This is a genomic window from Hydrogenophaga pseudoflava NBRC 102511 (genome assembly GCF_001592285.1).
Taxonomy (GTDB): Bacteria; Pseudomonadota; Gammaproteobacteria; order Burkholderiales; family Burkholderiaceae_C; genus Hydrogenophaga; species Hydrogenophaga pseudoflava.
Window position 1 is genome coordinate 57,672 of sequence record NZ_BCWQ01000017.1, and the last position, 56,465, is coordinate 114,136.

56 protein-coding genes (1 of these 56 only partly in view) are annotated in these 56,465 nt (G+C 64.2%); 36 read left to right on the forward strand and 20 right to left on the reverse strand.

Going from position 1 to position 56,465, the window contains the following annotated elements; all coding sequences use genetic code 11:
- The 10 genes from infB to HPS01S_RS18825 form a co-directional block, all read left to right on the forward strand.
- A protein-coding gene (gene infB / locus HPS01S_RS18780) for a translation initiation factor IF-2 (protein ID WP_066159684.1) crosses the window boundary here: on the forward strand, positions 1-2,810 show its 3' portion. Its footprint begins 46 nt before the window's first position; the window shows 2,810 of its 2,856 coding nt (coding positions 47-2,856); the start codon falls outside the window, past its left edge; it ends in the stop codon at positions 2,808-2,810.
- A gap of 15 nt (positions 2,811-2,825) precedes the next feature.
- Positions 2,826-3,200 carry a 30S ribosome-binding factor RbfA gene (rbfA, locus tag HPS01S_RS18785; RefSeq protein ID WP_066159687.1) on the forward strand — a complete coding sequence of 125 codons (375 nt, stop codon included), beginning with the start codon at positions 2,826-2,828 and terminating at the stop codon, positions 3,198-3,200.
- Positions 3,201-3,202: 2 nt separating this feature from the next.
- The gene (gene truB, locus HPS01S_RS18790) at positions 3,203-4,168 is read left to right on the forward strand and encodes a tRNA pseudouridine(55) synthase TruB (protein ID WP_066159690.1); all 966 of its coding nucleotides are present in this window, start codon (positions 3,203-3,205) and stop codon (positions 4,166-4,168) included.
- Positions 4,165-5,991, forward strand: coding sequence for a translational GTPase TypA (typA, locus tag HPS01S_RS18795; RefSeq protein ID WP_066159693.1), 1,827 nt, complete (start codon positions 4,165-4,167; stop codon positions 5,989-5,991). The genes truB and typA overlap by 4 nt, the downstream gene beginning before the upstream one ends.
- 45 nt (positions 5,992-6,036) lie before the next feature.
- Positions 6,037-7,071: a DMT family transporter gene (locus HPS01S_RS18800; protein ID WP_066159696.1), complete on the forward strand. Its 1,035-nt coding sequence runs from the start codon at positions 6,037-6,039 to the stop codon at positions 7,069-7,071.
- Positions 7,068-8,162, forward strand: a complete 1,095-nt coding sequence (locus HPS01S_RS18805; protein ID WP_066159697.1) for an enoyl-CoA hydratase/isomerase family protein — start codon at positions 7,068-7,070, stop codon at positions 8,160-8,162. Before HPS01S_RS18800 ends, HPS01S_RS18805 begins: the two co-directional genes overlap by 4 nt.
- A 257-nt stretch (positions 8,163-8,419) precedes the next feature.
- A complete protein-coding gene (locus tag HPS01S_RS18810; RefSeq protein WP_079365123.1) occupies positions 8,420-9,469 on the forward strand; it encodes an ABC transporter substrate-binding protein in 1,050 nt (349 codons plus the stop codon).
- Between the two features lie 76 nt (positions 9,470-9,545).
- Complete coding sequence (locus tag HPS01S_RS18815) at positions 9,546-10,433, forward strand: ABC transporter permease (RefSeq protein ID WP_066159699.1); 888 nt, start codon at positions 9,546-9,548, stop codon at positions 10,431-10,433.
- Positions 10,426-11,520, forward strand: coding sequence for a quaternary amine ABC transporter ATP-binding protein (locus HPS01S_RS18820; protein ID WP_066159703.1), 1,095 nt, complete (start codon positions 10,426-10,428; stop codon positions 11,518-11,520). The genes HPS01S_RS18815 and HPS01S_RS18820 overlap by 8 nt, the downstream gene beginning before the upstream one ends.
- A 16-nt stretch (positions 11,521-11,536) precedes the next feature.
- Positions 11,537-12,001, forward strand: coding sequence for an SH3 domain-containing protein (locus HPS01S_RS18825; RefSeq protein WP_066159706.1), 465 nt, complete (start codon positions 11,537-11,539; stop codon positions 11,999-12,001).
- 54 nt (positions 12,002-12,055) lie between these two features.
- Here HPS01S_RS18825 and smpB read toward each other — a convergent pair whose 3' ends face one another.
- Positions 12,056-12,547: an SsrA-binding protein SmpB gene (smpB, locus tag HPS01S_RS18830; RefSeq protein WP_066159709.1), complete on the reverse strand. Its 492-nt coding sequence runs from the start codon at positions 12,545-12,547 to the stop codon at positions 12,056-12,058.
- A 49-nt stretch (positions 12,548-12,596) separates the two neighbouring features.
- Between smpB and HPS01S_RS18835 the strand changes: the two genes are divergently transcribed.
- On the forward strand, positions 12,597-13,040 hold the full coding sequence (locus HPS01S_RS18835) for a type II toxin-antitoxin system RatA family toxin (protein WP_066159711.1): 444 nt from the start codon (positions 12,597-12,599) through the stop codon (positions 13,038-13,040).
- Complete coding sequence (locus tag HPS01S_RS18840) at positions 13,037-13,369, forward strand: RnfH family protein (protein WP_066159714.1); 333 nt, start codon at positions 13,037-13,039, stop codon at positions 13,367-13,369. The genes HPS01S_RS18835 and HPS01S_RS18840 overlap by 4 nt, the downstream gene beginning before the upstream one ends.
- A gap of 20 nt (positions 13,370-13,389) precedes the next feature.
- Here the strand turns inward: HPS01S_RS18840 and HPS01S_RS22435 are convergent, their stop codons facing one another.
- A complete protein-coding gene (locus HPS01S_RS22435; RefSeq protein ID WP_307174352.1) occupies positions 13,390-13,695 on the reverse strand; it encodes a hypothetical protein in 306 nt (101 codons plus the stop codon).
- A 453-nt stretch (positions 13,696-14,148) separates the two neighbouring features.
- On the opposite strand from HPS01S_RS22435, the gene guaB reads away from it, so the two are divergent.
- From guaB to HPS01S_RS18860, 3 genes are all read left to right on the forward strand, one after another.
- Positions 14,149-15,618, forward strand: coding sequence for an IMP dehydrogenase (guaB, locus tag HPS01S_RS18850; RefSeq protein WP_066159716.1), 1,470 nt, complete (start codon positions 14,149-14,151; stop codon positions 15,616-15,618).
- A gap of 69 nt (positions 15,619-15,687) precedes the next feature.
- Entirely contained in the window at positions 15,688-17,298 is a 1,611-nt protein-coding gene (guaA, locus tag HPS01S_RS18855; protein ID WP_066159719.1) for a glutamine-hydrolyzing GMP synthase, read from the forward strand.
- Positions 17,299-17,524: 226 nt separating this feature from the next.
- Positions 17,525-18,931 carry a tyrosine-type recombinase/integrase gene (locus HPS01S_RS18860; protein WP_241559593.1) on the forward strand — a complete coding sequence of 469 codons (1,407 nt, stop codon included), beginning with the start codon at positions 17,525-17,527 and terminating at the stop codon, positions 18,929-18,931.
- 538 nt (positions 18,932-19,469) lie between these two features.
- Here HPS01S_RS18860 and HPS01S_RS18865 read toward each other — a convergent pair.
- From HPS01S_RS18865 to HPS01S_RS18890, 6 genes are all read right to left on the reverse strand, one after another.
- A complete protein-coding gene (locus tag HPS01S_RS18865) occupies positions 19,470-22,592 on the reverse strand; it encodes an efflux RND transporter permease subunit (protein WP_066159722.1) in 3,123 nt (1,040 codons plus the stop codon).
- The gene (locus HPS01S_RS18870; protein WP_066159725.1) at positions 22,589-24,220 is read right to left on the reverse strand and encodes an efflux RND transporter periplasmic adaptor subunit; all 1,632 of its coding nucleotides are present in this window, start codon (positions 24,218-24,220) and stop codon (positions 22,589-22,591) included. Before HPS01S_RS18870 ends, HPS01S_RS18865 begins: the two co-directional genes overlap by 4 nt.
- Complete coding sequence (locus HPS01S_RS18875; RefSeq protein WP_066159728.1) at positions 24,217-25,560, reverse strand: TolC family protein; 1,344 nt, start codon at positions 25,558-25,560, stop codon at positions 24,217-24,219. Before HPS01S_RS18875 ends, HPS01S_RS18870 begins: the two co-directional genes overlap by 4 nt.
- 96 nt (positions 25,561-25,656) lie before the next feature.
- Entirely contained in the window at positions 25,657-26,028 is a 372-nt protein-coding gene (locus HPS01S_RS18880) for a hypothetical protein (RefSeq protein ID WP_066159731.1), read from the reverse strand.
- 9 nt (positions 26,029-26,037) lie between these two features.
- A complete protein-coding gene (locus HPS01S_RS18885) occupies positions 26,038-27,435 on the reverse strand; it encodes a heavy metal sensor histidine kinase (RefSeq protein WP_066159733.1) in 1,398 nt (465 codons plus the stop codon).
- Positions 27,435-28,121, reverse strand: a complete 687-nt coding sequence (locus HPS01S_RS18890) for a heavy metal response regulator transcription factor (protein ID WP_066159830.1) — start codon at positions 28,119-28,121, stop codon at positions 27,435-27,437. Before HPS01S_RS18890 ends, HPS01S_RS18885 begins: the two co-directional genes overlap by 1 nt.
- A 146-nt stretch (positions 28,122-28,267) precedes the next feature.
- Between HPS01S_RS18890 and HPS01S_RS18895 the strand changes: the two genes are divergently transcribed.
- From HPS01S_RS18895 to HPS01S_RS18940, 10 genes are all read left to right on the forward strand, one after another.
- Positions 28,268-29,377, forward strand: a complete 1,110-nt coding sequence (locus HPS01S_RS18895; protein WP_127806696.1) for a TolC family protein — start codon at positions 28,268-28,270, stop codon at positions 29,375-29,377.
- Between the two features lie 13 nt (positions 29,378-29,390).
- Complete coding sequence (locus HPS01S_RS18900; protein ID WP_066159741.1) at positions 29,391-30,779, forward strand: multicopper oxidase family protein; 1,389 nt, start codon at positions 29,391-29,393, stop codon at positions 30,777-30,779.
- 60 nt (positions 30,780-30,839) lie between these two features.
- Positions 30,840-31,331: a cupredoxin domain-containing protein gene (locus HPS01S_RS18905; RefSeq protein WP_066159744.1), complete on the forward strand. Its 492-nt coding sequence runs from the start codon at positions 30,840-30,842 to the stop codon at positions 31,329-31,331.
- A gap of 49 nt (positions 31,332-31,380) precedes the next feature.
- Positions 31,381-31,719: a copper-binding protein gene (locus tag HPS01S_RS18910; protein ID WP_066159747.1), complete on the forward strand. Its 339-nt coding sequence runs from the start codon at positions 31,381-31,383 to the stop codon at positions 31,717-31,719.
- Between the two features lie 140 nt (positions 31,720-31,859).
- Complete coding sequence (locus HPS01S_RS18915; RefSeq protein WP_084397532.1) at positions 31,860-32,222, forward strand: c-type cytochrome; 363 nt, start codon at positions 31,860-31,862, stop codon at positions 32,220-32,222.
- A 159-nt stretch (positions 32,223-32,381) separates the two neighbouring features.
- Positions 32,382-32,882 (forward strand): hypothetical protein, encoded by a 501-nt coding sequence (locus HPS01S_RS18920; RefSeq protein ID WP_084397553.1) that lies wholly within the window; start codon positions 32,382-32,384, stop codon positions 32,880-32,882.
- 281 nt (positions 32,883-33,163) lie between these two features.
- The gene (locus HPS01S_RS18925) at positions 33,164-34,579 is read left to right on the forward strand and encodes a multicopper oxidase family protein (RefSeq protein WP_066159752.1); all 1,416 of its coding nucleotides are present in this window, start codon (positions 33,164-33,166) and stop codon (positions 34,577-34,579) included.
- A 20-nt stretch (positions 34,580-34,599) separates the two neighbouring features.
- Complete coding sequence (locus HPS01S_RS18930; protein ID WP_066159755.1) at positions 34,600-34,833, forward strand: DUF2933 domain-containing protein; 234 nt, start codon at positions 34,600-34,602, stop codon at positions 34,831-34,833.
- Positions 34,834-34,837: 4 nt separating this feature from the next.
- The gene (locus HPS01S_RS18935) at positions 34,838-37,174 is read left to right on the forward strand and encodes a heavy metal translocating P-type ATPase (protein WP_084397535.1); all 2,337 of its coding nucleotides are present in this window, start codon (positions 34,838-34,840) and stop codon (positions 37,172-37,174) included.
- A gap of 30 nt (positions 37,175-37,204) precedes the next feature.
- Entirely contained in the window at positions 37,205-37,729 is a 525-nt protein-coding gene (locus tag HPS01S_RS18940) for a metal-dependent hydrolase (RefSeq protein WP_127806697.1), read from the forward strand.
- A 47-nt stretch (positions 37,730-37,776) separates the two neighbouring features.
- Here HPS01S_RS18940 and HPS01S_RS18945 read toward each other — a convergent pair whose 3' ends face one another.
- From HPS01S_RS18945 to HPS01S_RS18995, 11 genes are all read right to left on the reverse strand, one after another.
- A complete protein-coding gene (locus HPS01S_RS18945) occupies positions 37,777-38,061 on the reverse strand; it encodes a CopK family periplasmic copper-binding protein (protein ID WP_066159762.1) in 285 nt (94 codons plus the stop codon).
- A gap of 122 nt (positions 38,062-38,183) precedes the next feature.
- Positions 38,184-39,443 carry a L,D-transpeptidase family protein gene (locus HPS01S_RS18950; RefSeq protein ID WP_164868434.1) on the reverse strand — a complete coding sequence of 420 codons (1,260 nt, stop codon included), beginning with the start codon at positions 39,441-39,443 and terminating at the stop codon, positions 38,184-38,186.
- Positions 39,444-39,463: 20 nt separating this feature from the next.
- Positions 39,464-40,735 carry a M23 family metallopeptidase gene (locus tag HPS01S_RS18955; RefSeq protein ID WP_066159768.1) on the reverse strand — a complete coding sequence of 424 codons (1,272 nt, stop codon included), beginning with the start codon at positions 40,733-40,735 and terminating at the stop codon, positions 39,464-39,466.
- A 96-nt stretch (positions 40,736-40,831) separates the two neighbouring features.
- The gene (locus tag HPS01S_RS18960; RefSeq protein WP_066159771.1) at positions 40,832-41,371 is read right to left on the reverse strand and encodes an SCO family protein; all 540 of its coding nucleotides are present in this window, start codon (positions 41,369-41,371) and stop codon (positions 40,832-40,834) included.
- A gap of 100 nt (positions 41,372-41,471) precedes the next feature.
- Positions 41,472-42,176 (reverse strand): DsbA family protein, encoded by a 705-nt coding sequence (locus tag HPS01S_RS18965; protein ID WP_066159774.1) that lies wholly within the window; start codon positions 42,174-42,176, stop codon positions 41,472-41,474.
- The gene (locus tag HPS01S_RS18970; RefSeq protein ID WP_066159776.1) at positions 42,173-42,589 is read right to left on the reverse strand and encodes a disulfide bond formation protein B; all 417 of its coding nucleotides are present in this window, start codon (positions 42,587-42,589) and stop codon (positions 42,173-42,175) included. Before HPS01S_RS18970 ends, HPS01S_RS18965 begins: the two co-directional genes overlap by 4 nt.
- Positions 42,586-43,014, reverse strand: a complete 429-nt coding sequence (lspA, locus tag HPS01S_RS18975) for a signal peptidase II (RefSeq protein WP_241559594.1) — start codon at positions 43,012-43,014, stop codon at positions 42,586-42,588. The genes HPS01S_RS18970 and lspA overlap by 4 nt, the downstream gene beginning before the upstream one ends.
- A gap of 579 nt (positions 43,015-43,593) precedes the next feature.
- A complete protein-coding gene (locus HPS01S_RS18980) occupies positions 43,594-43,986 on the reverse strand; it encodes a DUF3703 domain-containing protein (protein WP_241559595.1) in 393 nt (130 codons plus the stop codon).
- On the reverse strand, positions 43,961-44,605 hold the full coding sequence (locus HPS01S_RS18985) for a cation efflux transmembrane domain-containing protein (protein ID WP_066159781.1): 645 nt from the start codon (positions 44,603-44,605) through the stop codon (positions 43,961-43,963). The genes HPS01S_RS18980 and HPS01S_RS18985 overlap by 26 nt, the downstream gene beginning before the upstream one ends.
- Positions 44,606-44,688: 83 nt before the next feature.
- Positions 44,689-45,351, reverse strand: coding sequence for a DsbA family protein (locus tag HPS01S_RS18990; RefSeq protein WP_066159784.1), 663 nt, complete (start codon positions 45,349-45,351; stop codon positions 44,689-44,691).
- A gap of 33 nt (positions 45,352-45,384) precedes the next feature.
- Complete coding sequence (locus HPS01S_RS18995) at positions 45,385-45,576, reverse strand: hypothetical protein (protein WP_127806698.1); 192 nt, start codon at positions 45,574-45,576, stop codon at positions 45,385-45,387.
- Between the two features lie 59 nt (positions 45,577-45,635).
- On the opposite strand from HPS01S_RS18995, the gene HPS01S_RS19000 reads away from it, so the two are divergent.
- The 11 genes from HPS01S_RS19000 to HPS01S_RS19045 all read left to right on the forward strand — a co-directional run bounded on the left by HPS01S_RS19000 (position 45,636) and on the right by HPS01S_RS19045 (position 55,906).
- Positions 45,636-47,978: a heavy metal translocating P-type ATPase gene (locus HPS01S_RS19000; protein WP_371836604.1), complete on the forward strand. Its 2,343-nt coding sequence runs from the start codon at positions 45,636-45,638 to the stop codon at positions 47,976-47,978.
- 109 nt (positions 47,979-48,087) lie between these two features.
- Positions 48,088-48,711 (forward strand): cytochrome c biogenesis heme-transporting ATPase CcmA, encoded by a 624-nt coding sequence (ccmA, locus tag HPS01S_RS19005; protein WP_206610693.1) that lies wholly within the window; start codon positions 48,088-48,090, stop codon positions 48,709-48,711.
- 50 nt (positions 48,712-48,761) lie between these two features.
- Positions 48,762-49,427 carry a heme exporter protein CcmB gene (gene ccmB, locus HPS01S_RS19010; RefSeq protein WP_066159845.1) on the forward strand — a complete coding sequence of 222 codons (666 nt, stop codon included), beginning with the start codon at positions 48,762-48,764 and terminating at the stop codon, positions 49,425-49,427.
- A gap of 3 nt (positions 49,428-49,430) precedes the next feature.
- On the forward strand, positions 49,431-50,189 hold the full coding sequence (gene ccmC, locus HPS01S_RS19015) for a heme ABC transporter permease CcmC (protein WP_066159791.1): 759 nt from the start codon (positions 49,431-49,433) through the stop codon (positions 50,187-50,189).
- Positions 50,186-50,359 carry a heme exporter protein CcmD gene (gene ccmD / locus HPS01S_RS21650; protein ID WP_084397547.1) on the forward strand — a complete coding sequence of 58 codons (174 nt, stop codon included), beginning with the start codon at positions 50,186-50,188 and terminating at the stop codon, positions 50,357-50,359. The genes ccmC and ccmD overlap by 4 nt, the downstream gene beginning before the upstream one ends.
- Positions 50,356-50,820: a cytochrome c maturation protein CcmE gene (gene ccmE, locus HPS01S_RS19020; protein ID WP_066159794.1), complete on the forward strand. Its 465-nt coding sequence runs from the start codon at positions 50,356-50,358 to the stop codon at positions 50,818-50,820. Before ccmD ends, ccmE begins: the two co-directional genes overlap by 4 nt.
- Positions 50,817-52,832, forward strand: a complete 2,016-nt coding sequence (locus HPS01S_RS19025) for a heme lyase CcmF/NrfE family subunit (RefSeq protein ID WP_066159797.1) — start codon at positions 50,817-50,819, stop codon at positions 52,830-52,832. Before ccmE ends, HPS01S_RS19025 begins: the two co-directional genes overlap by 4 nt.
- The gene (locus HPS01S_RS19030) at positions 52,829-53,353 is read left to right on the forward strand and encodes a DsbE family thiol:disulfide interchange protein (RefSeq protein WP_066159800.1); all 525 of its coding nucleotides are present in this window, start codon (positions 52,829-52,831) and stop codon (positions 53,351-53,353) included. The genes HPS01S_RS19025 and HPS01S_RS19030 overlap by 4 nt, the downstream gene beginning before the upstream one ends.
- 13 nt (positions 53,354-53,366) lie before the next feature.
- Positions 53,367-53,846: a cytochrome c-type biogenesis protein gene (locus HPS01S_RS19035; RefSeq protein ID WP_241559596.1), complete on the forward strand. Its 480-nt coding sequence runs from the start codon at positions 53,367-53,369 to the stop codon at positions 53,844-53,846.
- Positions 53,843-55,111, forward strand: a complete 1,269-nt coding sequence (gene ccmI / locus HPS01S_RS19040) for a c-type cytochrome biogenesis protein CcmI (protein ID WP_066159805.1) — start codon at positions 53,843-53,845, stop codon at positions 55,109-55,111. Before HPS01S_RS19035 ends, ccmI begins: the two co-directional genes overlap by 4 nt.
- A 357-nt stretch (positions 55,112-55,468) precedes the next feature.
- Positions 55,469-55,906 (forward strand): MerR family transcriptional regulator, encoded by a 438-nt coding sequence (locus tag HPS01S_RS19045; RefSeq protein ID WP_066159807.1) that lies wholly within the window; start codon positions 55,469-55,471, stop codon positions 55,904-55,906.
- Between the two features lie 28 nt (positions 55,907-55,934).
- On the opposite strand, the gene HPS01S_RS19050 is transcribed toward HPS01S_RS19045, so the two are convergent.
- Positions 55,935-56,255 (reverse strand): YnfA family protein, encoded by a 321-nt coding sequence (locus HPS01S_RS19050; protein WP_066159809.1) that lies wholly within the window; start codon positions 56,253-56,255, stop codon positions 55,935-55,937.
- Positions 56,256-56,465: the final 210 nt, after the last annotated feature.

A 56,465-nucleotide genomic window follows, 5' to 3' on the forward strand; every position in this document is an offset into this window, starting at 1 on the left:
CCACCACCACCCTGCTGGAGCAGCTGTCTGCTGCCGGGGTGCCCAAAACCGCAGGGACCGATGTGGTCACCGAGACCGACAAGCAGAAGCTGCTGGGCCACCTCAAGGCCAGTCACGGTACCGCCGGCGCCGAGCGCAAGAAGATCACGCTGGTGAAGAAGTCCACCACGGAGATCAAGCAGGCCGACGCCACCGGGCGCGCCCGCACCATCCAGGTCGAAGTACGCAAGAAGCGCACTTTCGTCAAGCGCGACGATGAGGTGGTGGTCCCGGACGTGCCGACGGAGGCCGTCGAGCCAGCCGCACCGGCGGTGGATCCGGCCGAGTTGGCACGTCGCGAGGAAGAAGCCCGCCGTCAGGCCGAGCTGCTGCGGCGCCAGGAAGAAGAACTGCTGATCAAGCGCCAGCAGCGCGAAGCAGAAGAGGCCCGCCAGGCGGAACTCGCGCGCCAGGCCGCAGAGGCCGAAGAGGCCGCAGCCCAGGCGCGGCAACAGGCGGCGGCGAAATCCGCCGCTTCTGTCGACTCTGCCAAGGAAGAGGCTGCCAAGGAAGACCAGCGCCGTGCCGCTGCCGCGGCCGAGCGTGAAGCTGCTGCCAAGGCGGAGGCCGACAAGCAGGCCGAAGCCCGCAAGGCGGAAGAGTCGCGCGCGCAGGATCTGCTGGAGCGTCGGCGCAAGGCCGAGGCCGAGGCCGCCAACATCCGCGCGATGATGGCTGCACCGGCCAAGACCCTCGTGGCCAAGAAGCCGGAACCCACGCCCGATCCCAAGGCCATCAAGGGCACACTGCACAAGCCTGCTGGCACGCCTGCGGCCAAGACGGCCGCGGGTGCAGCGGCCGCGCCTGGCGCCGGTGGCAAGAAGGAAATCAAGTCCGAAAACCTGTCGTCGACCTGGAAGGACGACGCAGCGAAGAAGAAGGAAATCAAGACCCGTGGCGACACCAGCGCTGGTCGTTCCAACTGGCGCAGCGGCCCCAAGGGCGGCGGCCGCCGTGGCGACCGCGACAGCCGTGACAGCGCCCAGAGCAGCTTTGTGGCCCCGACGGAAGCCAAGGTCATCGAGGTGCACGTGCCGGAAACCATCACGGTGGCCGAACTCGCGCACAAGATGAGCCTGAAGTCCTCCGAAGTGATCAAGCAACTGATGAAGCTGGGCCAGATGGTCACCATCAACCAGCCGCTGGACCAGGACACCGCCATGATCGTGGTGGAAGAACTGGGGCACACCGCGGTGGTGGCGGCGTTGGATGATCCGGAAGCCTTCACCGACGAGGAAGCAGGCCAGCACCAAGCCGAACTCAAGCCCCGTGCGCCTGTGGTCACCGTCATGGGCCACGTGGACCACGGCAAGACCTCGCTGCTGGACTACATCCGTCGCGCCAAGGTGGCAGCAGGCGAGGCCGGTGGCATCACGCAGCACATCGGTGCTTACCACGTGGAAACGCCGCGCGGCATGGTGTCTTTCCTCGATACCCCGGGTCACGAGGCGTTCACCGCCATGCGTGCCCGTGGTGCCCAGGCCACCGACATCGTCATTCTGGTGTGTGCGGCCGACGACGGCGTGATGCCGCAGACCAAGGAAGCCATCAAGCACGCGAAAGCGGCCGGTGTGCCCATGGTCGTGGCCTTGACCAAGATCGACAAGCCGGGCATCAACCTCGAGCGTGTGCGCTCGGAACTGGTGGCCGAAGAGGTCGTGCCTGAAGAGTTCGGTGGTGACGTGCCTTTCGTGGGTGTGTCCGCCAAGACCGGCGAAGGCATCGACGCCTTGCTGGAGCAGGTGTTGCTTCAGGCCGAGGTGCTGGAACTCAAGGCGCCGGTGGATGCGATGGCCAAGGGTCTGGTGATCGAAGCCCGTCTGGACAAGGGCCGCGGCTCGGTCGCGACCGTTCTGGTGCAAAGCGGCACGCTCAAGACCGGCGACGTGGTGCTGGTCGGCCAGACGTCTGGCCGTGTGCGCGCCATGCTGGACGAAAACGGCAAGCCCATCAAGGAAGCTGGTCCCTCCATTCCGGTGGAAATCCAGGGTCTGTCCGAAGTGCCGCAGGCCGGCGATGACTTCATGGTGATGACCGACGAGCGCCGCGCGCGCGAGATCGCCACCTACCGTGCGGGCAAGTTCCGCAACACCAAGCTGGCCAAGCAACAGGCCGCCAAGCTGGAGAACATGTTCACCGACATGACGGCTGGCGAAGTCAAAGTGCTGCCCATCATCATCAAGGCCGACGTGCAAGGTTCGCAGGAAGCCCTGGGCGCCTCGCTGCTCAAGCTCTCGACCGACGAGGTCAAGGTGCAGCTGGTGTTCTCCGGCGTGGGCGGCATCAGCGAGTCCGATGTCAACCTGGCGATCGCCTCGAAGGCCGTGATCATCGGCTTCAACGTGCGCGCCGATGTCGGTGCGCGCAAGCTGGCAGAAGGCAACGACGTCGACTTGCGCTACTACAACATCATCTACGACGCCGTGGACGATCTGAAGGCGGCCATGTCCGGCCTGCTGGCACCCGAGAAGCGGGAAGAGGTCATCGGCTCGGCCGAGATCCGCACCGTGTTCGTGGCGTCCAAGATCGGCACTGTGGCCGGCTGTATGGTCACGTCCGGCATGGTCACCCGCAACGCCCACTTCCGCCTGCTGCGCGACAACGTGGTGGTCTACACCGGCGAGATCGACACCCTCAAGCGCCTCAAGGACGACGTGCGCGAAGTCAAGGAAGGCTTCGAGTGCGGTATCAAGCTCAAGAACTACAGCGACATCAAGGAAGGTGACCAGCTGGAGTTCTTCGAGGTCAAGGAAGTGGCCCGCACGCTGTAAGGATCGAGCACCACCATGCCCCGCAAGGCTTCTTCCGTCCCCAACCGCGGTTTCCGCGTGGCCGACCAGATCCAGCGCGATCTGGCCGAGCTGATCGCGCGCGAGCTCAAGGATCCGCGGGTGGGCATGGTCACGATCAACGCGGTCGAGGTCACACCCGATTACGCCCACGCCAAGGTGTTTTTCAGCCTTCTCACCGGCAATCCGGACGAGACGACACAGGGCCTGAACGCCGCCGCCGGGTTCCTGCGCAATGGCTTGTTCAAGCGCCTGCACATCCACACCGTGCCGACGCTGCACTTCGTGTTCGACCGCACCACCGAGCGGGCGGCGGACATGAACGCGCTGATCTCCAAGGCCGTTGCGTCGCGTTCCAAGAACGAGGAATGACCATGCAGCGCCACAGCACCAGGGTGCCACGGCGCCCTGTGCATGGGGTGCTGTTGCTTGACAAACCGCTGGGCTTCTCCAGCAACCAGGCCTTGCAGAAGGCCAAATGGCTGCTGCGCGCCGAAAAGGCCGGGCATACCGGGACGCTGGATCCTCTGGCCACAGGCGTGCTCCCGATCTGCTTCGGCGCAGCCACCAAGTTCAGCCAGCTGCACCTGGACGCTGACAAGACCTACGAAACCGTGGTCCGCCTGGGCGTGACCACCACCACCGGCGACGCCGAGGGCGATGTGCTGGAAACCCGTCCTGTGACCTGCAGCGTAGGTCAGGTAGTGGAGGTGCTGGACCGGTTCACCGGACCCATCAGCCAGATTCCGCCGATGCACAGCGCCCTCAAGAAGGATGGCAAGGCGCTGTATGAGTACGCCCGTGAAGGCGTCACGGTGGAGCGTGAGCCGCGCGCAGTCACCATCCACGAACTGGAACTTGTGGACCTGCGCCTCGAGGGACATGAGCCCTTCCTGCGCTTGCGCGTGCGCTGCTCCAAGGGCACCTACATCCGCACGCTGGGCGAAGACATTGCGGCGGCCCTGGGCTGCGGCGGGCATCTGAGCCTGCTGCGGCGGGTACAAACCGGCCCCTTCGACGCCGGCCAGTGCATCACGGTCGAGGCCCTGGAGGCCTTGCCCGATGAGCAGCGCCTGCAAAGGCTGCTGCCGGTGCAGGCGCTGCTGCCCGACCACACGGCTGTCACGCTCGACAGCGACAATGCCGCGCGCTTTCTCAGCGGTGTGCGCCGCCGCGGAACCTGGTCCGACCTGTCCCGGGTGGCGATCTACGGCCCGCCAGCGGGCACCTCCCACACGCCGGTCCTGCTGGGCAGTGGCCACACACAGGCCGGCGAACTCATCCCGGGGCGGCTGCTGAGCCCCATCGAAATACAGCAAATCCTGGAACCTGCAACATGAGCAAACAGATCCGCAACATCGCCATCATCGCCCACGTCGACCACGGCAAGACCACCATGGTCGACCAGCTGCTGCGCCAGTCGGGCACCTTCGCTGAGCACGAAAAGGTCGTGGACACGGTGATGGACAACAACGCCATCGAACGTGAGCGCGGCATCACCATCCTGGCCAAGAACTGCGCCGTGAGCTGGCAGGGCACCCACATCAACATCGTCGACACGCCTGGGCACGCGGACTTTGGCGGTGAGGTGGAGCGGGCACTGTCCATGGTGGACGGCGTGGTGCTGCTGATCGACGCCCAGGAAGGCCCGATGCCGCAGACCCGCTTCGTGACCAAGAAGGCCCTGGCCCTGGGGCTCAAGCCCATCGTGGTGGTCAACAAGGTGGACAAGCCCGGCGCCAACCCGACCAAGGTGATCAACGAAGCCTTCGATCTGTTTGCGAACCTCGGCGCGACCGACGAGCAGCTGGAATTCCCGGTGGTCTACGCCTCGGGTATCAACGGCTGGACCTCGCTGGAAGAGGGTGCGCCTGGCGAACAGTGGGGCCCCAACATGTCGGCCCTGTTCGACACCGTGCTCAAGCATGTGCCGGCCCACCAGGGCGACCCGGACGCGCCGCTGCAGCTGCAGATCTCCGCGCTGGACTTCTCCACCTTCGTCGGCCGCATCGGCGTCGGTCGTATCAGTGCCGGCAAGATCCGTCCCGGCATGGACGTACTGGTGATGGAGGGCGAAGACGGCAAGAGCATCAAGGGCCGCATCAACCAGGTCCTGACCTTCCAGGGGCTCGACCGCGTGCAGGTGACCGAGGCCGGCCCTGGCGACATCGTGCTGATCAACGGCATCGCCGACATCGGCATCGGCGTGACCGTCACCGATCCTTCCAATCCGACGCCGCTGCCCATGCTCAAGGTGGACGAGCCCACGCTGACCATGAACTTCTGCGTCAACACCAGCCCGCTGGCCGGGCGCGAAGGCAAGTTCGTCACCAGCCGCCAGATCTGGGACCGCCTGCAGAAAGAGCTGCAGCACAACGTGGCCCTGCGCGTGAAGGAAACCGACGAGGACGGCATCTTCGAGGTGTCTGGTCGAGGCGAACTGCACCTGACGATCCTGCTGGAAAACATGCGCCGCGAAGGCTACGAGCTGGCCGTGTCCAAGCCGCGCGTGGTGTTCCGCGAGATCAACGGCGAGAAGTGCGAACCGATCGAGCTGGTGACGGCCGACATCGAGGAAGGCCACCAGGGCGGCGTGATGCAGGCCCTGGGTGAGCGCAAGGGCGAACTGGTCAACATGGTGCCGGACGGCAAGGGCCGCGTGCGCCTGGAATACCGGATCCCGGCGCGTGGCCTGATCGGCTTCTCCAACGAGTTCCTGAACCTGACCCGCGGTTCCGGCCTGATCAGCAACATCTTCGACGGCTACGAACCGCACAAGGGCGAGATCGCCAGCCGCAAGAATGGTGTGCTGATCTCCATGGACGACGGCGAGATCTTCACTTACGCCCTGGGCAAGCTCGACGACCGCGGCCGCATGTTCGTCAAACCCAACGACCCGGTGTACGAGGGCATGATCGTCGGCATCCACAGCCGCGACAACGACCTGGTGGTCAACGCCACCCGCACCAAGCAGCTGACCAACTTCCGTGTCAGCGGCAAGGAAGACGCGATCAAGATCACGCCGCCCATCGACCTGACGCTGGAATACGGCGTTGAGTTCATCGAGGACGACGAGCTGGTCGAAATCACACCCAAGAGCGTGCGCCTGCGCAAGCGCCATCTCAAGGAACACGATCGCAAGCGCGCTTCGCGCGAAGCTTGACCCGCCGGGCAGCCGTTGGCTGCCCGCCAAGGTCCACTCACACCCATGCCCTTCAAGCTGCTCAACCGTCTGACTCACACCCAGGCGGTGTTCCTCATGGTCGCGGTGACCCTGATGTGGTCGATCGCCGGCGTGGTCTCGCGCCAGCTGGAGTCGGCCGCGCGTTTCGAAGTCACCTTCTGGCGCAGCGCATTCACCTTTGTGTCGCTGCTGCTCATCCTGCCCCTGTGGCGCGCAGCAGACCGTGCGTCTGGAGCCCTCCGTGGTGTCCCGACGAGTCAAGGTGCGCTGCAGCGCCACTGGGGCATCCTCGCCGGATCGCGCGCCTTCTGGGTGTCCGGTGTCTGCTGGAGCGTGATGTTCACCGCCTTCATGCTGGCTCTGACCTTCACCAGTGTCGCCAACGTTCTGGTGATCATGGCGGCGGGGCCGCTGTTCACCGCGGTCATCGCCCGGGTGTTCATTGGCCAGCGTCTGCCCGGGCGCACCTGGGCCGCCATCGTGACGGCCGGCGCCGGCATCGTGTACATGTACGGCAGCCAGATGTGGTCCGCCTTCACCGACCCGGCAGCAAATGCATCGGGCCTGGTCCTGGGGTCGCTGGCATCGCTCTGCGTGCCGGTGGGCGGCGCGATCAACTGGACCGTTGTGCAGCGCAGCCAGCAGCACGGGGAGTCCATCGACCTCGTGCCGTCGGTACTGGTTGGGGCGTTGATCTCGAGCGTGCTCACCCTGCCTCTGGCATTCCCGTTTCTGGCCACAGGCAGCGACATCGCGTGGCTGGCCCTGCTGGGTCTGGTGCAGCTCGCGATTCCTTGCGCGCTGGCGGTGGTCTGCGCCCGTTCGCTCAAGGCCCCCGAAGTGTCGCTGCTGGCGCTGCTGGAGGTGATCTTTGGCATCGTTTGGGCCTGGCTCTGGGCCAACGAGACGCCTGGGAGCGAGGTGCTGCTCGGCGGCAGTGTGGTGATCGCCGCCTTGCTGCTCAACGAACTGGCCGGCTGGCGTGACCGCCAGGGTGCACTGCGCATTCAGACCCTCAGCGCCAGGAATACCGAGACATCCGTTGGAGAAACGCCATGAATGGGTCCGAACAGTTCATCATCACCGAAGTCCGTGGTCGCGTCGGTTGCATCACGCTCAACCGGCCCAAGGCGCTGAACGCGCTCTCGCTGGGCATGATCCGCGACATCAGTGCCGCCTTGCTGGCCTGGCGCGAAGACCCGCAGGTGCTGGCAGTGGCGATCCGTGGCACGGGCAAGGAGGGCGCGTTCGGCAGTTTCTGCGCGGGCGGTGACATCCGCTTCTTTCACCAGGCTGCGCTCGCGGGCAACCCAGAACTTGAGGACTTCTTCACCGAGGAGTACGCACTCAACCACCTGATCCACACCTACCCCAAGCCCTACATCGCGTTCATGGACGGCATCTGCATGGGCGGGGGCATGGGCATCAGTCAGGGAGCGAGCCTGCGAATCGTCACCGAACGCAGCAAGATCGCCATGCCCGAAACCGGCATCGGCCTGTTTCCGGACGTGGGCGGCGGCTACTTCCTCAGCCGCTGCCCGGGTCGACTGGGTGAGTACCTGGCCCTGACCGGTCTGGTGCTTGACGGCGCTCATGCGCTGGCGGCCGGCCTGGCCGACGCGGTGATGGACAGCGGCCGCCTTGCGGGCCTGTGGGACAGCCTGGGTCAGACGCCCTACGAGAGCGGCGTGGCGGTGGAGCGCTGGTGTCTCAATCACGTCCAGAAGGTGCCGCCGAAGGCGCACTTTCCGCAGGCGGACATCGACCGCGTATTTGCATTGGACAACGTGAAGGCGGTGGTTCAGGCGCTGGAGCAGGCCCAAGGCGAGTGGGCCAGCGAAACCGCACAGTTGCTGCGCAAGCGTTCACCGCTGATGCTGCATGTGGTGCTGGAGCAGGTTCGCCGGGCACGGGGTATGGGGCTGGCCGACGAACTGCGCATGGAGCGCGACCTGGTCCGTCGCTGCTTCCACCTGCGCCCGGGCGCCGCGAGCGAAACCGTTGAAGGGATCCGCGCACTGGCGGTAGACAAGGACCACGCCCCGCGCTGGAACCCGTCCTGCATCGAAGAGGTGAGCGATGCACAGGTGGTCGAATTCTTTGTTTCGCCCTGGCCTGCGCACGCGCATCCGCTGCACTCGCTGCGGTGACAGCGGGCCGGCTTTCATTCGAGCCGCGGCCTTCTCGGAGCCGATGGGCTTCGTTATATGAAAAGTCGCAGCATTTGCGTGAGATTTATTCTCAAAGTTATATTTCCGAGTTGAGTTCAATCCAACTGTCTGTTGGTTGAGCGGCTGGTCACCTCGTTTGCAGCAGCGTTCGTTTTCTTCAGGCCGTTGGGTGTGCACTTCGCATCCAGTGGCGCCCCGCGTCGGTGGACAACACCACTCGAAACTTGGAGAAAACCATGTCGCGCATCCCCCCGCTTTCCCGTCTGTCCCTGCTCGCCGCCGCGCTGGCGCTGAGCGCATGTGGCCAGAAAGAGGAAACACCTTCCCCAGCCGCCACACCCGAGGTGGCACAGACCTCCGTCTGCGGCAAGGTCACGGTGGCCAACATGAACTGGCAGTCGGCCGAGGTACTGGCCCACATTGACAACATCATTCTGTCCAAGGGCTACGGCTGTGAAGTCGAATTGGTGCCGGGTGACACCATGCCCACGCTGACCGCCATGATGGAGAAGGGGCAACCCGACGTGGCACCCGAAGCGTGGATCAACGCCGTGCGCCAACCGCTGGACGCCGCGGTGAAGGAAGGCAAGCTGCACTACGCCGCCAAATCGCTTGCGGATGGAGGCGTCGAGGGCTGGTGGATTCCGAAGTACCTGGCCGATGCCCATCCGGACATCAAGACCATCGACGATGCCCTCAAGCACCCGGAGCTGTTTCCGTCGGCCGAGAACAAGCGGAAGGGCGCGGTGCACAACTGCCCCTCGGGCTGGAACTGCCAGTTGACCACTGGCAACGCGTTCAAGGCCTGGGACGCGGCCGACAAGGGCTTCCTGCTGGTGGACACCGGCTCGGCCGCAGGGCTGGACGGTTCGATCGCCAAGGCGTATGAGCGCAAGCAGGGCTGGCTGGGGTACTACTGGGCGCCCACATCCATCCTGGGCAAGTACGAGATGGTCAAGCTAGACGCCGGTGTGCCACACGACAAAGAGGCATGGGAAGCCTGCAATGCCAAGGCGGAGTGCGACAACCCCAAGAAGAGCGACTGGGCGCGCGCCGAGGTGTTCACCGTGCTCACCGACCGCTTCCAGAAAGCCGGCGGTCCCGCTGTGGACTACCTGAACAAACGCAGCTGGAGCAACGACACGGTCAATGGCCTGCTGGCCTGGATGAGCGACCAGCAGGCCACCGGGGCCGACGGGGCAGCACATTTCCTCAAGACCCAGCCCGAGATCTGGGGAGCCTGGGTAACGCCCGAGGTGGCAGAGAAAGTGAAGTCGGCGCTCTGAGGCATCACACGCCGAGACAACAGATGGCCCGCACCAGTGACGGGCCGTTTCCCTGATTCCTGCCGGAGGAGATGCCATGACATGGCTTGATAGATTCCCCGCGCTGGGTACCGAACAGCTGTCTGCCTTGCGCCGTTTTATCGATGGTGCCTTTCGCGCATTCACGCGCGAACATGGCCAGGCCATGGAGCAACTGTTCGAACCCCTGCGCCAGTTCCTGCTCGCATCCGAGCGCCTGCTGACCCAGACACCCTGGCCGGTGGTGGTGGGTGTCATCGCCGTGGTCGCCTGGGTGGCTTCGCGCAACTGGAAAATCGTTCTCGGTGCCATTCTGTCGCTGTTGGTCATCGGCTGGCTGGGCATGTGGGACGACACCATGAAGACCATTTCGATGATCTTCGTGAGCACCGTGGTGGCGCTGGTGGTGGGCCTGCCCATCGGTATCCTGATGAGTCGATGGGATCGGATGCAGCGCATCGTCAATCCGGCGCTGGACGTGATGCAGACCATGCCCAGCTTTGTGTACCTGATCCCGGTGGTCATGCTGCTGGGCATCGGCCGTGTGCCCGGTCTGATCGCGGTGGTCATCTACGCCGTCGCACCGGTGATCCGCTTCACCAACCTGGGCATCCGGCTGGTCGACAAGGACCTGCTGGAGGCGGCCGACGCTTTTGGCTCGTCGGCCTGGCAGAAGATGCGCCAGGTGCAGCTGCCACTGGCGCTGCCCACCATCATGGCCGGCATCAACCAGACCATCATGCTCGCGCTGTCGATGGTGGTCATCGCCTCGATGATCGGTGTGCAGGGCCTTGGCCAGCCGGTGCTCAAGGCCATCTCCAACCAGTACTTCACGATGGGCATCCTCAACGGCATGGCCATCGTCGCGATCGCGATCATCTTCGACCGCGTCTCGCAAGCCTACGGCAAGCGTCTGCAGAAGCATCTGGAGGTAGTGCATGGCTGATCCCGTCATCCAGCAAGCGGCTGCGTCTGGCAATGCGGCGGTGGGCGTGAGCATCCTTGGCCTTTACAAGATCTTCGGTCCCACGCCGGAGCGCTTCATCGACGCGGTGCGCGGCGGCATGAGCAAGCAGGAACTGCGCGATGTGCATGGTCACGTGCTGGGTCTGCGCGACATCCACATCGACATGCCTGCCGGTGGAATTCAGGTGGTGATGGGCCTGTCCGGCTCGGGCAAGTCCACGCTGATACGCCACATCAACCGCCTGATCGACCCGACCACCGGCGAGGTGTTGGTGCAGGTGAACGATCAAAGCGTGGATGTGGTCAAGATGAACCCGGCGCGACTGCGCCAGTTCCGCCGTGAGCAGACCGCCATGGTGTTCCAGAAGTTTGCGCTGTTCCCACACCTGACGGTGCGGGAAAACACCGAGTACGGCCTGCAGGTGCAGGGCGTGGCGCGCAAGGTCAGGCGTGAACGGGCGCAGCGCTGGATCGAGCGTGTCGGCCTCAAGGGTTACGAGGACAGCTATCCGAACCAGCTCTCGGGCGGTATGCAGCAGCGCGTGGGACTTGCAAGGGCACTCACCAACGATGCGCCCATCCTGCTGATGGATGAGGCGTTCTCGGCGCTGGACCCGCTGATCCGCAGCGACATGCAGGGCGTGCTTCTGGACATCCAGCAGGAGATCGGCAAAACCATCGTGTTCATCACACACGACCTTGACGAGGCTTTGCGCCTGGGGGATCGCATCGCCATCCTGCGCGACGGCGAGGTGGTGCAGCAGGGCACAGGCCAGCAGATCGTGCTGCAGCCGGCAGACGACTACATCGCCAACTTCGTCAAGGACGTCAACCGCGGCCGCGTGATTCGCAGCAGGACCTTGATGCGACCCGACACACCGGTCGAAGGACCGACGGTGGACATCAGTACTGTGATCGAGGAGGTCGCCCGTGTGCTCAGTGCTGAGGGGCGGGAGGTTGCCAATGTCGTCAACAGCAAAGGGCACCACCTGGGCACCCTTTCGATGGGCGACATCATTGCTGCCATGGTGCCGCCACGATCCGACTTGTCCTATCCCAATACCTGACACAAGGAGAGTTCGCATGATTCAGACGCTGGCGGGCCGGGCATTCATCACCGCGATCATCGTGGTCGGTGCCTGGCTTCTGCCCGGTCCTGTTGCCCACGCGCAGCGGTTGGTGAGCATAGAAGGAGCGGAAGTGAACATGCGCTCGGGCCCAGGGACGGGCCACGAGGTGTTGTGGGTGCTTAACAAGGGCTACCCCCTCAAGGTACTGCGGCGCCAGGGGCGCTGGCTTGAGGTTCAGGACTTCGAGAACGACAAAGGTTGGGTTGCACGAGCCCTGACCGGGCGAACGCCTCACCACGTGGTCAAGTCCCGGATCGTCAATATCCGGAAGGGTCCGGGGACGGGTTACCCGATCATCGGCCAGGCGGAATACGGTGAAGTGCTGCGGACCCGCAGCAAACGGCGCGACTGGGTTCAGGTCGAACGGGCCGAGGGCCAGCCTGGCTGGGTGGCCAGGCGCCTGCTCTGGGGCTGGTGAGCACCGTCGCCCGGCAACGATCAGGCCACGCGCCGGGGCCTTCTTCGATGATGCTCAGCGCTGGCGCTGTTTCATGGCGCGCTCGACCTCCCGCTTGCCTTCGCGGTCCTTGATGGTGTCGCGCTTGTCGTGCTCGGCCTTGCCTTTGGCCAGAGCGATCTCGCATTTCACCTTGCCGCTCTTCCAGTGCAGGTTCAGCGGCACCAAGGTGTGGCCCTTCTGCTCGACCTTGCCGATCAGTCGCCGGATCTGGTCCTTGTGCAGCAGCAGCTTCTTGGTTCGCACCGAGTCCGGGCTGACGTGGGTCGACGCCGTCCGCAGAGGGTTGATCTGGCAGCCGATCAGGAACAGTTCGCCTTCCCGGATCACCACGTAGCCGTCGGTGAGTTGCACCTTGCCCTCGCGCAGCGCTTTCACCTCCCAACCCTGCAGCACCATTCCTGCCTCGAAGCGCTCCTCGATGGCGTAGTTGAACAAGGCCTTCTTGTTGTCCGCGATGCGGCTGTCGGTGGTCTTGGCGGCGGATTTGCTGGGTTTGGTGGACATGGGGCGGTAAATGGGGCCGCAGGCGACCCATACAATGGGCGCCGATTGTATGAAAACGATTCAGAAGTCCGTCCTGCTCTGGCACAGCGCCCATGAGATGTTTGCGCTGGTCACCGATGTTCAGCACTACCCGCAGTTCCTTCCATGGTGCGATCACAGCGAGGTGATGGAGCGCGATGAACACGGCATGGTGGCCCGCGTCGGCATCGCCTTCAGCGGTCTGAAGCAGAGCTTCACCACCCGCAATCAGCACATCGATGACCGGCAGGTGCTGATGGAACTGGTGGATGGTCCTTTCTCCCATCTGGAAGGGATCTGGAACTTCACGCCGCTGGGCGATGGCAGCCAGCGGGCCTGCAAGGTCGAGTTCACGCTGACCTATGGCTTTTCAAGCCAGGCCCTTGCCACCTTGGTGGGGCCTGTGTTCGACCGGATCGCGGGCAGCCTCGTGGACGCATTTGTCAAACGCGCTGACCAGGTGTACGGCGCATGATTTCCGTGGTGCTGGTTCGTTCACCTCAACCCCGAAAGGTGGAAGAGCTGCATCTGCAGCTTCCGGATGGTGCGTCTGTCGCTGAGGCCCTGGCCATGGCCGGCTGGTCGATGAACATCGACGGCCCGCAGGAGCACAGGTGGACGTGCGGGGTCTGGGGCCACAAGGCTTTACCAGAAAGCGTGCTCAGGGATGGTGATCGCGTCGAGCTGTACCGGGACCTGAGGGTCGATCCCAAGGTGGCCCGCAGAGAGCGCTTCGTCGGTCAGGGTTCACGCAACGCCGGGCTGTTCGCCCAGCGGCGGCCCAACTCCAAGGCCGGCTACTGATCAGGTGCCAGCCAAGGGCCTCAGTTGACGTTCTGTGCCGATGCCGACGCAGGGCCACAATCCGAACGGATGACGCCATCGATGCGCTGCAGTTCGGCCGCACGCGCCTTGTCGTCCATGATTTCGCGCTCGCCCTTGGCATTGGTGGTGGCAATGCGCACGCCTGAATCCAGCGTGGCCTTGGCGCGCTTGGCACGCTCGCAGTTGCCGGCACGGGCTGCAGCAATGCGGTCATCCTCGGCCTTCTTTTTGGCCTGTGCCGCCTCCTGGGCCTGTTTTTCCGCCTGCTTCTTCTTTGCCTCCAGCTGTTCGTCGCGGCCAGTCACCTTCGGCACCTCGGCTGACTGCGCAGCGGGCTGGCCAGCTGCGGCGGGGTCTGTTCCGGTCGGCGCTGGAATTGCAGGCCCGGTCTGGCGCACGGCTCCAGGTGTGCGAAGAATGCTCTTCTCGGGCGTACCAGGCGGCGGTGCCGTGTCGCTGAAAACCTTGTTGCCGGAAGAGTCCACCCAGACCCACTGAGCCCAGGTCGATCCACTGAACAGGGCGGCTGAGGCTGCGAATGCGAGAACTCGCCAGAAAGAGGTGTGTGTGTGACGGCTAGGCATGCGAACCAGTTTAACCCGGGGCCTTCCGGCCGCACACTACACGCCCAATGCCAGGTGACGAAGTAGCACTTTTGCCGGCTTGACGGAGCTTGTGGTCCGATGTGGTGGCGTTCAGCAGGCAGCGGCTCCCCCGGTTGGACGCCGGGTACAATCGTGTTTTTGGAGCTTTACCTCATGCGCCTCCTCGGCAAAGCGCTCACTTTCGACGACGTTCTGCTCGTCCCCGCGTACTCCCAGGTCCTGCCCAAGGACACCTCTCTCGCCACCCAGTTCACCCGCAACATCCGCCTGAACCTGCCCCTGGTTTCTGCGGCCATGGACACCGTGACGGAGGCCCGGCTGGCCATCGCCATTGCCCAGGAAGGCGGCATCGGCATCGTCCACAAGAACCTCTCGGCGCAGGAACAGGCCGCCCACGTGGCCAAGGTCAAGCGCTACGAGTCCGGCGTGCTGCGTGACCCAGTGGTCATCAGCCCCTCGACCACCGTGCGCCAAGTCATGAAGCTGTCCGACGACCTGGGGGTGTCTGGCTTCCCGGTGGTGGATGCAGGCAAGGTGGTTGGTATCGTCACCGGCCGCGATCTGCGCTTTGAAAGCCGCTACGACTTGCCGGTCAGCGAGATCATGACGCCGCGAGAGCGCCTGATCACCGTGCCCGAAGGCACCACGCCGGAGCAGGCCAAAGCGCTGTTGAACAAGCACAAGCTCGAGCGCCTGCTGCTGGTGAACGACGCCTTTGAGCTCAAGGGCCTGATCACCGTCAAGGACATCACCAAGCAGCTGAACTTCCCGAACGCCGCGCGCGACGCCGCCGGCCGACTGCGCGTGGGCGCTGCGGTGGGGGTTGGCGAAGGCACCGAAGAACGCGTGGAAGCGCTGGTCAAGGCCGGCGTGGACGCCATCGTGGTGGACACGGCCCATGGCCACAGCAAGGGTGTGATCGACCGCGTGCGCTGGGTCAAGCAGAACTACCCTCAGGTGGACGTGATCGGCGGCAACATCGCCACCGGCAGCGCCGCCCTGGCCCTGGTGGAGGCGGGTGCGGACGGCGTCAAGGTCGGTATCGGCCCTGGCTCCATCTGCACCACCCGCATCGTGGCCGGCGTGGGCGTGCCGCAGATCATGGCCATCGACAACGTGGCCACCGCGCTGCAGACCACCGGTGTGCCCATGATCGCCGATGGCGGCATCCGTTATAGCGGTGACATCGCCAAGGCCATTGCGGCCGGCGCCAACACCGTGATGATGGGCGGCATGTTTGCCGGTACCGAAGAGGCCCCTGGCGAGATCGTGCTTTTCCAGGGCCGCAGCTACAAGAGCTACCGCGGCATGGGCTCGATTGGTGCCATGCAGCAGGGCAGCGCAGACCGCTACTTCCAGGAAAGCAGCACCGGCAACCCCAATGCCGACAAGCTGGTGCCTGAAGGCATCGAAGGGCGCGTGCCCTACAAGGGCTCGGTGGTGTCGATCATTTTCCAGATGGCCGGCGGTATCCGCGCCTCCATGGGCTATTGCGGCTGTCCGACCATCGAACACATGCGCGCCAAGGCGGAGTTTGTCGAGATCACTTCGGCCGGCATCCGCGAAAGCCACGTGCACGACGTGCAAATTACCAAGGAAGCCCCGAACTACCGCGCGGACTGACCGGTTCCGCTCCTCAGGCCGTCCACCGCGACGGCCTTTTTCTTTTCCCTGCAGACATCCCCGAACGCCATGCAGCACCAGAAAATCCTCATTCTCGATTTCGGTTCCCAGGTCACCCAGCTCATCGCACGCCGCGTGCGCGAAGCGCACGTGTACTGCGAAGTTCACCCCTGCGACGTCAGCAGCGAGTGGGTGCGCGAGTTCGCCGCCGATGGCCAGCTCAAGGGCGTGATCCTCTCGGGCAGCCACGCCAGCGTCTATGAGGTGGACGACAAGGCCCCCGATGCGGTGTTCGAGCTGGGCGTGCCGGTGCTGGGCATCTGCTACGGCATGCAGACCATGGCCCAGCAGCTGGGCGGCAAGGTCGAGGCGGGCAAGACGCGCGAGTTCGGTTACGCCGAGGTCCGTGCCCGTGGACACACCGCCCTGCTCAAGGACATCGAGGACTTCACCACGCCCGAAGGCCACGGCATGCTCAAGGTCTGGATGAGCCACGGCGACAAGGTGACCGAAATGCCACCGGGCTTCAAGCTGATGGCTTCGACGGATGCCTGCCCCATCGCCGGCATGGCCGACGAATCGCGGGGCTACTACGCGGTGCAGTTCCACCCCGAGGTCACGCACACGGTGCAGGGCAGGGCGTTGCTGGAGCGCTTCGTGCTGGAGATCTGCGGCACGCGACCCGACTGGATCATGCGTGACCACATCGACGAAGCGGTGCAGAAGATCCGCGAGCAGGTGGGTGACGAGGAAGTCATCCTGGGCCTGTCCGGCGGCGTGGACTCTTCCGTGGCCGCAGCGCTGATCCACCGCGCCATCGGCGACCAGCTGACCTGTGTGTTCGTGGACCACGGCCTGCTGCGCCTGCACGAGGGCGACATGGTGATGGACATGTTCGCCGGCAAGCTGCACGCGAAGGTGATCCGCGTGGACGCCAGCGAGCTGTTCCTCGGCCAGTTGGCCGGCGTGACCGATCCCGAGAAGAAACGCAAGATCATTGGCGGCCTGTTCGTCGACGTGTTCAAGGCCGAAGCGGCCAAGCTCAAGGGCGACGGCGCCAAGGGCGCGAAGTGGCTGGCGCAGGGCACGATTTACCCGGACGTGATCGAGTCCGGCGGCGCCAAGAGCAAGAAGGCCGTGACCATAAAGAGCCACCACAACGTGGGGGGCCTGCCCGAACAACTGGGCCTGAAGCTGCTGGAGCCGCTGCGCGACCTGTTCAAGGACGAGGTGCGCGAACTCGGCGTGGCCCTGGGCCTGCCGCACGACATGGTCTACCGCCATCCCTTCCCGGGCCCGGGCCTGGGCGTGCGCATCCTGGGCGAGGTGAAGAAGGAATACGCCGACCTGCTGCGCCGGGCCGACGCCATCTTCATCGAAGAGCTGCGCTCGACCATCGACCACCACAGTGGCAAGAGCTGGTACGAGCTGACCAGCCAGGCCTTCACCGTGTTCCTGCCCGTCAAGAGCGTGGGCGTGATGGGCGACGGCCGCACCTACGACTACGTGGTGGCGCTGCGCGCGGTGCAGACCAGCGACTTCATGACCGCCGACTGGGCGGAGCTGCCGTACGCGCTGCTCAAGAAAGTGTCCAGCCGCATCATCAACGAGGTGCGTGGCATCAACCGCGTGACCTATGACGTGAGCAGCAAGCCGCCAGCAACCATCGAGTGGGAATGAGTCAAGATCGTCCCAAGGTGTTTCGGAACATCCCAGGAAAACCCGATTTTGCTGTGGGGACAATGACTTAGCGTCCCACGGCGTCCCATCGAATCCCAGGGCGTCCCATGCGTTCTGACGGTTGACCTGACGGTATCCGGGCACCTAAGCTGGCAGGCCTGCAGCGATACCGTCAGACCCCATGACGGTACCTCGGTCCTGCGACAAGCAACGGATCGGAGATCTCATGAACACCTTGATGGAACGGGCGCGGGTTGGGCTGGCGAGCGCGAGAACACGCCACGGTTTGACGGAAGCCAAACTGCGAGAACTACTGCCGGGCGAGCGGGCCTACAAGGTCAGCGACGGAGGCAATGGTCTCTACGTCGTCGTCTCACCCAGTGGCAGCAGGTCCTTCCGCTACGACTATCGACTGAGCGGCCGACGCGAGACGCTGACCATCGGACGACATGAACCGGTTGCCCGCCATGCCCAGCGATCTCACCTTGCCTACGGCATGGATGTGACGCTGGAAGAGGCGCGCCTGCTGCTGGCTCGGGCGCGTGTCGATGTCAGTTCCGGGCGATCTCCCGCTCGAGCCAAGGTTGAGCGGCGCAATGAAGTTGCAGACGCCATGAGCTTTGGGCGCTGGGCGGTACGGTACTTCGAGTTCAAGTCCGACGCCAAAAGCGGCGCCGAGCGGCTGGCCGACAGCACGCTGGCGTTGCGGCGTTCGATCTATGACCGCATCCTGGTCGGTCCGTTCGGGAAGCTGAACCTCGACGAGATCAAGCCGGTCGCGCTGGGTGAGTTGCTCGACCGCGTCAAGACTGAACGAGGCCCAGGACCGGCTGTGCACGCCAGGGAACTCGTGTTGCAGGTCTACCGGTTTGCCAACGGCAAAGGCGTCGATATCGCCAATCCGGCGGAAGCGCTCGCTCGGAAGGCCTACGCGACGTTTGTCCCGCGCGAGCGCAACTTGAACCGCCATGAAATCAAGACGTTGCTCGACGGTCTGGAGATGACTGGCACTGCGCCGACACTACGGCTGGCAGTCAGGTTCTTGCTGCTGACGGGTGTGCGCAAAGGTGAGTTCATCGGAGCTACTTGGGCGGAAGTGGACTGGGAACGGGCACAGTGGCTGATCCCAGCTGAGAGGATGAAGGCTGGCAAGCCGCACACGGTGTATTTGGGAGAGCAGGCCCTGGACATCCTGACAACGCTTCGAACCTGCTTCCCGTCGAGCAACTTTCTCCATCCAAGCCGGTATGACTCCGCCGAGCCGATCAGCCAGGCAACGCTGAACCGGACGATCGCCGCTTCGGTGGATCGGATCAACAAGGATCGAACACCCAGTCAGGATCTGTTTCTGCCGGTCTCAGTGCACGATCTGCGCCGAACATTCTCGTCACGGCTCAACGACGCGCTCTTCCCGGAGGCCTTGGTCGAAGCCTGCCTGGCCCACCAGAAAAAGGACCAAGTCGCTGCCGCCTACAACCATGCTCGATTTTCCGGGCCTCGGCGGGTCCTTATGCAGGTATGGGCGGACATGGTGGACTGCTGGATGCGCGGCGAAACCGCGAGGGAGGTCATCGTCAGGGGCAAGGTGAAAATCGATGCCGCGGCGCACGATGCAGAAGGTATGAACTTGTAGGCTGAAGCAACACCCGGTTTAACGCCTCGGGGCGACTGGGTTGGACACATACTTGCCTTGAATGCGTCAGGGGTTTCCACCGTTTTGTCGATGCTCAAGGGACTGTTCAACCCTTCAGAGACCATTGTGAAATCACAGACAACGTGCGCTTGAATCTCGGAGGCCTCGGCAGGTAAACGAAGTCGGCGGCACAGTTGCTGGAGGGCGGAGCGCCCGCGCGCGGTTGTGATGTGCTCTTGACGAGCTGCTTCTGCAAGGGTCGATCCGTTTAGTACGGCTCTGAGGATGGCGGCCTTCGTGAAGCCAGAAATCATGATCAGTCCTTTGTGAACACTCGACAGTAAATAGAGCCCGCTCTGGTCAAACCTTGCGTGTGGTGTGACGACAAGAGTCGCCACCCTATAGCGGACGATGACCTTTTTGGTGCTCTGTTTCTCCTGGAGAAAGCCAGTTGTTCAGGGTGCAAAAACCTGTGGTGCGCGCGCATCAAACTCGATGCCATCAAGACTCAAGTGATGCTCGCGCACAACCGAGTCGGCTACCTCCCGCGCCGCCGCATCAACCGATACACCGCCGGTATCACCAGCATGGACAGCAGCGGCGCACTGATCATCCCTCCCACCATCGGTGCGGCAATGCGCTGCATCACCTCGCTGCCCGTGCCGTTGCCCCAGAACAGCGGCAGCAGGCCCGCCACGATCACGGCCACGGTCATGGCCTTGGGGCGCACTCGCAGGACCGCGCCCTCGCGGATTGCGTCCAGGAGATCGGCATCGGTGTCCTGACCAACGGCCTCGCGTGCCGCCCAGGCCTGTTTCAGGTAGAGCAGCATGATCACGCCGAACTCGGCCGCCACGCCAGCCAGCGCTATAAAGCCCACCGCGCTGGCCACTGACAGGTTGTGACCCAGTGCCCACAGCAGCCAAACGCCGCCCACCAGCGCGAACGGCAGTGTGGTCATGATCAGCAGCGCTTCGTCGAAGCGTCGGAAGGTGAGGTACAGCAGCACGAAGATGATCAGCAGCGTGAACGGGACCACCAGCTTGAGCTGGGCGGCGGCCCGCTCCAGGAACTCGAACTGGCCGGACCACGACACCGAATAGCCGGGTGGCAGATCCACCTGCTCGGCCACCGCGCGCTGCATCTCCCGCACGGCACCCCGCAGGTCGCGTCCACGGATGTCCACGTAAACGAAGCCTGCCAGCCGGGCGTTTTCGCTTCGCAGCATGGGCGGACCGTCCGAGATGGCGATGCGGGCAACGTCCGAAAGCACCAGGCGCTGCCCCCGTGGGCTCACGATGGGCAGGGCGCGCAGGGCCTCCAGCGAATCACGCAGTTCGCGCGGATAACGCAGGTTGATGGCATAGCGCTGCAGGCCTTCGACGGTCTGTCCGACCTCCATGCCACCCACCGCACCCGCGACCACCTCCTGCACGTCGGCGATGTTCAGGCCGTAGCGCGCCGCGTCGTCCCGCCGGATGTCCACATCGATGTAGCGCCCGCCGGTCAGGCGCTCGGCCAGCGCGCTGCTGACCCCGGGCACCTGCTTGATGGCGGCCTCGATCTGGCCCGTGAGGCGGTCGATAGTCACCAGGTCGGCGCCGGCCACCTTCACGCCCACCGGGCTCTTGATGCCGGTGGCAAGCATGTCAATGCGGTTGCGGATCGGTGGTACCCAGATGTTGGACAGGCCGGGCACGCGCACCGTGCGGTCCAGCTCCTCGACCAGCCGGTCGGGCGTCATGCCGGCGCGCCAATGGCTGCGCGGCTTGAACTGGATGGTGGTCTCGAACATCTCCAGCGGTGCCGGGTCGGTGGCGCTGTCTGAGCGACCGGCCTTGCCGTAGACGCTCTGCACCTCGGGCAAGGTCTTGATCAGGCGGTCGGTCTGCTGCAGCAGTTCGGCGGCCTTGCCGGCCGACAGGCCGGGCAGCGCGGTCGGCATGTACAGCAGGTCGCCCTCGTCCAGCCGGGGCATGAACTCGGCACCGATGTGCTTGAGCGGCCACAAGCTGGCCAGCAGCAGCACGGTGGCCACCACCAGCGTCAGCTTCGGTGCACGCAACACCGCGTTCAGGCAGGGTCGGTAGAGCGCGATCAGCAGCCGGTTCAAGGGGTTGGCGTGTTCATCGGGGATGCGACCCCGTATCAGGTAGCCCATCAGCACCGGGATCAGCGTGACGGCCAGCCCTGCCGCTGCCGCCATGGCATAGGTCTTGGTGTAGGCCAGGGGCGCGAACAGCCTTCCTTCCTGCGCCTGCAGCGTGAACACCGGAATGAAGCTCAGCGTGATGATCAACAGAGAAAAGAACAGCGCGGGCCCGACTTCGGCGGCGGCCTCACCAATCACGCGCCAGCGCGGTTCGCCCGCGAGGACCTGCCCCGGGTGCTCGTGGCCCCAGCGCTCCAGGTGCTTGTGCGCGTTCTCGATCATCACCACCGCAGCGTCCACCATCGCACCGATGGCGATCGCGATGCCGCCCAGCGACATGATGTTGGCGTTGACGCCCTGCTGCTGCATGACGATGAACGCCATCAGGATGCCCAGCGGCAGCGAGACGATGGCCACCAGGGCGCTGCGCAGGTGGAACAGGAACAGCGCGCAGACCACGGCCACCACCAGAAACTCCTCTAGCAGCTTGAACCCGAGGTTGTCCACCGCGCGCGCGATCAGCCCGGAGCGGTCGTACACCGGGACGATCTCCACGCCCTTGGGCAAGCCGCTTTGCAGTTCGGCCAGCTTGGCTTTGACGGCCTTGATGGTCTGCAGCGCGTTCTTGCCCGAACGCATCACGATCAGGCCACCGGCCGCTTCGCCCTCGCCATCGAGTTCGCCGATGCCGCGCCGCATCTCCGGCCCGAGCTGTACCCGGGCCACGTCGCCCAGGCGCACCGAGACGCCCAGGTCGCTCGTCATCAGCGGGATGGCCCGGAAATCATCCAGGGTCTTCAGGTAGCCGCTGGCGCGCACCGCGTATTCGGCCTCGCCCAGTTCGAGCACCGATCCCCCGGCCTCCTGGTTGGCGCGGCCGATCGCCTCGCTCACCATCGTCTGCGTGATGCGGTAGGCAGCCAGCTTGTCGGGGTCGAGCACGATCTGGTACTGGCGCACCATGCCGCCGAGGCTGGCCACCTCGGCCACGTCCGGCACGGTCTTGAGCTCAAAGCGCAGGAACCAGTCCTGCAGCGAACGCAGTTGGTCCAGGCTCTGTCGGCCGCTGCGGTCCACCAGCGCGTACTGGTAGATCCAGCCCACGCCGGTGGCGTCGGGCCCCAGGGAGGACTTGGCCGACGGCGGCAGCCGCGACTGCACTTGGTTGAGGTACTCCAGCACGCGCGAGCGCGCCCAGTACAGGTCCACGCCGTCATCGAAGAGCACGTAGACAAAGCTGTCGCCGAACAGGGAGTAGCCCCGCACCGCCTTGGCCCCGGGCACCGACAGCATGGTGGTGGTCAGCGGGTAGGTGACCTGGTTTTCGACGATCTGCGGCGCCTGGCCGGGCCAGCTGGTGCGGATGATGACCTGGGTGTCCGAGAGGTCGGGCAGCGCGTCCAGGGGCGTGCGCAGCATCGACACCACGCCCCAGGCGGTGAGCATCACGGTGGCCAGCAGCACCAGGAAGCGGTTGCCGATGCTCCAGTGGATGAGCCGCGCGATCATGGTTTCGCTCCTTGAGCGGGAGGTGCCACGCGCTCGATCCGGGTGATCTGCGGTTCGGCACCATCCTGCGTGTGGAACTCGATGCGCACCGGGTCTCCTCGGGACAGTCCGCTGGGCCGTTGTTCGGGAGGCGGCAGGCGGAACGCCATCGTCATCCCGGGCCACTTGAGCGCCGGAATGGCGGGATGGGTGAGGGTCACGCTGTCCCCGTCCACCGCGTCGATCACGGCATCGGTGCGGTGCAGATCCACAGCCGCAGCAGGGGCCGCAGCAGCAGCCGGGGCCTGGTTCAGGCGCGTCTCCAGCCCACGCAGGCTGGCTTCGGAATCGATCAGGAACTGGCCCGACAGCACCACCCGCTGACCCGCCTGAAGACCTTGCACGATCTCCGTCTGGCCACCGGCCTCACGTCCCGCACGAACCTCCACGGGCCGGAAATGCCCGCCGTCTTCGGCCAGCATCACCACGCTGCGGCGACCGGTGTGGATCACCGCGTCGCTGGGCACGAGCAGGGCCGGCTGGCGTACCGGTTCGGCGAACCGCATCTGCACGAACATGCCCGGCACCAGTCTGCCGCCGGGGTTGTTCAGCTCCAGTCGCGCCTTGAGCGTGCGCGTGGCGGGGTCCACCTCGGGCAGGATAGCCTGCACCCGTCCCTCGAAGGTCTGCCCCGGCGCTGCCGGACTGGTGGCGCTGACCTTCGCGCCGGGCTGGAGTTGTGCCACCTGGCCCTCGGGCACCTGGCCCTCGGCCCAGACCGTGGCTGTGCCTTGCAGGCGCATCAGCGGCATGCCCGGCATCACGGTCGCGCCCTCGCGCACCATTAACTCGGTCAGGGTCCCGCTGATCGGCGCGCGCAGCGTGAAACGGGGTTGCACCGTACCGGTCCGCACCACGTGTTGAATCTGTGCCGCGTCCATGCCGGCCTGGCGCAGGCGCTGGGTCGCGGCGTCGCGCAGCGGCCCCAGGTCGGCGCCGGGCATGCGGGTGATGGCCAGGTACTCTTCCTGCGCGGCCACCCAGTCGGGAACGTAGATCTCGGCCAGAGGCGCACCGGCCGCCACGCGGTCCAGTGCGGCCCGGACGTGCAGCTTCTCCACGAAGCCCATGGACCTGGCGCTGACCACCACCTGGTTCCGCTCGTTCCAGGCCACGTTGCCCGCCACTGAAAAACCGCCCGCCAGCGTGCCTTGAACCACCTCTCCCGTGCGAAGCCCCAGGCTTTGCTGGATGCGCGGGCTCACCGCCACGGCGCCGGTGTCGGCACTTGCGTTCGCGCCGCCGGCGTAGCGCGGCACCAGCATCATGTCCATGAAAGGCGATTTGCCCGGGGCCTCGAAGTTCTTGCCGGGCACCATGGGGTCGTGGTAGCTCAGGATCACCCGGCCGGTTACCGGGTCCACGTCGCCCGCCTTGAGCCCGTCTCGGAGGTGGCGGGCTGTGGCTTCGCCGCCTTGAACCACGCTCCAGGCGTCCGGGTCCTGCGGGGCGCTGGCGGCGCGGGGTGCCGGCTGGGAAGACCCCATCTCCATGCCAGAGCGCATGCCGGCGGTCCACGCGCCGTAGCCCACCGCTCCCAGGGTCGCCACGGCCACAACGCCAAGGCCGATTGTTGTTCGGACGTTCATGGTGTCACTCCTTTGGCTGCAGCAGCCGGTTCGGCGGGGATGAGGTAAGCGAGCTGGGCCCACAGGCTGGCGGTCGAGCGTTGCAGTTCGATGCGCTCCATCCGCAGGTCCAGCGCCATGCGCCGCGCGGCAAGCACCTCGCTCAAGGGCGTCCGGCCACCCCGGTAGGCAGCCAGGGTGGTCTGGATGCGCTGCTCGGCCAAAGGCAGCCGCTCGGCATCGATCAGGGCGAGTTGGGCCAGACCGGCCCGCCAGCCCGCCTCCCAGCGGCGGGCTTCGGCCTGGTGTTCCCGGGCACGTTCCTCGCGTTCGGCACGCAAGCCGTCCACCTGGGCGAGACGGGCCGCGAGTTCCCGGTCCTGTCGCTGGGGGCGATCCCAGGGCAGTGGGACCGAAACCGCCAGCGAGACCATGTTCGGGTAACCCGAGCCCCGCAGGCTGAGCATGAGTTCGGTGCTCCAGTCGGGTTCGCGCTCCTGTCGCGCCACCTCCGCCTCGGCGACCATGGCCGCCTCTTGCGCCGAGAGCCGAAGCAGTTCGGGGTGGTGCGTCAGACGCTCGCTCACATCGCCCGTTCCGAAGGGTGAAGACGCCAGATCGGGCGGTGCGGCCAGCGGCTGATCGGGGGTGCTGCCGGTCCAGCGGGTCAGGGTGAGGCGGGCGTTCTGGCGCTCGGCTTCGACGCCCAACAGGGTTTGCTGCAACTGGGCGACCGACTCCCGCGCCGCGATCCAGTCGGCCGGCGATCCGCTGCCGCTGCGTGCGGCCGATTCGCTGGCCTGCACGAGCAGGCGGGCTTCGCCCAGCTGCTCGTGCAACAACGCCAGGCGCTGCTCCAGCGCGTGCCGCTCCAACCACGCCATGGCGGTTTCTCGGCCGATGGTGGCGGCTTGCTCCACGCGCCCGGCTTCGGCGGTTTGCGCTTCGCGTTCAAAGCGCGCCGTGCGTGCCTGGCGCTTGGCTGCGCTGGGCAGTGTTTGCATCAGCGACACCGATTTCGCGGTCATGAAATCGCGGCTGGTGCTGAACCGGTCTGGCCCGGACAGCGGGACGTTGTCCAGCGACAGACGCAGGACCGGGTCGGGGCGCTGGCCGGCGGCCACGGCCATGTCCCGTGCCGAGCGGGCGGCCGCGTCCTGGGCGACCAGCGCGGGGGAGCGCGCCAGCGCCGCCTGAACGGCTTGAGGCAGCGAGAGCGCCTCTGCCGCGTGCGCGATGGAGGACATCGCGAGGCCGATCAGGACTGCGATGTGTGCGGTTGTGATCGTGGTGCGGTGGCGGGTGAGGATGCGGCCGCGAGCGCGGACCGACCCACCGGACGCCGGGGAAAGGGGTTCCATGTTTCTGCTCCAAAAGAATGCACACGGGCTGAGCACGCGCAGGGATGCGCGGTCGCCGCTGCTGAGCACCGGCCCGCCTCCAAGGGCTGGTCGGTGTCAGGGTGGAAACGTCAGAGCAGGGAAGGGGGGGCGCCAGATGCTGGCGGGCGAGCCGCGCAGTGGCTCGGGGGGCGCGGGTACGTGCAGATCGTTCACAGGAAGCGCCTGCGCCACGGCCATGACCGGTGGCACCACAAAGCCCGTAGGGGCCTGGCACTCCTGCCCGGTCTTGCACATCTTGCCGGTGAGCTGAAAAGTCTCGGCGTCGTTGCAGCAATCGTCCATCGCCATGTCCGGGCTGGTGCCGGCCGTGTCGCCTTGCAGGGCCATGGCCGCTTCCATCGGGCATGGTGGTTGCAGGCGCACGCCACCACCCCAACCCTGCAGAGGAAGGGCCAGGCACAAGAGGAAGGCCAGGAACAGGCGCATGGGCGGATTCTAGGACGATGCGTCCCGCGTGGGAAAGCTCAGGCAGAAGGTGGTCGCCAGATCGTTGGACGCCACCGATGCGGAGCCTCCGTGGGCTTCCATGATGGCTCTGGTGATGGACAGGCCAAGGCCCGTGCCCTCTGAGTCGGGGTGGCTGCGCGACTTCTCGGTCCGGTAGAAACGGTCAAACAGCCGCGGCAGATCGGCCGCCGGGATGGCGGGGCCGGCGTTGTGCACGCAAAGCTGGATCTGACCGTTGCCCTGGTTCACCGACACTCGCACGGGCGCGTTCGGCGGTGAGTACCGGATCGCGTTCGACAGCAGGTTGCTGATCGCGCGGCGGATCATCAGCCGGTCGCACACAATGCGCGCATCGCCGTCGGTGTTCAGGCGGATCAGCTTTTCCTCGGCGAGCGCTTCGTAGAAGTCGAACAGGTCCAGCACCTCGTCGCGCAGTGACACGGTCTCGCGGTGCGGCAGCTCGATCCCGTGCTCGGTCTTGGCGAGAAACAGCATGTCGGAGACCATGCGGGCCAGCCGCTGCAACTCCTCGGCGTTGGAGGCCAGGATGTCCTGGTACACGCCCACCTCCCGCTTCTGCGTCAGCGACACCTGGGTCTGGGTCAGCAGGTTGTTGATGGGGGTGCGCAGTTCGTGCGCCAGGTCGCTGGAGAATTCCTGCAGCCGCGCAAAGTCGGATTGCAGACGTTCGAGCATGGTGTTCAGGCTCTGCGCCAGGTCGGCGAACTCCGCCGGCACCGCGTCCACGGGCATGCGCTGGTCCAGCTTCTGGGCCGTGACCGTCATGGCGCGCTCTTTTATGGTTCGAAGCGGTGCCAGGCCCCAGCGGGCGGCCCACCAGCCCAGCAAGCCGCTGGCCAGGATGGCGCCGATCAGGTAAAGCGCCAGGGTCTGCCTGAGCGACTGCATGAAATGGGTGTGGTGCGCCGTGTCCAGCGCGATCAGCAGTTCAAGCGGTTGACCGTCAGCGGCCAAGTCCTTCCAGGTGGCAGGCGGTCGTATGCCCGCCTTCAGACCTCGCAGCGGTTGGTCGCCGACCGTCCAGTCGAAAGTGCGCCCATCTGAACCAATGGATGGTGACAGCGCTGAGAACACCGAACCCTTTTTGCCATAGACCAGCCGGTCGCTGTTGCGCAGCTCGACGGACAAGCCGTGGTGACTGGTCAGCAGCTCATCCAGCCGGGATGCCAGCATCTCCGATGACGAGGCCTCGCCGACGATGGTCTGCACCAGTTCGATCTTGTCCTTCAGGAAATCCCGGTCGAGTTCGACAAAGTGCCGCCCCACCGCGATCGAGACCAGAAGGCCCAGCCCGACGAGCACACAGGCCGAGACCAGGGTGTACAGTGCGGTCAGTCGCGCCGTCAGAGACAACCGGCCGAGCATCAGTGGGCGTCCTCGGGTGCTTCGAGCACGTAGCCCATGCCGCGCACGGTCTGGATCAGGCGCGGTTCGAATCCATCGTCCACCTTGGCCCGCAAACGCCGCATGGCCACTTCGATCACGTTGGTGTCGCTGTCGAAGTTCACGTCCCACACCTGGGATGCGATCAGGGAGCGCGGCAGCACCTCTCCGTGGCGGCGCATCAGCAATTCCAGCAGACCGAATTCCTTGGCCGTCAGATCGATGCGTTTGCCGGACCGGGTCACCCGTCGGCGCAGCAGATCGAGCTCCAGATCGGCCACTTTCATCGAGGTGGCTTCCAGGCCTGAACGGCCGCGCCGCAGGATCGTCCGGACCCTGGCCAGCAACTCGGCAAAAGAAAACGGCTTGACCAAGTAGTCGTCGGCCCCCAGCTCCAGGCCCTTGACACGGTCTTCGACCTGATCGCGTGCCGTCAGGAACAGCACGGGCATCTGGCGCCCCTGGCTGCGCAGGTTCTTGAGCACCTGCCATCCGTCCATGCCAGGCAGCATGACGTCCAGGATCACCAGATCGTGATCGCCTTCCAGGCCATGGTGCAGACCATCAACGCCATTGGTGACTAGGTCCACGGCGTAGCCCGCCTCGCGCAGACCTTGCTTCAGGTAGTCGCCGGCTTTGGGTTCGTCTTCAACGATCAGAATTTTCACGTTCACATTCTCCTGACCGCAAGTTTGCCCTCAGCGGAGCGGGCGTGATCGAAGCTGACATTTTTGTAATCTGACCGACAGGGAAGTGACGAACTCGCGCCGCCAGAATCCGCACCACTTGATCTGCATCAAAAGGAGCGAAAGCAGTGAAATCTTTGTTTTGTCACCGAGCCACAAGCCAACTACTGGTGGCGGGCCTGTTGGCCCTGCCGCTGGCGCTCTCAGCGCAAACGGCCAGCCCTTCGCAAGAACCCGACTGGCGCCGGGCCAACGACGCGGTGGGTGCACTCAAGCGTGGGCATGCCGACGTGCTCAAGTGGGAACAGGCCAATGCGGGGGCGTCCACCACGACGCCGGGTAGTACCACGGGTGTTGCCATTCCCAACGCAGAGGCCGCAGTTCGTATGGCCTGGACGGTCCATCGTGAACTGGCTCGTCCATTGTCGAAACTGGGTCCCCTGAATGAACAACTGATCGCAGAAGGCCGCTGGACAGAACTCGACTCCAGCCTACAACGGCGCGTCGAAGATGCTGGTGAGGTGCTGGAGGTGGCTGCAGCGGGGCGCAAAGCCTGGGTTGAAGCTGTGGCCGCTCAACAGGTTCTGAAACACCAGCGCGACATGATGGAGGCCGCCCAGGCCGCCCTTGAACTGGGGCAGCGCATGGTGACGGTGGGCAACTGGAGCAAGTTGCAACTGTCGCAAGTTCAACTCGCGGCATCGACCGCCCGCATGAATCTCCGGCGGGCGCAGCAAGCCGCCGCCCAGGCCCAAAACAAATTGGTCAAGACGATGGGGCAAACGGGTTTGCAGGATGGGTTTGTGCTCCCAGACCAGCTTCCCGCCATCCCGGCGCAGGCCATGACGGAAGCCGATCTGCAAAAGCGTGCCGACGCGATCCGCAACCAATTGCCTGGAGCTGAGAGCCTGCGCAACCGAGCGCTGGCCAGAGGCGCCATGAAGGTTTACTGGGCCGCCCATGCGCTGGCGCAGGACAGCCAAGGGGATGTGCTGAAGACCCGTGAGTTCATCACCGAAGAAACGGTGCTGCACTACAACGGCATGCTCAAAAGCGTCTGGGATCTGCTGGACGAGGTGCGCAACCAGTCCCAAGCCACGGTAGACGCCATTGGCGCACAGCGCGACTTCTGGATCGCCGAGACCGATCTTCAGTGGGTCTTGCAGGGCGGAGAACCGGACAGCTTCGTCTCGCTGGGTGGTGCCGGTGGAGATGCACCGACTGCGGCCGCACATTGAAAGGACACAACACATGACAAACACAAACTCCAGACGACAGTTTTTTGCCGGCGCCGCCGCATCCGTGGCCGGCTTGGCCGTGGCCCGTTCCGCTTTGGCTGGTTTGCCCGAGCCCGTCATCCAGACTTCGGTGGAGACGGCGCCACCCTTGATCCCGACGACCGGTCGGCCCTACAACCCGGTGGTCACGCTCAACGGGTGGACCTTGCCCTGGCGCATGAACAACGGCGTCAAGGAATTCCACCTGGTGGCCGAACCGGTGGTGCGCGAGGTCTCGCCGGGCTTCAAGGTCAACATGTGGGGTTACAACGGCCAGAGCCCAGGCCCAACCATCGAAGTGGTCGAGGGCGACCGCGTGCGCATCTTCGTGACCAACAAGCTGCCCGAGCACACCACCATCCACTGGCATGGCCAGCGCCTCCCCAGCGGCATGGATGGCGTCGGCGGTCTGAACCAGCGCGCCATCCCCGTGGGGAAGACCTATGTGTATGAATTCGAGGCACGGCGCCCCGGCACCTTCATGTACCACCCGCACGCCGACGAGATGGTGCAGATGGCCATGGGCATGATGGGCATGTGGGTGACCCACCCGAAGGCCAAACACCCGCACATCAGCGAGGTGGACCGGGACTTCTGCTTCCTGCTCAATGCGTTTGACGTGGAGCCCGGCAGCAAGACGCCCAAGATCAACACCATGACGGACTTCAACATCTGGTGCTGGAACAGCCGGGTGTTCCCGGCCATCGACACGCTGAACGTGCGATTGAACGACCGGGTGCGCATCCGGGTGGGCAACCTCACCATGACCAACCACCCGATCCATCTGCATGGTCACGAATTCCTGGTCACCGGCACCGATGGCGGGCCGACGCCACCGTCCACCCGCTGGTACGAGGTCACCACCGATGTGGCCGTGGGGCAGATGCGCCAGATCGAGCTGATCGCCGACGAAGAAGGTGACTGGGCCATGCATTGCCACAAGAGCCACCACACCATGAACGCCATGGGGCACGACGTGCCCACGATGATTGGCGTGGACCACCGCGGCCTGGTCAAGAAGATCCAGAAGGTGGCGCCCGACTACATGCTCATGGGTGAACGCGGCATGGCCGACATGGGCGAAATGCAGATGCCCATTCCCGACAACACGGCCCCCATGATGACCGGCACCGGCCAGTTCGGCCCGCTGGAGATGGGCGGCATGTTCACGGTCTTCAAGGTCCGCAAGGACCAGAAGCCGGGTGACTACAAGGACCCAGGCCCGTACAAGTTCCCCGAAGGCACCGTGGCCTACGAGTGGAACGGCGCACTTCCCCCGACACCGCGTCCTGCGGCCAGCAGCGACACCACACCGGCCACCGCCCAGGCGATCAAGCCCACCGCCAAAGGCATGTCGCACTGAGCGCTCAGCGTATCCAAGTTCTCCTCAACTGTTTCCCAACCACAACCCTGAAAGACAACCATGAAATTCGTCAAGTTCAATAGCGCTTCCCGTGCTGGCTTTGTTTTCGCTGCTGCGGCTTTGGCAGCTTCCGCCACGTTCGCTGGTGGCACCCACGGCGGTGGGCACGATGAGTCGCCGATCGGCGAGGCCGGTGTCGCCGCAAACGTCACACGCACGATTGAAGTGGACGCCGCAGACAGCATGCGCTTCACGCCTTCGAACGTGTCGGTGAAAAAGGGTGAAACCATCCGTTTCGTCATCAAGAACTCCGGCAAAGTGCCGCATGAGTTCAGTCTCGGAACGGAAAAGGAGCTCAAAGAGCACTACGAGGTCATGAAGAAGAACCCGGGCATGGAGCACGAAGAAGCCAACAAGATCTCGCTCAAGCCTGGCAAGCAAGGTGAAGTTATCTGGCGCTTCACCAAGCCCGGCGTGGTGAACTTCGCCTGCTTGCATGTGGGCCACTACGAGGCCGGCATGAAGGGCCAGGTCAAGGTGGCAGCCAAGTAAGCGGCTTTCCGATCATCACAACCTCTACCCAACGACACAAGGATTCACGATGAAACTGCGACTGGTTCTGAGTGCAACCGCTCTGGCCTTCACGGCCTTTGCAGTCAACCCCGTGTTCGCTCAGATGAACATGGACCACGGAAAAATGGGCATGGCAGCCATGCCCGGCATGACCGACGGCGAGGTCCGCAGGATCGACAAAGAGGCGGGCAAGATCACCATCAAGCACGGTGAAATCAAGCACATGGAAATGCCTGGCATGACCATGGTCTTCGTGGTCAAGGACAAGGCCTTGCTGGAGAAGACCAGCGTCGGCGCCAAGATTCAGTTCATGGCCACGAACGAGAACGGTCAGATGACGGTGACGGACATCCAACCGGCGAAGTGATCCTTCACCGTTTCAAGTCACTCCGGTTAGCTGCGGCCGTCCTTGCTCTGGCAGGGGTTGCCGCAGCCTTTTTCGGGTGGCGATCTCCTGACCTCTTCCGATCAGAGCCTGTCGGGCTGCTTCGACCTGACGACGCCGTGATGCTCAAGCAAGGCGCGCTGATCTACCAGGTCCGCTGTGCCAGTTGCCATGGCGTGAAGCTGGAGGGTCAAGCCAACTGGAGAGAAAGGGCCCCAGACGGGCGATTGCCAGCGCCGCCCCATGACGAAAGCGGTCACACCTGGCACCACCCGGACGATGTGCTGTTTCAGCTAACCAAGGACGGCGTGGCGAAAGCCGCAGGGCTAGCGGACTACGCGACCAACATGCCCGCCTTCGGCGATTCCATCAGCGACGCCGACATCGTCGCCGTGCTGTCCTGGATCAAATCCCAGTGGCCACCCGAGACCCGCTCCCAGCACGACGAGCTCAACCGCCAGGCGAGCCAGCGTTCGCAACACTGAATCTGACTTTTTTGTCATCCTCGGGTCATCTTGCCGACCCTGATCGATTTCTACAGTGACTGCATGGCGTGAAGGTGTGACACGCACCACCCGGTGACCGATCACCTCCATGCCAGCTCTGGCAATCCCGCCAGCAGCCAGTCATGAAAGGAAATGGACATGTCCAAGTTGATTCGCTCTCTGGTGGCAGCCGCCATCGCCGGCATTGCGTTCGCGGCCGCTGCGCAGCAAACCGCAGACCATACCCAGCACCACCCGTCCACCTCGGCGGCCAGCACCGCAACCCAACAAATCGCACCTCAGGCCGGTATGCCCATGGGCATGTCTTCGATGCCGCAGATGCAGGAGCACATGCAGCAGCACATGGTCACCATGCAGGCACTTCGCGCCAAGATGGCCGCGGCCAAAACGCCGGCCGACCGCCAGTCTCTGATGGCAGAGCACATGAAGGCGATGCAGGAGGGCATGGACATGATGAAGGGTATGAAGTCCATGGGTGGCATGTCTGGCATGCCGGGGATGGGGACGCCTGGCGCCGCCACGCCGGACCTGACCCAGCGCCATCAAATGATGGAGATGCGCATGGACATGATGCAGAACATGATGGAAATGATGATGCAGCGCATGCCGCAGTCGCCTGCCAGCACCGGTGCCCAGTGACCGCGTCGACGTTCTGACGCAGCGCCAGCTTTCGTTTTCATTCAGGAGATTTTGTGATGTCGATGTATTCGCGGCGGCAGTTTCTGGGTAGCGTGGGTGCTCTGGGGGCCGCGACGGCCTGCCCAGGCATCTGGGCGGCCACCCTTGCCCAGTCAGGCCTGTCCTCAGAACAGATCCTTCGCCTTGAGGCACAGGCGGCGGGTTTCTCCAACCCCTTGCGACTCCCGGGAAGCAGTGGTCTCTTTGGCGTTCTGCCTGCGACAGACTTCAAGAAAGTCCATGTGGTCCGCAGCGAGATTGAAGTGTTGCCGGGGCAGCGCACACCCATCCTGGCCTATGCCGTGGAATCGGGTGGCAAGAAGTTCCTCAACCCGGCGCTTCTGGCCCGCCGTGGCGACGAGATGCGGGTGAAGCTGATCAATCACATCGATCAACCGACGGTCATTCACTGGCATGGCCTGGGTGTCGACTCCCGCAACGACGGCAATGGCCTCGACGTCGTGGCGCCGGGCCAGAGCATGGACTATGCGTTCGCCTTGCAGGACCGTTCGTCGATGTACTGGTACCACCCCCACGCCCACGGATACATTCCTCAGCAGGCCTATCACGGCCTGGCCAGCCTGCTGTTTGTCGAAGACGACGATGAAGCCGCCCTGCGCAAGGAGTTGGCGCTGGCGCTGGGGGAATCCGAAATCCCGCTGGTGCTCCAGGACAAGGAGTTCGATGCGCAAGGGCGCCTCCAGTACGCGCCCAGCGCCGCCCAGTCTTTCGGTGGCTGGGTGGGCAGCCGGCTGATGGTCAACCTGACCGAGCGTCCCCACCTGAAGGCCGGGCGTCGCATCGTGCGCTTTCGCATCCTCAACGGCAGCAACGCGCGCAGCTACCGGCTCGCGTTCCTGCAGGACGGCAAGGCGCTGGGCTTCTACCTGGCGGGCACGGACGGTGGCCTGCTCGCGCAGCCCTTGCGTATCGATCAGACCTTTCTCTCCCCGGGCCAGCGGCTGGATGTGCTGGTGGATTTCCGGGAAGCCAACCCCACCCGCCCGGTGACCCTGGCATCCTTGCCCTTCGACCCGATGCACCAGGAGGGTGGTCATGACATGGCCGCGATGGACCACAGCCAGCATGGGGCGGCACAAGGCGCCGCCTCGCCCGTGGCGATGGCCATGGAAGGCGATGCACTGGCGCTGATGCGCATCGACCTGGAGCCGTCCAGCACACCCTACGACCGCCGTCTGCCTGCACGCCTGTCCAGCCTCACCGCTCCGGCTGAGCCGGCGGGCGCTGCGCGGCGCATGCAACTGGGCCACGATGGCAAGGGCCACTGGACGATCAACGGCGGGGTGTTCGACCACGCTGCGGTCCCATTGACCGTCCAGCGGGGCACGCGTGAAACCTGGCTGATCGAGAACGCCGAACGCAGCATGCCGCACCCCATGCACCTGCACGGGTTCTCGTTCCGGGTGCTCGAACGCCTGGGCAGTCCCGCGCTGGTTCGCACCCTGGCCGGTGCACGCGGCCTGCTGCCTCAGGACCAGGGCGTGGTCGACACCCTGCAGGTGTGGCCAGGTGAATCCGTGCGCATCGCCATCGACTTTTCGCATGCGCACCAAGGCGATCAGGACTACGTCTTTCACTGCCACACGCTTGAACACGCCGAGGCGGGAATGATGATGCGATACGCGGTCAAAGCCTAGCCAACGGAGCACCAGACACCATGAACCACGATGACAACGAACCCCATGTGCCTTCTTTCTGGCGGCGCCCAGCCGGCATGGCGCTGGCGACAGCTGCCTTGATCGCCGGGTTCTATCTGCTGCGCGAGCACTGGGGCCATGTCACGGGCTACTGGCCCTACCTGCTGTTGCTGGCGTGCCCGCTGATGCACCTGATGCATGGGCACGGCAACCATGCACAGACGCCACGGCGCACCTACAACGACAAGGAATAGGGCCATGGACATGCATGCACAGCATCACCACGACAACCACCCGCCGCCCCAGCCCGTCTCGCCCACCGATCTCAAGGACCCGGTGTGCGGCATGAAGGTCACGGCGCAGTCGGCGCACACGTTGAAACACGAAGGTCGTCCCTACTACTTCTGCAGTGCCAAGTGCCAAGGCAAGTTCGCGGCCAACCCGCTGCAGTACCTGGTGTCCACGGCGCCTGCAGACTCCGCGCCAGCGGCTGCCGGCACGGTCTATACCTGCCCGATGCACCCCGAGATTCGCCAGGAGCATCCAGGCAACTGCCCCAAGTGCGGCATGACGCTGGAGCCCCTGCTGCCGGAACTCGAAGACGACGACAACCCCGAGTTGCGCGATTTCCAGCGCCGCTTCTGGTGGACGCTGCCGCTGACCGTGATGGTCTTTGTGCTCGCCATGTTCGGCCACCGCCTCCAGTGGATGGACATGACCGTGCAGAGCTGGGTCGAGCTGGTCTTGTCCATTCCCATCGTCCTGTGGGCCGGCTGGCCGTTCTTCTCGCGTGGCTGGCAATCGGTGATGAACCGCAGTCCCAACATGTGGACCTTGATCGGGCTGGGCACGGGGGCCGCGTTTGTCTACAGCGTGGTCGCGACGGTCACGCCACAGGTGTTCCCGGACTCGTTCATCTCCATGGGCCGCGTCGCCGTGTACTTCGAGGCCGCCGCTGTGATCATCTCGCTCACGCTGCTGGGCCAGGTGCTCGAACTCAAGGCACGGTCGCAGACTTCGGCCGCCATCAAGTCGCTGTTGGGCCTGGCGCCCAAAACCGCCCGCCGCATCCGCGCCGACGGCACGGAAGAGGACGTGCCGCTGACCCATGTGCACGTGGGTGACTTGCTGCGTGTGCGCCCCGGCGAAAAAGTCCCGGTGGACGGCGAGGTGACCGAAGGCGGCAGTTCGGTCGATGAATCCATGCTCACGGGCGAGCCGATGCCAGTGGCCAAACGGGTGGGCGACAAGGTGATTGGTGCCACGCTTAACACCAGCGGCGCGCTGGTGATGCGCAGTGAGCGCGTGGGTGCGTCCACCATGCTGTCGCAGATCGTGCAGATGGTGGCCCAGGCACAGCGTTCCCGCGCGCCGATGCAGCGCATGGCCGACGTGGTGGCGGGCTACTTCGTCGTCACGGTGGTGGGCATTGCCTTGCTGACTTTCTTCGGCTGGGGCCTGTTCGGCCCCGAGCCGCGCTGGGTGTTCGGCCTGATCAATGCGGTGTCGGTGCTGATCATTGCCTGTCCCTGCGCCCTCGGTCTGGCCACACCCATGTCCATCATGGTCGCGACCGGTCGGGGCGCCACGCACGGCGTGTTGTTCCGGGACGCCGCGGCGATCGAGAACATGCGCAAGATCGACACCCTCATCATCGACAAGACCGGCACCCTGACCGAGGGCCGCCCGAGTTTCGAGCGCGCTATTCCCGCGCCCGGTTTTGAAGCCAACGAGGTGCTGCGCCTGGCCGCCAGCCTGGACCAGGGCAGCGAGCACCCGCTGGCCGAAACCATCGTGCGCGCCGCCCGCGAACGCGGGATGGCGCTGGACAAACCCGAGAACTTCGAATCCGGCTCGGGCATCGGCGTGCGTGGTCAGGTGGCCGGGCGCCAGCTGGCGCTGGGCAACACCACGCTGATGGAACAGCTCGGTGTCTCCGTCGCGGCGCTGGTGCCACAGGCCGAGGCCTTGCGCGCAGAAGGTGCCAGCGTGATGCACCTGGCCGTGAATGGCCAGCTGATGGGCCTGCTGGCGGTGTCCGATCCGGTCAAGGCCAGCACGCCGGAGGCCTTGGCGACCCTCAAGGCATCGGGTCTGCGCATCGTGATGGCGACCGGTGACGGCCTGACCACGGCCCAGGCTGTGGCCGCCCGCCTGGGCATCGACGAGGTGCATGGCGAGGTCAAGCCGGCTGACAAGCTGCTGCTGGTCGAGCGCTTGCAGAAAGAAGGCCGCGTGGTGGCCATGGCCGGTGATGGCATCAACGATGCGCCGGCACTGGCCAAGGCCGATGTGGGCGTGGCCATGGGGACCGGGACCGACGTGGCGATGAACAGCGCGCAGGTGACCCTGGTCAAAGGCGATCTGCGCGGGATTGCTATAGCGCGGGCGCTGTCGGAAGCGACCGTGGGCAACATGAAGCAGAACCTGGTGTTTGCCTTTTTGTACAACGCACTGGGCATCCCGGTGGCCGCCGGTGTGCTGTACCCGTTGACGGGCTGGCTGCTGTCGCCCTTGATTGCTGCGCTGGCCATGAGCCTGAGCTCTGTGTCGGTTATTGGCAATGCGCTGCGCCTCAGGTCGGCACGGCTCTAGCGCAGGCTCACCCTACAACGAGGTCTGACCATGGACATTGTTGCGCATGGGGTGTGGGTGGGCCTTGGCGCAGCGTGGATGCATAGGCATCGACGCCTGGACCGTCGCACTGCAACCCTGGCGATCGGTATGGCGGTGGTGCCTGATCTGGTCCAGTTGCTTCCTCTGGGATACCTTGCACTGCTCACTTCGAATGGCTGGTCTGTCCTGCAGGCCTATGCCAATGCGCTGCCGGGCTATGAGCCGGCGATGTCTCCAACCATCACGGCACTCACGCACCACCTGCATTGTGTGATGCACAGCGCCTTGGTGGCCGGTGTGGTCACTGCCGGCTGCTGGCTGTGGTTGAGACGCCTCTGGATACCTTTGCTGGGCTGGTGGTCCCACATCCTGATCGATGTCTTTACCCACTCGGCTGATTTCTACCCATCCCCGGTTTTTTATCCGGTGACCTATTGGGGGTTCGACGGTATAGCGTGGAACACCCCGTGGTTCATGGTGGTCAACTATCTGGCTATGTTGGCTGTTGCCACCGTGATGTTCCGCCACAAATAGAAAAGCCACCCCAAGACAGGGTGGCTGTTTCTGCGCAGAGGTCGCGATCAGTTGTGGTGACCCTTGCGCGCCAGGATATCAAGACGAGCGACTTCGTTGCCCACCGTGCTGATCTTCTGACCGTCCACCGATTGAACGACCTCTCCTTTGGCGAGGTATGCAGTGCGTCCAAATTGGTTGGTTTTGGCCATGTTCCCGTCCTTGAAGACGTACAAGGTCTCGCCATTGACCAGCGGCACCGTCTGCTTGGCCTCGGATTGGGCCGCATCCATGGCAAAAGCCGGGAGGGTTGCGGCGAGCGAAAGGACGAGGATGTTGAACTTGCGAATCATGGTTGCTCCTGAAAGTTTCACGTTGATCGGGTGATGCAACGAGGTACCGTGTACAGATGCAATGTAGTGAGGTGCGGGTGACCGCTAGCTTGCCTGCAGATGACAGTTTTGACTGCTATTTGTCAGCCCGTCACGCCGTCGTAGAACAGCTTCCAGCGGCCCTGTTCTTTGCCCCAATACTGGCGCTTGACCAGCCCGCGTGTCTCCCCCGCCACGACCTCGGCAAAGTTGACCACCGTGACTTCGGTGCCGCGCTTCCAGCGAAAGATCGACACCTCCTTGAGATCGATGCGCCGGTTCTGGCGCGTTGGCGCTGCAGCGCGCACCAGCGTCTTGAGCGGCCGGTCCTGCACCCCTTCGTCTGCCTGGAAATCTCGGGTGGACAGGGCCTGGATCGTCGCCCGGTCGCCCAATGACCTGGCTTCCGTCCAGCGGGAGAGCAACTCGCGGAACTCCGCTCTGTGGCTGGAGAGCGTGTCCGGTCTGACCCAAGTCACCTCGTCGGCAATGATGACCGGCGTGCGGCGCGGCTCCAGCTCGCGCATGAGGTAGGCCATGTCGTCGTTGGCCAAGGCGACACAACCTTCGGTGGCGTAGGGGCTGCGGACGTAGGACACGCGAGGAACGCCATGCAACCATATGCCGCCGCCCGTGCGGCCCATCCGGCGGTCGTGCTCGTTAGGGTAGTTCAGCGGCAGCGCGCCGATGCCGTACAGCTCTTCGACCTGCTGGTCGTCCAGCCGGCTGGTGATGTGGTACACACCCAGCGGCGTGCGCAGATCGCCTTCCACCTCTTTGTCGAACCCCGCTCGACCGATGGATGCATAGAAACTGCGGATCAGCTGCAGGCCGCCGGACTGCTGCGCGAACACATAGACCCGTGAATGGCTGGCGTCCACGACGACCACATGCCGAACATTGCGGGCAAGCTCCAGCACCTGCTCCGGCACGGTGCCGGGCGGTGGCATCTCTCTGAGCGAACCCAAGCGCCGGGTGGCCTCGGCGCGCAGTTTTTGCAGTTGCTCCCGAACCGCGGGAGGGCCATCCGTCACCGTGGCGAAGCTGGGAAGCGTTCCACTCTGGGCCATCAGAAGGTCCCCGTAAACGAGTTGTCCCAACTGGAAACCTGGCACGTCACGCACCAGCGCCGCAGCCAATGGCAGGGCTTGCCGGTCCCCGGCTGCGATGGCGCGGTAGACCGCGATGAGGCGTGCTTCCGGCGACGAACGCAATGAGCCGGCCAGAACAGCGCCATCGTTCAGGCTGCTCCTGGGGGTCTGGCCGCTGGCTTGCCCGAATGGCAGGACCAGAGACGCACCCGCGAGCGCGGCTCGGGAGAGCAACTTTCGTCGGGTGGTGACCCGATCGGGTGGTACCAACATGGCGTCGTTCTGTCCAAAGGTCATTGCGCGTGGGCCAGGGCGACGGAAGCGGCCATGGCGAGTTGTTCCCGCATGGCCTTGGACTCCTGCTTGAAGCCGGGCAGCTGGGCCACCGCAACGGTCGAGACCGATGGATCGCTGGCGATCCGCGACGGGTTGGTTTGCACGCCTTTGACGAGGTATTCAAAGTGCAGGTTCGGGCCTGTCGCCGTTCCGGTGGAGCCGACCGTTCCGATGGTCTGGCCTTGCTGCACGCGTTGGCCCAAGCGGACGGTGATGCGTTCCATGTGTGCATACGCGGTGGCGGCCTTGTCGGGGTGCTGGATCACGACGTAGTTGCCATAGCCACCCTGGCGACCGGCGAAGCTCACCACGCCGTCGGCCACGGTTCGGATCGGGGTTCCGGCCGGCGCGCCGTAGTCCGTGCCCTTGTGGGCTTTTTGCCCCCCGAACACAGGGTGGATGCGTGGCCCGTAAGAACTGGTGACCCTGGAAAACGCCAGGGGCGATGCCAGGTAGGCGCGTCGCTGACTCTCCCCATCGAGGCTGACGAACTCGCCCGCTTTGCCGGGCGCCCGGAACCACATGGCCTGGTGTGTTTCCTGGCCGCTCTGAATCTCGGCGCCCAGCAACTGCCCTGCGAACAGGATTTCACCATCCAGCTCGAAGGCTTCATAGACCAGGCCGACACGCGCGCCTCGCCGCAGGTCGCGCTGGAAGTCGAGGTCCCCGGAAAAAGCCTCCACCGTCTGCGCGGCGATGGCATCCGGAATGTCGGCCTGATCGGTGGCCGCGTAGAACGAGGAGCGAATGGTGAGCGAGCCAAACTGCACCAGGCGACGTGGCGTGGGCTGTTCGAGTCGGGCGTTGAATCCTCCGTCCTGCTGTTCCACCACCAGTCGGCTGACGCGCTGGTTGTTGGCGTCCACCCAGCGCACCGACAAGGTCTTCAATTGCCCCTCGGGGGTCCGGGTGACAGAAGCCAGCTTGCCAGATGCACCGGTCAGCAGCAGGCGCGATGTGACGTCACGCGCGAGAAAGCTCTGTGCTTCACGATCATCGACACCCAGCCGTTTGAGCAAGGCCTGGAGGGAGTCGTCACGGCGGGTGAGCTGCGATTGGTGAATCAGGAACTCGGGCGTCGATGCCGTCAGCGCAGGCTCCGCCAGAGGCGCATCCACGGTCTCCACCACCTGCCGAACCGGCCACTGGGCCGCGTCGGGCAAGTTGGGTGAGACGCCAAAGGCCACGACACCCGTGCCCAGCATCAGGCTGCCCAGGGCCGCCAGCACGGGCCGTCGGTGGCTTTGGATCAGTGTTTTCAAAGGGAGCAAGTGGACTGGCTTCATGGCAGGACAGACGGTGGCTTTGCCAAGGCTTGACGCGCCTCAAGCATTGGACAAAAGGATCTGGATGTCCGACGCGATCGTGGCGGCATCGGTTCCGTAGGCGGAAAACAGGCGGACCCGGGCTTCGGTGTCGAAGATGTACTTGCCTGCCGAATGGTCCATGGTGTAGGAGGTCGGGGTCGAGCCCGGGACCTTCTTGTAGTAGATCTTGAAGCCCGCCGCGACGTCCTTGAGTTCGTCGGGCTCGGGCCGCAACGCGATGAAGCTCGGGTCAAAGTTCGCCATGTACTCCTTGAGCAGCGCCTGCGTGTCCCGCTCGGGGTCCACCGTGATGAAGAGCACCTGCAACTGGTCACCCTGAGCGCCCAGCAGGCGCTTGACTTCCGCCATGGTGGTCATCGAGGTGGGGCAGACGTCCGGACACTGCGTGAAGCCGAAGAAAACGACCGCGATCTTGCCCTTGAAGTCCTTCATCGTCCTCAGGTTGCCAAGGTGATCCTTGAGCCGCAGATCCTGGGCGAAGGAGGCGCCGGTCACATCGGTGCTCTTGAACTTGGGAGCTTCTGGTGAACAGGCCATCAACGCAGGGATACCTGCCAAGCAAGCGAGAGACGTCTGAACAAATCGCCGACGGTCGATGGACGAGTCGTCTGAAATGGTTGAAGAGCGCTGTGTCATGTCACTTCCTGGCTTTGGCTACTTCTTCGGCCACGAGCGCCATCAACTGCTGATCGCCAAAAGACGGCAGTCCGCGGCCATTGACGAAGAACGTGGGCGTCTTGGTCACTTCCAGGGCGGTCAGGTCCTCGATGTCCTGCTTCAAAACTCCGTCAATGGCCGGAGTCTGTGCGTCGGCCTGTGCCTTGGCGATGTCCAGACCAGCATCTTGCGCTGCGCGGTACGCCAGATCGAGGTTGGGCTTGCCGTGGTCGGCCCATTGGGGCTGGGCGGCCAGCACCATCTCCAGCACGGGCAGGTATTTGTCCTGCAGTTTGGCGGCCTCCAGCAGTTTGACCACCTGATCGGAGCCCGCATGGAAGGGGGCGTACCGGATCACCAGGCGCACATCGTTCGGGTACTGCTTGAGGATGTCTTTGACGATGGGGTAGAAGGCGCGGCAGGTTTCGCACGCAGGGTCAAAGAACTCGACGATGGTGACCGGCGCGTTGCGCGGCCCAAAGACCGGCGAATGGAAGCGGACCAGGCGGTTGTCTGCCTGGCTGCCCGACGGGTTGACCGGCTGACCGGTGGACTCTTTGACGACCTGATTGACCTTTTCCGCCTGCGAGTTCTGGACCCGCTTCTGGTAGGCATTCATGCCCAGGAAGAAGAACACCAGGACGATGGCGACCAGGGCTGCGACGGTGATTTTTTTGGAATTCATCGGGAGGACTTTCTGAGGTAGACGACGAGAAGGATGACCAGCGCCAAGAACGCGGCCAATGACAGCCAGGGAATCTGGACACCATTGAGGATTTCGAGCTTCTGGTCCGCGCAAGACACCCCTGCGCTGCACGGCACCCAGGCTTTGGGGATCAGGCCCGCGACCAGCAGGGTGTGGTAGCCGGCCATGGCCAGACCGCCCAAGGCCAGGGCCAGGGCATAGACGGCGCCCCGGCGGTCATCGTTGAAACAGGCGATGCCCAGAACGATGGCGATGGGGAACATGAAGATGCGCTGGTACCAGCACAGCACGCAGGGCGTCATGCCCATGACTTCACCGATGAACAGCGCGCCCAGGGTGGCAGTGGTCGCCACCAGCCAGGCCATCAGCAGCAGGGTCCAGTCCTTCTTCATGGTTCGCTCCGGGTCTTGGCGGACGACAGTGGCAACGACATCAATCCCCAGCCGATCACGGCCAGGACGATGAAGACATCCGCCAGGTTGAACGCCGGCCAGTGCAGACCGCGCCAGTGCACGTCCAGGAAGTCGGTCACCGCGCCGTTGAAAACGCGATCCAGGAGGTTGCCTGTTCCACCGGCCACGATCAGTGACCCGACCAGACGATCCAGGGGGGTGGCGTGTTTGACCAGGCTGGTGAAGGTGATGGGAACCACCACCAGGATGCTGATGGCAATGAGAAACCAGCGCTGCCAGCCACCCGCATCCGCGAAGAGCGAAAAAGCGGCCCCCTCGTTCAGGGCATGAACCAGGTTGAACCAGCTCGTCACCTCCACCGATGATCCAAAGGGAATCGTCGCGGCGAAGTAGGCCTTGGTCATCTGGTCCAAAGCGATCATGCCCCCCACTGCGAAGAGCCAGAGCAAGCGGGGGTGGGCCCGCCAAAGAGAAAAATGCATGAATCAATCCCGAAAATGAAAACATCACCAACCCCAAGGGATTGGTGCGCTTTGCAGGGATTGATGGGTGCGCGGAGCTACCGCGCGGTGAGCCAATCCCCGGTCAAACCGGGGATGTCCACCGTGGCCGATCAGGGCGGTCTATGAGCAAAGAATCCGACCATGGGCGAGGTCGAGGCAGAACCACCGAGCTGGCTTGAACGCACCCTGAAGAGGGCAATGCTTGCAAGGCCATGGAGCAACTGGCGTGGCAGGTTCCGCAATCGAAATCGGGCGACACGGCGCCAGCGGCCGACTGGTTGGCAGCAGACTCTTCGGCGATCTGGTGCTGGTGGGCGTGGTGCCCGAGATGCTGCACCGTGGCATCCTGGTCGTGCGCGCAATAAGACCCCGATGCAGCCCAGGACAGCTGCAGCGGCATCCACATCATCAACACGACTAGCAGCCAAGAACGCATGATGGAATTGTAGTGGTTGGCCTTCATGAAAACCGGTCAAAACCCTAGCGGCCTGAATCGCGGGCTCTGCTGATGGCGTCTGCAATGTCCTGCCGCACGGGCATGGGCTGGAAGGCGCTGATGTTCGAGCGGCCGCTGTTGCCCAGGGGCAAGCGCCCCAAGGCATGTCCCAGAGGAACCAGCATCAGGCGGACGATTTGCCCGCGGACTTCGGCCCAGTTTCGGGTGCGCCATCCAAGCCCCAGCATCAGCACATGTGTCTCCAGGTGCGGATAAAGCCGCGTCTGGCCCAGCACATGCAGGGCTTCCAGCAAAAGCCAGCGCTGCCCGGGCTGGGCGTCGCTGGATTGCTTGTAGCTCGACAGCAGCCGCATGTACACTGCAGCATCGAAATCAACGGTGTGCGAAGTGTCAGTGGGCGTGACCATGGTGATCATTCACTGTCAGTTCACCACGGGCCTGCCGGAGCACCTGCCAGCCGGCGTGAAGGGCGAGCACCGCCATCAGGCTGGCCACGCTCAGGTCTGGCCATGCTTTTCCGGTTCCGAACACCCCCAATGCGGCCAGAAACACCGCCACATTGCCGATCGCGTCATTGCGCGAGCACAGCCAGACGCTGCGCATGTTGGCGTCGCCTTCGCGGAAGGCGTAGAGCATCCAGGCCACGCCCACGTTGGCGGCCAGCGCCATGATGGCCACCACGCCCATGGTCGGCGCATCAGGCGTTCCCCCGTTCCAGATCGACCAGATGGCCTGGCCCAGAACAAACACCCCAAAGCCCATCATGCTGACGGCCTTGAGCATGGCGGCACGCGCCCGCCATGCCAGTGCCGACGCCAGCACCGCAAGAGACACGCCGTAGTTCAGCGCGTCACCCGCGAAATCGATGGCATCGGCAATGAGAGACAGGGAGCCAGACGTGAATCCGGCCGACAGTTCAACAGCGAACATCGCAGCATTCACCGCCAGAGCGATCCACAAGACCCGGCGGTAGCGTGTCAGGTTGGCAATCTGGGTGGGCTTTGGGGTTTCGTGCTCACAGCAGTGGGCGGACATGGGAACTCCTGCAGGTACAGAATGAGGGCATTGGAAACCATGGAGCAACTACAGAGTCAAGTCTGCACCTCAAACGACCAGGGTCACCGAGATTTCCGAATTCGCTCGACTTCGCTTTTTACCAACTCGTAGAGCTGTTCCGGATCAGTAGAAGACAGCGGCTTCCCGTTGACGAAGAAGGTCGGCGTGGCTCGTACCCCGATAGCCTTCAGATCCGAGACATCCTGCGACAGCACGGTATCCACCATGCCAGAGGCAATATGCTGACGTGCCTGCGCTACGTCGAGGCCGGAAGACTGCGCAATGGCCCATGCGCGATCAATGGCTTTTGCCCCCTGACCCGTCCACGCCCGTTGCCCATCCAGTAGAGCTTCGAGCATGGGTTCAAACTTCCCCTGTGCACGAGCCGCTTCAAGAAGCCTAACCGCTTCCACTGACACTTCCCGGTGAAATGGCGTGTACCGAATCACCAGGCGCGTTTCACGTGGAAACGCAGCAAGGATCTGCTTGACTCGGGGATAAAAGGCTTTGCAGGCTTCGCATGCAGGATCAAAGAACTCCACGATGGTGACTGGTGCGTCCGTGGCACCAATGACTGGCGAGTGTGGTCGCACCATTGAACCGGCCTGCTCTGAGGCCTGCAAAGCCGCAGTCTGCAGGGTATGGCGCTGATAAAGAAAGACAGCAGCGGAAAACATTGCCAAGGCGATCAGCGCCGATAGAACGACGATGTGACGGCGGGTCATGTGAAATCCTCGAAGTGATGAGGTTGTTTGGAATCAAACAGCGGCAACCTCAGTTGCCATGCCCTGCATCAGGTAGAAACCTTGCTGTCCGGGGGCTTGAAAAATAGCGCCTGTGGCGCTGAAGGCAGCCAGACTTTCGATCTGCCCAGTGAGTATTGGTTCTCTGGGGCCAGCACCGCGAATCTCCATCGCGAACACACCCGCCATCTCGAACAAATACGTCACAAAGAGCTTGACTCTGTAGTTGGTACAGGGTGTGAAATTCTCGCTTCGAGTAAGGACCCATGGCAAAACACCACCACGAAAATCCGCCGATGCCCAACACACAACACGATCACGAAGCGTGTTGCGGGACCAATCATGCCGCAGTTGCTCGGCCGGACCCCACAGACGGGTCCTCTTGTTGTGCGCCCGCGACCCATGCTGCTCCCGATTCGGGCGGCGTTGAAGTGATTGCGCCGAACACCTTTCGTATCTCGACGATGGATTGCACGGTCGAAGAGTCGGAAATTCGCCGCGCCGTGGAGCCCATCTCCGGGATTCGCGGTTTGCACTTCCGCCTCCCACAACGGACATTGCGGATCGATGGCAGCAATGAGGCTGTCACCGCCGCGTTGACCGCCATCCGCCGAGCGGGCTTCGCGCCCGAAGCCGTGACAGCTTCAGCGGGTACGGATGTCACGGACCATGCTTCGCACGACCACGCATCGGGCACCGGCACGAGCTACGCACGGTTCGCAGCAGCACTGGTGTTTGCGATGGCCGCAGAAGGCATCTCCTTTTTCGCGCCTGAAACCATGGCCTGGAAATTGGTGGGCATGGCGGTTGCTGCCCTTGCCATCGGGTTGGCGGGTCTCGAAACCTATGCCAAAGGCCTGACCGCAGTTCGACATGGCAAGCTCAACATCAATGCCCTCATGTCGGTCGCCGTCACGGGCGCATTCGTCATCGGCCAGTGGCCGGAAGCCGCCATGGTGATGGCCCTCTATGCCATCGCGGAGCTTATCGAGCAGCGCGCGGTCGATCGTGCCCGAAACGCCATCAAGGGCCTGGTCGATCTCGCGCCCGATGATGCCGAAATCCAGCAACCTGACGGGAGCTGGCGCCGCATCAAGGCGACCGAGGTGGCGCTCGATGCCATTGCACGGGTCAAACCAGGCGAGCGGGTTGCGTTTGACGGCATGGTCACCAAAGGCAACAGCAGCATCAACCAGGCCCCCGTCACAGGCGAAAGCATTCCTGTCGATAAGGAGCCAGGCAGTTCAGTTTTCGCAGGCACGATCAATCAAAACGGTGAACTCGAATTCCGTGTGACCGCTGCGTCGAGCAACTCCACCCTGGCCCGAATCATTCACGCGGTGGAGGAAGCGCAAGGCACCCGGGCGCCTACCCAGCGTTTCGTGGATCGCTTCGCGGCCATTTACACGCCCGCCGTCTTTGTCATGGCCTTGGCGGTCGCTGTGGTACCACCGCTGCTGCTCGACTGGGCTTGGCTGACGGCGATCTACAAGGCGCTCGTGCTGCTGGTGATTGCATGTCCTTGCGCGTTGGTGATTTCGACCCCTGTCACCGTGGTGAGCGGACTGGCCGCCGCTGCGCGCCGAGGCATTCTCATCAAGGGAGGTACCTACCTGGAGGATGCCCGCCTCATCAAGGCCTTGGCTGTGGACAAGACCGGAACCCTGACCGAAGGCAAACCGAAACTGGTGGCATTCGGGGCGTGGGGGCAAGCCGAAGAAGCCCAGGTGCAGCGTTGGGCGAAAAGCCTCGCCGCTCGCTCCGACCACCCTGTGTCCAAGGCCATTGCGGCGGGGATCGATGGCGCTGCAGGAGACGTTGATCGATTCACCGCATTGCTGGGGCGTGGCGTCGAGGGCATGGTCGACGGCAAGGCCATGGTTCTGGGCAACCACCGCCTCATCCGGGAACGCAAGCAGTCCGATGCCCAACTGGATGCCGAGTTGATCGCCCATGAAACGCAAGGCCGCACCGTCACCCTCCTGGCGGACGACACCGGAGTCCTGGGCTTGTTCGCGGTGGCCGACACGATTAAGTCCACCTCCGTGGCGGCGGTTGCACATCTCCAGCGACTGGGTGTCACCGCAGTCATGCTCACAGGCGACAACGCGGCCACCGCGCAGGCAGTGGCGCAGGAGGCGAACATTGCAGATGCCCGTGGCGACCTCCTGCCCGAGGACAAGCTGACGGCCATCCAAGACATGCGCAAGCGCTATGGCCACACCGCCATGGCAGGTGACGGGATCAACGACGCGCCCGCGCTGGCGCAGGCGGACATCGGCTTCGCAATGGGTGGGGCCGGCACGGACACGGCCATGGAGGCGGCCGACATCGTCATCATGAACGACAACCTGGGCCGGATCGCCGAAACCATCGAGCTGAGCCGCAGAACGCACGCGATTCTGTGGCAGAACATCAGCCTCGCTCTGGCCATAAAGGCTGTTTTCTTCGTGCTGGCCGTGGTGGGTAGCGCAACGATGTGGATGGCGGTTTTCGCGGACATGGGCGCGAGTCTGCTTGTGGTCGGAAACGGCTTGCGCCTTCTGCGCCGTGTCAAACAGGGCCAAGGAGAGCCTGCGGCACTCAATACAGCCCTGAATCTTCGCTAATCATGTTTGTTCCGCAAGACGTCTGGCGCCAAGTGCATCACAGCAAGTTCACATGCGAATTTCGAGTCATACCGGTGAAAACCCCGGCGCCCCACCCCGAGGTCTGCGCGTGAGCGCCGCCCTGGCCCTGAACCAGGTGGCGTGTGTACGTGGGGGACGCACCCTGTTCAGCGGCCTGAATCTGCAGGTGCCAGGGGGCCAGTTGCTGCGCGTTGGTGGGGCCAACGGCGCGGGCAAGACCAGCCTGCTGCGCCTAATGTGTGGCCTGCTCAGCCCTACTGAAGGCGAAGTGCTGTGGCGGGGCAAGCCGCTGGCGACGCAGCGCGAACAGTGGGGCCGCGATCTGGTGTACGTGGGCCACGCCGCCGCGCTCAAGGACGATTTATCTCCGCTGGACAACCTTCTGACTGCCTGCACTCTGGGTGGCCAGGTTGTCACCCGGGCCGCAGCCTTGCAGGCGCTGACAGATGCTGGCCTGCGCGGCTTCGCGCGCACGCCTGTGCGCCGCCTCTCGCAAGGCCAGCGCCGCCGCTGTGGGCTGGCGCGTTTGGTACTGGCGCGGACTGCACCCCTATGGGTGCTCGACGAGCCCTTCAATGCCCTCGACACCGCCGCCACCGCCTGGCTCGAAGACCTAATCCGCACGCAAATGCTGCGCGGTGGCTCGGTGGTGCTCACCAGCCACCAGGGCGTGACGCTCGACGGCACGCCGCACCAGTTTCTCAGCCTGTGAACTCCGGCGAGACCACACTCCCGATCAATTCCGCCGCGCAGCAGGGCTGGCTGGATGGTTTTCTCTGCGTCTACCAACGCGACCTTCGCACAGCGTTGCGCCGGCCTGCCGACACGCTCACCGCCGTGGTCTTTTTCGTGATGGTGGTGAGTCTGTTTCCTCTGGGTGTAGGCCCTGAGTCCGCTCTCTTGCGCACCATGGCGCCGGGCGTGGTGTGGGTGGCAGCACTCCTTGCCTGCACGCTGCCGCAGGCACGCTTGTTTGCCGACGATTTGCAGGACGGCACGCTCGAACAATTGCTGCTTTCCACACACCCTCTGCCCATGATGGTGCTCGGCAAAATCGCGGCGCACTGGTGCGGCTCGGTGCTGCTGCTGGTGCTGGTGTCGCCGCTGTTGGCGTTGCAGTTCGACCTCTCCGCTTCGGCCACTAGCGTGCTGCTGCTCACCCTGCTGCTCGGCACGCCGGTGCTGAGTTTGGTGGGTGCGATTGGCGCGGCGCTGACGCTGGGACTGCGCGGTGGTGGAGTGTTGATGTCGCTGCTCACGCTGCCGCTGGTGATTCCGGTGCTGATCTTTGGCTCGGGCGCGGTGGAAGCCCACAACGCAGGGCTGGGTGTGGGTGGCCATTTTTCGCTGCTCGGCGCCTTGCTGCTGCTGAGCCTGTTTGCCGCGCCGCTGGTGACCAGCGCCGCCTTGCGCATCTCGATGGAGTGACCGATGGGTAAGAACACGCCTTTTTCAATCAACTGGTTCTATTACGCTGCGCCGCAGCGCTTCTATTCGCTGGCCGGCAGGCTGGTGCCGTGGTTTGGCGCGCTTGCCGTGGTGCTCACCACCATCGGCCTCTACCTCGGTCTATGGGTGGCACCCACCGACGCGCAGCAGGGCGAGGCCTACCGCATAATCTTCGTGCACGTCCCCACGGCCTGGATGTCAATGGTGGTGTACCTAGCCATGGCCACCTGGGCGGCCATCGGCCTGGTGTTCAACTCGCGCCTGTCGTCCATGATGGCCACGGCGCTGGCGCCCACCGGCGCACTCATGACCTTTCTGGCTCTGTGGACCGGCGCGCTCTGGGGCAAACCTACCTGGGGCACCTGGTGGGTGTGGGATGCGCGGCTCACCTCCGAGTTGGTGCTGCTCTTTCTCTACATCGGTTTCATGGCGCTGCACAGCGCGATCGACGACACCCGTCGCGCCGACCGCGCCGCCGGCTTGCTGGCCATCGTGGGCGTGGTCAACCTGCCAATCATCTATTTCTCGGTGCAGTGGTGGAACACGCTGCACCAGGGCGCGTCGGTGAGTATCACCAAGGCGCCGAGCATGGCCACGCCCATGCTGCTGGGCATGCTGGTGATGTCGGTGGCCTGCTGGATGTATTGCATCGCGGTGGCGCTGGCCCGGGTGCGCTTGATCATGTTGGAGCGCGAACGCCACGCGCCGTGGGCGCAACAGACACTGGGGAGCCTCGCATGAACAGCCTTGATGAGCTGCTAACCATGGGGGGCTACGGCCTGTATGTGTGGGGGTCGCTCGGCATGTGCGCGGCGGTGGTGGTTGCCGAGCTGATGGTGATCCGCTTTCGCCGCCGCCTGCTGGCGCAGGAAGCGGGCGACGAACGCGCTGCAGAGGAGACCACGACATGAAGCCCCGCAACCGCCGATTTGTGGCGCTCGCTTTGGGTCTGGCCACGCTTGGAGCCGCCACCGCTTTGGTGCTCAACGCCTTCAACAGCAACCTCGTTTTCTTCTTCAGCCCGACGCAGGTGTTGGCCAACGAAGCACCACGCGAGCGCAATTTTCGCGTGGGTGGTCTGGTGCAGCAGGGCAGCGTAGTGCGCGAGCCGCAGGGGCTGACCATTCGCTTCATGGTGACCGACACGGCCAAGAGCATTCCTGTGACCTACACCGGCCTGCTTCCCGACCTGTTCCAGGAAGGCAAGGGGGTGGTGGCGCAAGGCAAGCTGGGGGCCGACGGTGTGTTTCGCGCCGACCAGGTGCTGGCCAAACACGACGAGAACTACATGGCACCCGAAGCCGCCGATGCCGTGGCGCGCGCGCGCGCCGGACAGACATCCATCGTGATCCCCGAAGGAGCGAAACCATGATTCCCGAACTTGGCCATTTCGCCACCGTACTCGCGCTGCTGATGGCGCTGGTGCAAAGCGTGTTTCCGCTGGTGGGCGCGCACCAGGGTCGCAGCAGCTGGATGGCGATTGCTCGCCCGGCTGCGCAGGCGCAGTTCGGGTTGTTGCTGGTGGCCTTTGGTTGTCTGGTGCATGCCTTCGTTACCAGCGATTTTTCCGTGTTGCTGGCGGCGCAGAACTCGCATACCAGCTCGCCACTCATCTACCGCGTCACCGCCGTGTGGGGCAATCACGAAGGCTCCATCCTGTTGTGGACGCTGATCCTGGCGGGCTGGACGATGGCGGTGGCCCAGTTCTCGAAGCAACTGGACGACGCGATGCTTGCGCGTGTGCTCGGCGTTATGGGGCTGATCAGCGTGGGCTTCCTGCTGTTCACCCTGCTTACCTCTAACCCCTTCGAGCGGTTGTACCCGGTGCCACTGGACGGACGCGATCTCAACCCCTTGCTGCAAGACCTGGGCATGGCGATCCACCCGCCTATGCTCTACATGGGCTATGTAGGGTTTGTTGTGGCCTTCGCATTTGCCGTGTCGGCCCTGCTGGCTGGACGCGTTGACGCGGCTTGGGCGCACTGGTCACGCCCCTGGACCACCATGGCCTGGTGTTTCCTCACCCTGGGCATTGCGCTGGGTAGCTTCTGGGCTTACTACGAGCTGGGCTGGGGCGGCTGGTGGTTCTGGGACCCCGTGGAAAACGCATCCTTCATGCCTTGGCTGGTGGGCACGGCACTGATCCATTCGCTCTCGGTGACTGAGAAGCGCGGTGGCTTCAAGTTGTGGACCGCGCTCTTGGCCATTCTCGCGTTTTCGCTCTCGCTGCTGGGCACCTTCATCGTGCGCTCGGGTGTGTTGAGCTCAGTGCACGCCTTCGCCACCGACCCGGCTCGCGGCGTGTTCATTCTGGTGTTTTTCGCGCTCGCGGTGGGCGGCTCGCTCGCGCTGTTTGCCTGGCGCGGCCCTAAGGTGGGCGGTGGGGGTGCGTTCGAGCTGCTCTCGCGCGAAAGCCTGCTGCTGGCCAACAACATTCTGCTGGTGGTGGCTGCGGCCGCCGTGCTGTTGGGCACGCTGTACCCGCTGGTGATTGACGCACTTGGCATGGGCAAGCTCTCGGTCGGCCCACCGTACTTCAACGCGGTGTTCGTGCCGCTCATTGCACCGGCCCTGTTCCTCATGGGCGTGGGGCCGCTGGCGCGCTGGCGGCAGGCCTCGCTGGGCGATCTCGCGCACCAGCTGCGTTGGGCCGCTGGAGTGAGCGTGGCCAGCGCGATGATCGCGCCGATAGTGCTGCAGCGCTGGTCACCGCTCACCGGCCTGGGACTGCTGCTCGCGGTGTGGGTGGCGAGCACGGCGGTGCTCAACCTGGTGCAGCGCCTGCGCTCGCACCCGGCTTCCGCCTGGGGCGCGTTTCGCACCCAGCCGGGGAGCTACTTCGGCATGTTGCTTGCTCACTTCGGCGTTGCTGTGTTCATTGCCGGTGTCACGGTGGTCAGCAGCTTTCAGACCGAAAACGACGTGCGCATGGAGGTGGGCCAGACCGCCGATGTGGGTGACCACAGCATCCGGCTGGACGAGATGAAAATGGTGCAGGGACCGAACTACACCTCTGCACGCGCCACGCTCACCGTGAGCCAGGGTGGCGAGATGGTGGCGGTGATGCATCCCGAGCGCCGCGTCTACACCGTGAGCCGCATGCCCATGACCGAGGTGGCCATTGACCGGGGCGTGATGCGTGACGTTTACGTGGCCCTCGGTGAACCGGTGAGCGAAACCGCGTGGAGCGTGCGCCTGCACCACAAGCCCATGGTCAATTGGATCTGGGGCGGTTGTTTGCTGATGGCGCTGGGGGGGCTGATGGCCGTGATGGACCGGCGTTACCGCGTCCGCAAGGCGGCTGCCGTGGCACCGGCCGCGTCGCTCGTTGACAACGCGGGCGCGGCGGGGCCGGTGATGACTGTACGGAGCGCACGCCCATGAAACGTTATTTGTGGCCACTGGCCATCTTTGGGGTGATGCTGGGTTTTCTCGGCATGGGGCTGCAGCTCAACCCGCGCGACGTGCCGTCGCCACTGATCGACAAACCGGCGCCATCCTTTCGCCTACCCACACTGGCCGTGCCCGAAACGGTGTTCGCGCCCGAGGACCTGCGCGGCCAGGTGTGGCTGCTCAACGTGTGGGCCTCGTGGTGCGTGGCCTGTCAGCTGGAACACCCGGTGCTCATGGACCTGGCGAAAACCAGTGCCGTGCCGCTGATCGGCCTGAACTACAAGGACAAACGCCAGCTAGCGCTGAGCTGGCTGGGCAAACACGGCAACCCATACAAAACTACGCTGTTCGACGCTGACGGCCGTGTCGGTCTGGACTTCGGTGTGTACGGCGTGCCCGAGACCTATGTGATCGACAAGCAGGGCATGATCCGCATGAAGTTCACCGGCCCGGTCACGCCTGAGGTGGTGCGCGAGAAGCTGCTGCCGCTGATAAACGAACTCGGTGCCTGAACCCATGCGTTTGATGTTGATCGCCGTGATGTTGAGCTGGCTCCTGGTGCCTGGCAGCGTGGTCGCACAATCTCCGCTGGAGTCGAAGGCCACGCCCTTGTCGGCCGACCCCAAGTTGGAAGCGCGCGTGCTCAAGATCGCCGAAGAGCTGCGCTGCCTAGTGTGCCAGAACGAAACTGTCGCTGCCTCGCAGGCCGACCTGGCCAAGGACCTGCGCCAGCAGATCCGCGAGCAGCTCACGCAGGGCCGCACACAGTCCCAGATTCTGGAATTCATGTCACAGCGCTACGGCGATTTCGTTCTCTATCGCCCGCCGCTCAAGTTCAGCACCGTGCTGTTGTGGGTCGGTCCGTTCGCGTTGTTGCTGGTGGCCACTGGAGTGCTGTTGATGAACATCCGCCGGCGCGATCCGTTGACCGAGGCCGCGCCGCTGAGCACGGCGGAACTGCGGCGCGCCCAGCGCTTGCTTGACGAAGCTGGAGGCGCTCCATGATCGTGTTCTACGCCCTTGCGTTGGCGATGCTGGCGCTGGCTGTGTGGCCTCTGGTAAAGGTGGTGTGGCGCCCGTCCTCAACGCCCGACCGCCAGCCTGCATCAAGCACCAACATCGCTCTGCTGCGCGAGCAGCGCGCCCAGCTCGATACCGAATTGGCTGAAGGAAAAATCTCGCCCACCGAGCACACCCAAGCGCAGACCGAACTGGCGCGGCGGGTGCTGCAGGAGTCTGCCTCGACCCAGCGCATCGAACCAACATCGCCTCGCAGTGCCACTGCGCTCGCACTTATGGTGGCTGTTCCCGCGCTGGCCGTCGGCCTGTACTTGTATCTGGGCGAACCCGATGCGGTGCGTTATGAGGCCGAACTGGCCAAGGCACAAGGTGAAGTGTCGAGCAAGGACCTGGACGCCATGGTCCGCCAGATGGCTCAGAAACTCCAGAGTCGGCCACCGGGGCAGACGGCGGATGCGCCCGCCTGGGCCATGCTGGCGCGCGCTCACGCCAGCCGCCAACGTTTCGCCGACGCTGATCAGGCCTACCAACGCGCGCTCGAACTCACCCCCGACAACCCCGACCTGCTCGCCGACCGGGCCGATCTGCTGTCGTTGTTGCAAGGGCAAAACGCAAGCAGTGAGTCCATGCGACTCGTCAATCGAGCCCTGGTGATCGACCCTGGCCACCCCAAGGCGCTCGCGCTGGCCGGCAGCGCAGCCTACGGCCGGCAGGAATTCGAGCTGGCCGAGTCTTTCTGGCGGCGTGCGCGCGAGCGGGCCGAGCCAGGAAGCCCGTTTGCCCAGGGGCTGGACAGCAGCCTGGTGGCTGCGCGCGCCGGCATCGCCTCACAACAGGGGGAAGGGGAGCGCCTTGCGGAGAAAACCGCACCTGTAGCCAAGAGACCCACCACGGAGACGGTCGATCATCCTGGCTTGAGCGGTCAGATCAGCCTTTCGCCCGAACTGCGTTCAAAACTGGCGCCGGGCGACACCTTGTTTGTGTTCGCGCGTGCTGTGCAAGGGCCGCGCATGCCGCTGGCCGTGATGCGTGTGCCGGCCACGGCTGGCCCGGTGGCCTTTGCGCTGGACGACAGCAAGGCCATGACGCCCGAGCACCGCATCTCCCTGCACGAGCAGGTGGTGGTAGAGGCGCGCATCAGCCGCACCGCTCAGGCGCTGCCGCAAAGTGGTGACCTGCAGGGCAGCAGCGGGCCGGTGGCCAGCAACAGCTCCCAGTTGCAGATCAACATCAACACAGTGGTGCCCTGAGCCGGTCCGGTTCAAGCGCGCAAATCGAACCTTTCATCGATCAGGCGCACCATGGTGGCGGGCTGTTCTTTGTTCGCGATATGCCCCAGGCCATGGAGCTGACGGTAGTGTGCACCGAGCATGGACGCGGGCGTCGGTGGATTTGAGCGCAGTCCAAGTACGGTTAGTTGCTGGTTCTTTTGCCCGAAGGACCGATCAGCCGACCCAACCAACGAAGAAGAACAACCATCGCCTTTTCTCATTGATCCAATACCGGCGCTTTGACATGGGAACTCCTACAGGTAAAGGATGAGGGAACTGAAAACCCTGGAGCGGTTCCAGAGTCATGTCTGCACTTCAAACGATCTGAAAGACCCTATGCGTATCAAGGAACTGGCCCAAGCCACGGGCGTGGATGTGGAAACCATCCGCTACTACGAGAAGCAAAGCCTGCTGCCAGCACCGGCGCGCCAAGACAACGGCTACCGCGACTACACCGACGCCCACTTGGAACAACTGGCCTTCATCCGGCACTGCCGAGCGCTGGAGATGCCGCTGGCCGACATCCGCCGACTGCTGAGTGCGCTGGACGCCCCTGGCGAGCCGCACCCGGACGTGGACCGGCTGGTGCAGGAGCAGATCGAGCGGGTACGTGCGAGGCTCAAGAGCATGCTTGCATTGGAGAAGCAGTTGTTGCTGCTCAAAGCGAGTTGCGGGCGTTGTGACGACGACGCAGCCGATTGCGGCATCCTCAAGGAGTTGGTGGCCGCCGCACATGGTGAAGCCTGCGCTTGCCACTCGGTGAAGCTGTCCTGAGGCATCAGCACCTTCCCCCTGGCTGGGGTCAACGGGCCGGCTGGAACATGATGATGCCCATGCCGACCAGAGCCATCGCCACGCCCGCGATATCCCACACGGTGGGACGCACCTGATCGACAGCCCAAAGCCACAAAAGCGCCACAGAGATGTAGACGCCGCCGTAGGCGGCATACACGCGACCGGCCGCCGTGTCGTGCAAGGTCAGGAGCCAGGCGAACAAGGCCAGGCTCAGGAAGCCGGGCACCAACAGCCACATGGACCGGCCTTGCTTGAGCCACAGGTAGGGCAGATAGCAGCCGATGATTTCTGCCAGCGCGGTGGCGACGAAAAGCAGCAGGGTTTTCATGATGGCATTGTGCTGGCCGGTGGATAACCCAGAAAGACGTGCTGCTTGACTTTTTCTGGTGGTGCGTCCCGGCGTGCCGCCGTCGGGCTCTGTGGGCTGTGCCCCGCGCCCCATGCCGGGTCACGGCCATTCGGCTTCGATCCCTGCGCCTTCGGCCGTTGGCATCCCCCCGGCCTGCGCGCTGCGCTTGCTTGTCTCACGCCTGCTGTT

Bases quoted from the DNA above. Each gene is read 5' to 3' on its own strand.
- rbfA (WP_066159687.1), top strand. From the start codon at position 2,826: ATGCCCCGCAAGGCTTCTTCCGTCCCCAACCGCGGTTTCCGCGTGGCC.
- truB (WP_066159690.1), top strand. From the start codon at position 3,203: ATGCAGCGCCACAGCACCAGGGTGCCACGGCGCCCTGTGCATGGGGTG.
- typA (WP_066159693.1), top strand. From the start codon at position 4,165: ATGAGCAAACAGATCCGCAACATCGCCATCATCGCCCACGTCGACCAC.
- HPS01S_RS18800 (WP_066159696.1), top strand. From the start codon at position 6,037: ATGCCCTTCAAGCTGCTCAACCGTCTGACTCACACCCAGGCGGTGTTC.
- HPS01S_RS18805 (WP_066159697.1), top strand. From the start codon at position 7,068: ATGAATGGGTCCGAACAGTTCATCATCACCGAAGTCCGTGGTCGCGTC.
- HPS01S_RS18810 (WP_079365123.1), top strand. From the start codon at position 8,420: ATGTCGCGCATCCCCCCGCTTTCCCGTCTGTCCCTGCTCGCCGCCGCG.
- HPS01S_RS18815 (WP_066159699.1), top strand. From the start codon at position 9,546: ATGACATGGCTTGATAGATTCCCCGCGCTGGGTACCGAACAGCTGTCT.
- HPS01S_RS18820 (WP_066159703.1), top strand. From the start codon at position 10,426: ATGGCTGATCCCGTCATCCAGCAAGCGGCTGCGTCTGGCAATGCGGCG.
- HPS01S_RS18825 (WP_066159706.1), top strand. From the start codon at position 11,537: ATGATTCAGACGCTGGCGGGCCGGGCATTCATCACCGCGATCATCGTG.
- smpB (WP_066159709.1), bottom strand. From the start codon at position 12,547: ATGTCCACCAAACCCAGCAAATCCGCCGCCAAGACCACCGACAGCCGC.
- HPS01S_RS18835 (WP_066159711.1), top strand. From the start codon at position 12,597: ATGAAAACGATTCAGAAGTCCGTCCTGCTCTGGCACAGCGCCCATGAG.
- HPS01S_RS18840 (WP_066159714.1), top strand. From the start codon at position 13,037: ATGATTTCCGTGGTGCTGGTTCGTTCACCTCAACCCCGAAAGGTGGAA.
- guaB (WP_066159716.1), top strand. From the start codon at position 14,149: ATGCGCCTCCTCGGCAAAGCGCTCACTTTCGACGACGTTCTGCTCGTC.
- guaA (WP_066159719.1), top strand. From the start codon at position 15,688: ATGCAGCACCAGAAAATCCTCATTCTCGATTTCGGTTCCCAGGTCACC.
- HPS01S_RS18860 (WP_241559593.1), top strand. From the start codon at position 17,525: ATGAACACCTTGATGGAACGGGCGCGGGTTGGGCTGGCGAGCGCGAGA.
- HPS01S_RS18865 (WP_066159722.1), bottom strand. From the start codon at position 22,592: ATGATCGCGCGGCTCATCCACTGGAGCATCGGCAACCGCTTCCTGGTG.
- HPS01S_RS18870 (WP_066159725.1), bottom strand. From the start codon at position 24,220: ATGAACGTCCGAACAACAATCGGCCTTGGCGTTGTGGCCGTGGCGACC.
- HPS01S_RS18875 (WP_066159728.1), bottom strand. From the start codon at position 25,560: ATGGAACCCCTTTCCCCGGCGTCCGGTGGGTCGGTCCGCGCTCGCGGC.
- HPS01S_RS18880 (WP_066159731.1), bottom strand. From the start codon at position 26,028: ATGCGCCTGTTCCTGGCCTTCCTCTTGTGCCTGGCCCTTCCTCTGCAG.
- HPS01S_RS18885 (WP_066159733.1), bottom strand. From the start codon at position 27,435: ATGCTCGGCCGGTTGTCTCTGACGGCGCGACTGACCGCACTGTACACC.
- HPS01S_RS18900 (WP_066159741.1), top strand. From the start codon at position 29,391: ATGACAAACACAAACTCCAGACGACAGTTTTTTGCCGGCGCCGCCGCA.
- HPS01S_RS18905 (WP_066159744.1), top strand. From the start codon at position 30,840: ATGAAATTCGTCAAGTTCAATAGCGCTTCCCGTGCTGGCTTTGTTTTC.
- HPS01S_RS18910 (WP_066159747.1), top strand. From the start codon at position 31,381: ATGAAACTGCGACTGGTTCTGAGTGCAACCGCTCTGGCCTTCACGGCC.
- HPS01S_RS18915 (WP_084397532.1), top strand. From the start codon at position 31,860: ATGCTCAAGCAAGGCGCGCTGATCTACCAGGTCCGCTGTGCCAGTTGC.
- HPS01S_RS18920 (WP_084397553.1), top strand. From the start codon at position 32,382: ATGTCCAAGTTGATTCGCTCTCTGGTGGCAGCCGCCATCGCCGGCATT.
- HPS01S_RS18930 (WP_066159755.1), top strand. From the start codon at position 34,600: ATGAACCACGATGACAACGAACCCCATGTGCCTTCTTTCTGGCGGCGC.
- HPS01S_RS18935 (WP_084397535.1), top strand. From the start codon at position 34,838: ATGGACATGCATGCACAGCATCACCACGACAACCACCCGCCGCCCCAG.
- HPS01S_RS18940 (WP_127806697.1), top strand. From the start codon at position 37,205: ATGGACATTGTTGCGCATGGGGTGTGGGTGGGCCTTGGCGCAGCGTGG.
- HPS01S_RS18945 (WP_066159762.1), bottom strand. From the start codon at position 38,061: ATGATTCGCAAGTTCAACATCCTCGTCCTTTCGCTCGCCGCAACCCTC.
- HPS01S_RS18950 (WP_164868434.1), bottom strand. From the start codon at position 39,443: ATGTTGGTACCACCCGATCGGGTCACCACCCGACGAAAGTTGCTCTCC.
- HPS01S_RS18960 (WP_066159771.1), bottom strand. From the start codon at position 41,371: ATGGCCTGTTCACCAGAAGCTCCCAAGTTCAAGAGCACCGATGTGACC.
- HPS01S_RS18965 (WP_066159774.1), bottom strand. From the start codon at position 42,176: ATGAATTCCAAAAAAATCACCGTCGCAGCCCTGGTCGCCATCGTCCTG.
- HPS01S_RS18970 (WP_066159776.1), bottom strand. From the start codon at position 42,589: ATGAAGAAGGACTGGACCCTGCTGCTGATGGCCTGGCTGGTGGCGACC.
- lspA (WP_241559594.1), bottom strand. From the start codon at position 43,014: ATGACCAAGGCCTACTTCGCCGCGACGATTCCCTTTGGATCATCGGTG.
- HPS01S_RS18980 (WP_241559595.1), bottom strand. From the start codon at position 43,986: ATGATCACCATGGTCACGCCCACTGACACTTCGCACACCGTTGATTTC.
- HPS01S_RS18985 (WP_066159781.1), bottom strand. From the start codon at position 44,605: ATGTCCGCCCACTGCTGTGAGCACGAAACCCCAAAGCCCACCCAGATT.
- HPS01S_RS18990 (WP_066159784.1), bottom strand. From the start codon at position 45,351: ATGACCCGCCGTCACATCGTCGTTCTATCGGCGCTGATCGCCTTGGCA.
- HPS01S_RS19000 (WP_371836604.1), top strand. From the start codon at position 45,636: ATGGCAAAACACCACCACGAAAATCCGCCGATGCCCAACACACAACAC.
- ccmC (WP_066159791.1), top strand. From the start codon at position 49,431: ATGGGTAAGAACACGCCTTTTTCAATCAACTGGTTCTATTACGCTGCG.
- ccmD (WP_084397547.1), top strand. From the start codon at position 50,186: ATGAACAGCCTTGATGAGCTGCTAACCATGGGGGGCTACGGCCTGTAT.
- ccmE (WP_066159794.1), top strand. From the start codon at position 50,356: ATGAAGCCCCGCAACCGCCGATTTGTGGCGCTCGCTTTGGGTCTGGCC.
- HPS01S_RS19025 (WP_066159797.1), top strand. From the start codon at position 50,817: ATGATTCCCGAACTTGGCCATTTCGCCACCGTACTCGCGCTGCTGATG.
- HPS01S_RS19030 (WP_066159800.1), top strand. From the start codon at position 52,829: ATGAAACGTTATTTGTGGCCACTGGCCATCTTTGGGGTGATGCTGGGT.
- HPS01S_RS19035 (WP_241559596.1), top strand. From the start codon at position 53,367: ATGTTGATCGCCGTGATGTTGAGCTGGCTCCTGGTGCCTGGCAGCGTG.
- ccmI (WP_066159805.1), top strand. From the start codon at position 53,843: ATGATCGTGTTCTACGCCCTTGCGTTGGCGATGCTGGCGCTGGCTGTG.
- HPS01S_RS19045 (WP_066159807.1), top strand. From the start codon at position 55,469: ATGCGTATCAAGGAACTGGCCCAAGCCACGGGCGTGGATGTGGAAACC.
- HPS01S_RS19050 (WP_066159809.1), bottom strand. From the start codon at position 56,255: ATGAAAACCCTGCTGCTTTTCGTCGCCACCGCGCTGGCAGAAATCATC.